Below are 57,671 nucleotides of genomic sequence, written 5' to 3' on the forward strand. Positions count from 1 at the left end.
CTGACGGGTGTAACGATCTACTTGACGAAGGAGAAATGGACCTGCTTTTCGCTTTATTGGAGTAGTTGCTTTATCTTGCAGTAACTTTAAAAACATAGGCCTTTTGAGTTTTTCTTGAAGTGTGAGAACTCCTCGAAAATACACAAAAGGCCTAATTTTTTGTCATCGCCAAAATTCGGGATGACTCATGTTATTTTCTTAAGGGAGATCATATAATTTGCAGTTATCAAAGAAAAAGCTAACTTGTCTAGACAAGTTAGCTTTTTTTCTACCTATGTCACCTACTTTGCCACATTATCGCCGATTGTATCAGGTACTGAAACAGCGCATTCAGGATGGTGAATATTTACCCGGTGATCTGCTGCCTTCGGAGAATACGCTATGTAATAACCATAGCCTGACCCGACCTACCGTCAGGCAAAGCCTACGGGAGCTGGCGCAGGATGGGTTCATCCGGAAAGTCAGGGGTAAAGGCAGTATTGTACAAAGTCGAAAAATTGGTCTGGGTCTTGGCGTGGGCATTGGCTCGCTGGATACCATTACCCCCGGTATTGAGACAACGGCATCAAATCTGCAAACCAGGGTCATCGAACCTCCGGTCGTTGTTGATTGGCCAAAGACCCCTGCCTTTACACTAAATCCACAGGAGCTAGGCACGAACTGCATCTATTTGTCTCGCGTTAGACTGGTTAACGAGCAGCCCGTTTTTTATGCGGAAACTCGATTGCCCAACGACAACCTGACGGGGTTCATGGATCACGAGTTTACCGATCAGTCACTTTTCGATCTGATCCTCAAACATCACAACCTCAAAATAACTGGCGGGGATCAACGTATCCAGGCGGTTACAGCTGACGGTAAGCTCGCCGAATTACTTGACGTGACGCCCACCACACCATTATTACGACTTGACAAACGGTACAATACCAATCGCTCAAATTACCGTTTACACTCTTCTATTTGGTACAATACACAGCAATATTACCTTGAAGGAATGCTTTGATTTTCGCTTTATATATTTTTATAATTAACTCGATCATGCCTCTAGCTATCAACATACAACCTGGGTCATCTGTGCCTAAATATCAGCAAATCGCAAACGCCTTTAGCCGTGGAATTGAACGGAAGCTCATCCGTAAGGAAGAACAATTACCCTCCATCAATGAACTAAGCGGACTGTACAATATCTCCAGGGATACTGCTGAAAAAGCTTATCGCCTGCTCAAAAAAAAGGGCATGATCGTATCCGTCAGGGGCAAAGGCTATTATGCCGTCAGCCAGGCACCGGTTGGGAGCAAACGGATTCTGCTGTTATTTAATAAGCTCAGCCCTTACAAGCAGGCGATCTACAGCAGTTTCGTAAAGGCCATTGGCCGTCAATCTTCCGTTGATCTACAGGTCTACTACGAAGATGTCCGCCTTTTTGAACAGATTCTGGAAGAGAATGCTACCAAGTTTACTGATTTCGTCATTATTCCTTCTTTTCGGGGAGAAGCCAGCATTTTAGCCCGACAGGCCGTTGATCGCCATCTGGCAGGAAAACAAATCACGTTCCTTGAGCGGATTTTACCGGACCTGAAAGAACCATACCGTGCCGTAGTCCAGAACTTTGAGGAAGACATTTATGGTGCTCTCCATAAGGCACGTAAGCACCTGCGTCGCTACCACAAGATCAAATTATACTTTCCGTTCGACACCAATCTGTCCCGGGGTATCATCCGGGGGTTCCATAAATTCTGCCTCGACAATAATTTTGACGCCGAAGTAATTTTTAAGGGCTTCGACGAAAAGCCGCTCGAACGAGGCACCGTTTACATCATCATCCGGGATGAACAACTCGTTACGGTAGTTCATAAGGCTAAGGTCAACCGGTTGTGGGCGGGCAAAGACATCGGAATTCTGGCCTACAACGACAGTCCGCTGAAGCAGGTGGTCTTAGATGGCATTACCGTTATGTCTACCCGCCATATGGTTATGGGGGAACGGGCCGCTAAAATGTTGCTCGATAACGTATGGGCAATTGAGGAAAATGAGTTTGTACTGATTGAGCGGGGGTCGCTTTAAAGGACAAGTTGTCCGGTTGTCGAGTTGTCTGAACTGCTACCATAAAATGCCTGGCAGCTTAACATTACTAAGTAGCAGAACAAATATTGTTATCACTTAAACGAGGAGGCCTCGGCTAGCTCTTCGGCTACGCTCCGGTCACGTCGGGAACCGGTTAGGTGAGGAACCTTCCCGTCCTCCGTCAGGCAGACCGTCTGTTTCAACGGTACGGCGCCCCCGGGCGGAGCCAATAAGTCAGTCTTATTCGAAAGTTGTTTTTACCCTCGAACTTACTCCGCAACAACAATAACCGCCATGCCATCCGGTGCGTCGTAATCGACCTTAAGTTTGTTTCCCTGCCGGCGAACTTCCACCTTGAGCAGCCCCAGGGGGGTGTCCACATAAGCAGAGGCCCGGTTAAGCGAACCCAGTTGCGGGCGAATGCGCACTGATCCATACCCTGGGGTAAGGGGCACTATACCAACGACATACTGCGACAGTAACGTCAGCCCTCCCCCACTCCAGGCATGGTTGTTCGTACCACCACCCCATTTTGCGGAGCCGATATCCCAGCCTTCCCAAAGCGTAGTCAGGGGGCTTTTCACCATCGGGCCGAACCGGCGCTTCATACGGGCAAGAGCATCATCGGCATACCCCATTTGAAACAATGCTTCCTCCACGTATTTCTCGAAGTAAGGACTGGCGTAAGCCTGGGTCCGGAATACCTCACGGATGGCGGGAAAGTGTTCAGCGGGAGCCAGCCCGGAGACTACGGCAAGGGCCTGACCACGATCGTCCGTCGCCCCCATATTTGCCGGGCTACGGTAAGCTTTTCCGGTCCAGAATTTCCTGTTGTAAGCAACTTTAAACCGCTCCATTTTGTCCGATGCCCAGACCACATCCTCTTGGTTTCCAGTCAATTTCGCCATATTGGCAAAGCCCTTCAGGGCCAGGTAGTACCAGCCGTTGAAGATCAGTGGCATATCCTTCTCGTCGCCCCAGTCTCCCCAGGTCCAGCCTCCCTTCCGGGGAATGACCAGACCGTCCGCATCAGTTTCCCAGACGTGGAGGTACCGCTTCACGGCCGGATAAACCCATTTAATCGTTGCTTCGTCTCCGGTATGCAGGTAATAATTCCAAATGCCATAGTAGCCAACGCTTGCCAGCATTTGAGTCGGTAGTTCCTGATCCCAGTTCCCGGCGGGAACGGGACTGTAAATCGTACTATCCGGGCGTTGCCATTCCATCAGTTCCAGGATGGCTTTCTTCGTCAGCCGGTCGCTCTTACGGTCGAGGGCGTAGAAAGTTTCTCCACTTTCGAGCACTACATCGCCCCACCACTGGGCGCGCTCCCGGTCGGGACAGTCCATGTAGCTGTCACGCATGGTGACGTAAAGCGTGCGGCGGGCCTTTTCCCACAGGCGGTTGTAGAAATCGTCATCGCAGCTAAATGCCCCCGTAAATTCCGTAGCAAATCCGGTTTCCCGGTACTTTAGGTCGTGCACCGTTATCCCGGCCGGAATGGTATAGATCACTTCGTGGCCGTTAAACCAACCGGGACTCTCGAAAGTCTGTTTACTGCCCGGGCGTGGGTGGTAGATCGTTCGTACGTTTGGTGGTCCGCCTCCGAAATAATTGTCGGTACGGATGTCGATATAGGGGAGTTGGCCATCAGCTATACCGGGCGCGGCCGCAGGTGCTGAGATGGTTAAATTAGCAGTAACCTGGGCATTATACGGTAGTTTCATTCGGAGGGTATCGCCCGTACTGACAAACGGGAAAGTGGGTGAATTTTCGTAAGACCGCAGGCCGAAATCCTTCCACTGTGGAATGGGCCGGGGCACCGAAACCCTTCTCGTGTTGGGCCGAACGATCGCCGCCAACCAATCCCCTGCAAAACCGTATAGGGGCTGATCCACCCGGTCTAGAGGGCCGGCCTTCTGCGCCATAAAATTTATGTTGGACTCCGGCAACCGGTAATTTGGCCGGGGGGCAGGGGAATCAACCGCAAATCCTTCGTGAATCCCTACTTTCCAGGTAGTATCCGTAAAAATATTCAAGTCACGAATAGCGACTGACAAGCCTGCCTGACCACTACTTTTATGGGAAAAGCCATCTTTCCCGAAATACCAGACCAGCACTTCTATTTTATTGCTGCCCTTGTGCAGGTAAGGTCCAAGGTCCTCTACATCTGTGTAATAACCCATTGGTACCGGGCCCCACTTCAGTCCGCCTTCCCTGATCACCAGAGAGTCGTTGACCCAGAGCCAATATTTGGTGTCGGCGGCAATTTCCGCCGGGATGGGCTCCGCTGCTACTTTGCTAAGGTCAAACTCTTTACGGAAGACCAGCCAGGTATTGGCCACCGAGCTGTCCGCAAAGGCGGGAGCGGTGATCCATCCCCGCTCTGCACCTGCGGCCGCGCCCGGATATTCTTTCCCTTCCTCCTTTACAATGGTCAGATTATCCACCAGCTGTGTCGTACACGCCTGGCAACTGAGCAACAAAATGGCTACGCTGAACCCGAGATAACTGAATATTTTCATGTAAGAGGAAATTTACGAATAAAAGAACCCGGCCGGCAACAATGCACCAGCCGGGTTGATTAACCTAGCGCTGTAACCAAATTGGTCTCACTCAAGACCGGTTGCCACGCGAATCATGCTCATTTACCGATAGAGAATGAGCTTGCGTACCGTAGAACGATTACCATGGACCACTCGTAAGAAGTAGAAACCGTTGGCCAAGCCATCGTTGTTCCACTGTACCTGTTTTTCACCGACCGGAACCTCGCCGCTGAAAATGTTCGCCACCTGCTTGCCCTGTATATCGAAGAGTTGCAGATCATAGCGGCCACTTTGGGTTGCGTTGAAGCTCACATTAAGTTCGTTGCCGAATGGGTTAGGGAACGCACTAAGCAGAAAGACATCATCTTCATCGGGGGCAATAACGCCGGTGGTCAGGCGGGCCGAAGGCCACGCGGTGGCAATCCGGAGTTCATCGAAGTTTGTCACGTAGGGCGTCTGGTTTGCACCGGAACCTTCTACGCGAATACGCATGATGTCAATCGGCGCACCTTCGAATACTGTCGTCAGGCCATAATTAAAAGCCGTGGAAGTATCGGGCTCCACATCTACCGGCGGGTCGATCCACATTGCTACGCTGTCTGGTTCAGGTCCGTCAACGGTAATTACCCGGAAGACGAGCCAGTGCATGCCTTCATCCATTACTTCTGAGCTACGGGAGTTGCCACTCGGAGGAGTGACAAATCCGAGTAAGCCGTTACCGAACTGACGACCAACGGAAAGGCGCTGCCCGCCGTTGGCACCGATTCCGGAACTACGGAAAGTGACGTTCGAAACATTATCTAGTGCTGCTGCTTCGGTGGTATTCATTAGGAAGGTCATCCAGTAAGTACGCCCATCACTCAGTAGCGGGAAAGCCAGCTTACGGTCGGCACGCATGGTAGTGGACGGTTCCAGGTAGCTGAATTGTGCTTTGTTGCCGATCGTCTCCAGGTCCATTCCTTCAATGCTTCCTTCCGTAATGGTCAGTTCGTTCACCTCACCAATTAAACCGGCATCTTCCCATTCGCCATCCCAGAAGGCATTAACGCCTCCCCGGCCAAACAAGGATTGATCCGCACCATAATTGAACGGTTCGTAGGCCAGCAGGTCAGGGTCGTCACTACCGAAATTAGGGGAAACATCCCGGAAAGAGAATCCAGTATAAACCTCATCAGCAAACATACTCAGCGTCTGCGCGCCCCCTGCCTGAATACTCAACTTATCAAAACCGTTGTTGATCTCCAGATCGGTGAGGGTAAAGAGTGCATTAGACGGATTAGGTAGTACGTCAGCTTCCGGGTTGACCCAGATTCGGGCGGTATCGGTGATGCCGTTGCCGTAGAGGTCCATTTGTACCACCACCCAATTGGTACCGTTAGCTGTCTGCGTCGTTGAGGTAACCGCTGGCAAGCCATTATAGGTAACCGCAAAATTACCCAGGCCGGTGGTAGCACCAATAGCCAGCACGGATGTATCACCATCCATCAGGCCAACGGAGCCACTGTTACCGATAGAGTTATCCGTCACGTCAAGCAGGAAGGTCATCCACACCGTCGTTTTTTCGGGCGTGTCTTCCGCAAAACGGGCGAAGTAAGGGCGGGTATAACGCACTGCGTTCATGCTTTGTACCACACTTGCCTTATTACCAACGGCTTCCACGCGGTTACTTTCGATGGAGCCGGCTGCGACGGTAGCGCTTCCTTGCACCTGTTCCCAACCGCTAAGGAAACCACTACCGCCGTTTTGGTCGGTCAGGTCCTCACCCGCAGGGTAATCAAAAGGCTCGTAAGCAGCTACGGGTTCCGTCGGGTTCAGTATATCCAACAGATCGTTAGGGACTACGTCGGCGAATTGACGGCCGACGTAGATGTCGTCCCACTCCGCAGTAACGCCCGGGTTACCGGCTACCTTAAGGCCAATGGCATCCCAGTTGGTCAGGTTCGCATTTCCGGTGACGGCGGCGCTGTCCCGGCTGGGCGTGACGTTTAATGCGGGGTCCACCCACATGTATACGTCGTCGTTGGCGGCGGTACCATTGGTAACCAGTTCCAGAACGACAAAATGGCCCTCATCGGCCGGAACCGTGGTTTGGCCCTGCCCGATGATTCGCAGTACTGATCCGTTGAAGGAACGGCCAATCTGCAGTAGTTCACCGGCGGCACCGGCAGCATAGTTGGTAGAGTCGGCCAGTACCAGGTTGGTCACGTTCGGTCCGCCGTTTGCTGACTGAAACCAGTACCCCACCCAGAAAGAACGGCCATTATCGCCGTATTCACCGGCAAGTTTACGTACCACGCTACCGTTTTGGGAAAAGGTGACTTTGTTGCCACTCGTTTGCTTTAGGATATCGAAGTTTTCTACACCACCTTCGGTGATGACCGCATCATTGTCGGCGGTCAGCAGCCAGGGACTGTTCCAGCCGGAGCCGCCGTTCTGGCCGTCGAGGCCGGCACCAGCAGCATAGTCCATTGTTTCTATGGCACCGGTAGGAGCTGGCGCGATCGGCTCTAAATCAAGGGGTGCAACGTCAATAAACGTACTCCCCAGGAAAACATCATCGACGTTGAAGTTAAGGCCGGCCGCTCCTTCCATCTTAATGGAAAGTGCGTTGAAATTGGCCGTGGGATAAATTTTATCGGCGATGTCGGCGTCTGCCAGTTCGGGCATCGTAGCGGGATCGGGATCGACCCAGAGGTGCATGATCCACTGCTCGGCCGTATCGGAGGCCATCAAACGGCCGACCACCCAGCGGGCGGAGGTCCCTTCAAAAAACTGACCGGAGTTCGTCGCCCCTGCGCCGGTGGCAAAAAGGTTACGGTTACCAAAGCGCTTTCCGATGATGATGCGTTCGTAGTTATCCTGCGTCGTGTCGGCAAAAACAATGGTACCGACATTGTTCCCCACGTTACCGCTGACGGCCATATGGGTACTGAACCAAATTTCCGGGTTGCTTTCCGGGGTTAATGGTGCCTCTAAGTAGCGGATAAAACGGTTGTTTTCTCCGATAGAGACTCCTTCGAAGGAATTGGTGCTGGTCTTCACCAGCAGGTTGTCATTGGCCAGGCCACCGACAACGACGTTGCCGCGGAAGCTGTCGGAGGCAATTGTATCCCAGGCTCCCGCCCAGCCGTTTTCCATTTCGCCCAGGCCGAAAAGTCCGGTACCGCCGGCGTAGTTGAATTGGTCAAAAGCAATGGCCGTCTGTGACACGGAGGTATCCTCCAGATCATCGGGAACCACTTCGGCGTAGGCGTTGCCTACGTAGACGTCGTCCCAGTTAGCCGTTACGTCACCACCACCTTCCTGAAGAAGGGCAATGGCATTCCAGTCTGCCAGGTTACGCGTACCCCGGGCGTTGGCGTCGTCCCGGCTGGGCTGGGTCTCCGGGTCCGGATCGAGGTATACGTAAATGTCATCGTTTGCTGCCGTACCATTGGTGGCGATCTCCAGTACGACCCAGTGGCCTTCGGCGGACGAAACGCCCGTCCCGGATGCAGGGCCACCCTGAACGATAGCGATATTAGCGTTATTGAAACCACTACCGATTTGCGCCAGTCGTCCACCTCCACCAGAGGCTCCCAGGGCGTCAGCATCGGCTAACACAAAGTGAGAGACATTGGCTCCGGCATTCTCCGTCTGGAACCAGTAACTCACCCAAAAGGTACGGCCGACATCACCGTAGTCACCTGCCAAGCGGCGGACGGTCCGCGTGTTGTTCGTCACAGCCATCCGGTTTCCGCTGGTCCGGCGAAGCAGCGTAGTGCTCTCAATACCACCGGCGGCAATGATGGGAGAAAGACCGCCAACGACGGTCCAGTCGCCATCAAATCCGGTTCCTGCCGAAGTGACATCCTTCAGGCTATCGGCAATCTCGTAATTAAACTTTTCTACGGCACCGTCGGGGGTAGCACCAACCGTGACCAGGTCGGCGGGCACTACTTCGGCGAAACTCGCTCCGAGGTAGATGTCATCTACGCTGAGGTCTATCCCGGCAGCACCTTCCGCTTTGATTCGTACGGCATGGTAGGGTCGGTCAGGGTACGCCTTGTTCATTATTTGCGCGTCAGCTTCCAAAGGCGTAGCCCCGGTAGCTGGATCAACCCACATATCCAGCTTCCAGTCACCAGCCCCGGCATCGAAGACCATATGGCCTACCACCCAACGTGCGGCAGTTTCCTGAAATAACAGGCCGGTATTCGTAGGCCCCGAGCCGGCGCCCGTCGCAAAGAGATTGCGGTTACCAAAACGCTTACCGAAGGTAACCGCTTCGGTATTATCCGTCGTATCAATGAAGGAGATGGTACCGACGTTACCCGTTGGGTCACCATCGATGGCCATCTGTACACTAAACCAGAATTCACCAGAGGCATCAGTAAAAGGTGTTGCCAGCAGGCGCTGATAGCGATTTTGCTCGGTGGTGGAAGTGACTACGGCCCGGTTATTTGTGGTTCGGGCCAATAAGGCTTCGTTAAGAATACCTCCGTCAACTATACGCGAGGTATCCATGTCAGTAACGGCTTCCCAGCCGCTGGCCCAACCATTACCGGAAACGCCGTTTCCGGCCAGGCTGGCTGAGGTTGGATAATCAAATCCATCGGATATTTGTGCTTGCAGACTCCACCCGGCCAAAAGCAGCAGGCAAGTCGTTAGGGTATGTATTATTCGCATGATCTCAAGTTATTAAAGGGTAAATGTTGAATTCAGAGCGTGAAAAATATGGATGTAGAAAGAATTTTTTTGGGCGCGGCCGCAGGTGCTGAAAAAAGACTTGCGGAGCAAACGCGCCGTACTACCATCCCTCGTTTTGGCGGTAGCCGTACCGCTCCACCTCACTAAAGGGGATGGCGAAAAGGGTGCGGATATTAGCGTAGGCTTCTGGGAAGGGGTCGAGGTAATCCTGCAACATGCGTTGTTCGGCGCCGTGCGCGGTCATCACTTCCTGAAGATTGCCGTACCGCATCAGATCCCACCAACGATGATTCTCAAAGGCGAGTTCCACTCTGCGCTCACGACGTAGGGCCGCGCGCAGATCTTCCTCTGTGGAAATGTCCAGCGCGGGGTTCGGATTACCAGGAAAATATAGTTGAAGACCTGCCCGCACCCGCAGCAGGTTAATGATCTCAAATACTTCGTTCGGCAGGCCACCCTGGGTTGCCAGTAGTGCCTCTGCTTTCATCAGTAAAACGTCCGCGTAGCGGAAAACCGGAAAATTGAGGTCGCTGCCGCCCTGGGTCACGGGGACGTGAACAAACTTGCGGGAGTAAGGGATCAAAGCATTGTCAGGGTCTGCAGGGTCCTCATCATAAGAACCAATACTTGCAGCCTTACGGCGGTCACCATTTTCGTAAGCGTTGATCAGGTCCTGGGTCGGAATGTTCTTCCCCGCCGAACTGGGTTGTACGAATATACCCTGGGTAATGGCCTGGGCGGATTGATACGGTAGCCAGTTAATGAAAAAACCCGCGCCCTGGCCTGCGGCCACGCTGAATTGATTTGCAAAGATCACTTCCTCGCTGTCCCGGTTCCCCGGTCCGAAAACGCCGCGGTAATCCTCAACAATGCTATACAGGCCGGAAGCCTGGATACTTTCCAACAACGGCAGAGCAGCAGCATAGTTCCGATCAGTAAAGTACACTTTAGCCAACAGCATTTGGGCGGCGGCCTTCGTGGCTCTTCCCTGGTTTACCCCTCTCCATTCTTCCGGCAGGTTTGCAATGGCAAACTCCAGGTCAGGGATCATGATTTCGGTCACGGCCTCTGCCCGGGGAGAGCGATCTTTGCGCAATAGTTCCGTTGCGTCTTCCTCGCTTTCGATGATGGTGGTCACCTTAACCACATCGCCAAAAGTCTGGGTAAGAACATAATAATAGAATGCCCGCAAGAAGGAAGCTTCCGCCTTCTTAGCCAATCGGTCGGCTTCATCGTCATAAGGCACCCGGTCGATCAGATTGATGATGTAATTAGCTTCGGACACCCCCCGATACCCTGGCCCCCAGATATTACCGTGAATTCCGGAACTTGCCGTCAGTACGAAGTAGTCGATCTCTTCCACCGCCAGGCTACCCCGGTCAGCGGGATTAGGAATGAAGGTAGTGTTGTCCGACCGCATTTCCACCGTTCGCCACAGGGCATTGTTATAGAGCTCCCGCAGGTTCCCGTAGGCGCCGTTCACGGCGCCTTCCACCTGCAGTTCCGTTTGGAAAAAGTTATTGACTGTATAGCTGCCTTCTGGTTCGTAGGTAAGGAATTCATCCTCGTTGCAGCCGGTGCCAAAGCACAGGCAACTCACTACGATCAGACTGTATATAATGCGTTTTGGCATAGTCGCCGATTTTTTTTGGATTGAATAATGGAAGTTTCCGGGGACGCCCTAAGTAATGACAAGCCCGAGGGGCAAAGGACATCAGAGCTGCATGGCGAAGCCTAGCGTGAACGTCCGGGTAATCGGATAGGAGGAGTAAGCGACGTTACGTTCAAAAGGGTTCCCCGCACGCTTCACCTCCGGATTGCCCCTGAATTTGCTGAACACCAACGCATTCTGGACACTACCGTATACCATCAATCCATTTAGAAACTCCTTCTTCGATACAAGGTCGGCGAAGCTATATTCCAGTTTGATGTTGCTTATCTTCAGGAAGGTGCCGTCCACGACACCCGCACTGGTCGGCGTCCGGTAGCGTTGGCTCGGAGAAGCCGTAACGGTAGTTGGTGCCCGGAGGCTGAAGTCATCCGACCCCGGCCGGTAACGGTTCAGAACTTCCCGCCGCACGTTGAAAACCCCGTCAGTATTCAGTTCAATCTCACGCCGAAGGTCGAAGATCAAGCCGCCGACTTCCCCGTTGGCGTTGATGCGTAACCCCCAGTTTTTCCAGGTGACAAAAGAGGAGAATCCGTAGTTAAGGTCGGGTAGGGGATTTCCGAGAAACACGTAATCCTCGGCGACCTCCAGGTTACCATCTCCGTCGCCATCCAGGTAAAAGGGTGCTCCGACCACCGCGCCGGGATATTTTGGCACATTAGGGTCATCGATCATCTCAGGCGTATACAAACCAAGCAGTTGCAAGCCATAGTACTGGCCTACAGGTCCGCCGACGAAAGTCCGGCTTATCCGTGCGCCATTACCTGCCGGCGTCTGGAAGATCGGTACGTTCTCCGTACCAATTTGAACGATTTCGTTACGGTTAGTCGAAACATTGGCGGACAACCTCCACACAAAGTCAGATTTTACGATCGGCTTCGCATCGATACTTACTTCGATACCTTCGTTCTTGATCTCACCGAGGTTACTGATCTGAGAGTCGAACCCAGTGATGTCCGGCAACGGATTACCGAAGAGCAGATCGGTATTACGGGCACGGTAGAAAACGGTCTTCACGTTGAGCCGGTCCTTGAAAAAGCCGAGGTCGATCCCGATATCCGTTTGCTTGATGGTTTCCCACTGCAGGTTATTATTTGGCAGGCGGTTTACCTGGAAACCGACGGCATTAAGACCGCCGAAGGTGTAATCATTGCGGCTGACTGCCCCCTGGTAGAAAGACTCGTCTACCTGCTGGCTGCCCGTTTCACCAACGGAAAGTTCGAAGCGCAGGTTACTAAGAATGTTCGACTTGGGGAACCAAGGCTCGTTGCTCGCACGCCAGGCCAAGCCCAGGGCGGGGAAAATTGCGTTACGTCGCGCTGCGCTGAAGCGGCTCGAAGCATCGCGCCTTACGGAAGCGGTGACGTAGTATTTTTTATCGAAGTCGTAAGTCAGTCGCCCGATGATTCCGATCAGCGTACGTTCCCTGCGTTCTTCATTGCCGTTGATGTAAAACCGGGGTAAGGGCGTATCGAGAGTGGGGTTATTGAGGTCTTCGGGGTTAAACTGAAAAACGTTGTTGCTATTGAACAACTGGAAGTCCTCGTTGATGATAAAGTTATTGCCGATCTGAAAACGCTGCAGTTCATAGTATTCTGCGGTGTAGCCGGTGAGCAGGTCGATGCTGTGCTTACCCACTTTCTTATTGAAGTTCAGGGTGGTCTCCGAGAGGAGTCGGAACTCTTCCCGCCGACGGGTACTTACACCAGAGTTGCTGGGCGGGTTGGTGTTGGCGGGCGTAAGACCGCCGCCCACGACGGAACCGGGCGTAAAGCTGTTGCCACGATTGAAAATCAGGTTAGCCGCCACCGTCTGCTTCAGCTGCAGGTTGAAGGGTAATTTGACGGTGAGCCGCATTTGTGAGTTTACCTGACGGTTAACACTACTGTTTTTCTCATTGAGCAAACGATAGAGCGGATTGGCCTGAAAGAAGGGTAGCAATTCGCCTTGGGTAGTCGTGGTGAGGTCACCGTTCTCGTCATAGGCGACGCCGGTGGGGTCAGCCCAGCGAGCTACCTGTAGTACGTGGAAGGCGGAGAACTGCCCCTGCCCGGGGTCCGTGCTGCCGGAATTATTTACCGTCTGGGACGGCGCGATGGTGATACCGAATTTCAGCCAGTCGTTGAGCTCACTGTCGAGGTTGGCACGAAAGTTATAGCGTTTGAGTCCGGTATTGGTCACAACACCCTGGGTCCGGAAGTGACCGACGGAGACGTTATAGGTTGTCTTTTCGTTACCGCCGCGTACACTGATGTCGTAATTGTTCGTCACCCCGTCGCGGGTCACTAAATCAAACCAGTTGGTGCCCTCTCCGTAAATGGAGGGGTCCGCCAGATTATCCGGAATAACCGGGTCGACACCGCGGTTTAACGCGTCATCTTCGATGCGCTCCCGCAGAAACGTAGCGAGTTCGGTGGCATTAAGAATGTCTGGCTTTTCGAAATCAGGGATGACGGAAAGGCCGGAATAAGAGTTGACCGTGATGGTCGGTTTACCGGCACGCCCCTTTTTCGTGGTGATTAAAATAAGGCCGTTTCCTGCCCGCGCACCGTATAGTGCTTTACCGGATGCGTCACGAATTACGTTGATTGACTCAATATCATTTGGGTTAAAAAGGGAGAGAAAGTTATCCTGCTCGGAGTTATTATAGGTGCCGTAGGGAACACCGTCGACAACGATCAGCGGGGCGTTATTTCCGGTTGTACCGATGCCCCGAACGAGAAGTTCCGCACCGGCATCTGGCCGGCCACTTCCCGTACGCACCTGCAGGCCGGCCACCTGACCGGCCAGCGCCTGGTCGAAGCTGGGAACCGAGAGGTTCTCCAACTGGCGGGAGGAGATTTGATCGCTTGCGCCGATCACGTCGGACTTCTTAGCCTCACCAAAGGCAACGACGACGACCTCCTCCAGTAATTCGGCGTCCGACTCCAAGGTCACGTTGATTTTATCTCGCTTGTTGATGTCGACGAATTGCTTCTTGAAGCCCAGGTAAGAGAACACCAGTTGTTTGGCGTTATCGGGAACTACGAGCGAGTAACTACCGTCGAGATCAGATAGCGTTCCAACGCCGGTATTACCGGCGACGTATATACTGACGCCGATCAGTTCTTCGCGCTGAGAATCCGTTACGGACCCGGTGATCGTCCGTTGGGCCATTACGGCGGCGGAACATCCGAGCAGTAGAAATAGTCCTCCCAGGAAATAACGAATTGATTGAGGCATGAACGATTGATTTTTAATGACTTAAGCGCCTCCATCTCCTGAAAGAAGACTTATTCTTCTGGCTGGTGGAAGCCCCTAAATGTCTTGCAACATTCGCATTCTCGCATCCTGCGCTATCCTGTCCGAAAATCGTAGACGGCGGAATACCTTACGTCACGAAGAGCAGTTCACTAATGGGTATTTCATTGTTCTTCCGGCGCGGACGCAGGTGCAAAAAATAAGTTTTTATGCTGTGTTTCCGAACCGGATTCAGCTTGCTCAGACAACACTCTTTGCACCTGCGTGACCGCCACCATGTTTCCCTAGCTCCTGGTGCTCAGCTCCAGCCACTAATTCACAAAATGATTTTATGAAACAGCTCTTTTCCTGCTTATTCCTGGTTTTACTCACCGCCGGTTTCACCTGTTCGGAGAAAAGTACTAGGTCCGACAAGGCCCTGGCCAATACCCCTAACATTATCCTCATCGTAGCCGATGACCTGGGCCTTTACGACCTGGGGTGCTACGGAAACGAAATTATTGAGACCCCGCGCATCGATGCGCTGGCCGCAGGAGGCATCCGTTTCACCCGCGCTTACTGCGCTGCCCCAATCTGCTCGCCTAGTCGGGCCGCCATCCAGACCGGGCTGCACCCCGTCCGCATCGGGATGACCGAGCACCTGCGGGGCACCCCCCGTCCGCGCGACTGCCAACCGCTCATCGCCCCGAAGAACGCCGGCCGTTTAGCCTACGCCTACCGCACCATCGGGGAAGCACTCCAGGACCAGGATTACGAAACCATCTTCGTGGGTAAATGGCATCTTGGTGGCCAGGGCTACGGCCCCAAAAACCACGGCTATGACAAGAGCTACGCCGCCGGTGGGCAGGGCCTTCCCCGCAGTTTTTTCCGCCCTTTCTTCAACGGCAATCCCTACCCTGAACTAGATACCATTGCCGGCGACGATGACTTTCTTACCGATGCCATCGCCACCCTGGCCGTCAACGCGCTACCGACCAACGGCGAGCCCTTCTTCATGGACGTCAACTTTTACTCTCCCCATGTTCCCATTGCCGGCCCACCCGACCTGGTGGCCAAATACGAAGCCATTATTGGCGATGATCCCGACGCCCTGCCCCGCCCCCACTACGCAGCGATGGTGGAGCGGATCGACCAGCAGGTCGGCCGAATCGTTGATACCCTCTCCGCACGGGGAATGATGGAAAATACTATCATCCTGTTCACCTCCGACCACGGCGCACTGACCGTCAAAGAAGTACCGGGCTTCGATGCCCATACTCCACCAACCGACAGCGGTCCGCTGCGTGGCGGTAAAGGCTACATTTACGAAGGTGGCCTTCGGGTCCCCCTCATCGCCTTTGGTCTCGACCGCTTCGAGCCCATGGTCGATGACTACCCCAACGTAAATACCGACTATTTTTCCACCTTCACCGCCCTGGCCGGTTCCGAGGAACGCTCCGTAGACGGCGAACCGATCCCCAGCCTGACCGGCGCGCCGGAAACCGACCGCGCGCTCTACTGGCACTTCCCACACTACAGCCCGCAGCGCGGGCTGCCCGCCGCCGCCATCATTGACAAGGGCGACAAGTACATCGAGTGGTATTCCGACGTGGATTCCACCTATTTTTTCCAGCTCAACGACGACCCCGGTGAAACGATGGCCGATACGGGAATCACTTCTTCCCGTATCGACGAACTCCGGGAGAAACTCACTGCCTGGCGAGACAGTCTTGGTGCTCGCTTTATGACAGTTAATCCGGACTTTGATGGATCGGATTGTGAGTAGAAACACCCTCCCCACCCCTCCCTTACGGGGAGGGAATCTCTGAAAACGCTATGCGTTTTCAGTAGCTACTGATCGTCAATTATCTTTCCTAATTTCCTCGTGATTATGCGCGTCCTGCTCCTGCTTTTGTTCTCCATTTCCCTCTCCGCCCAAAGCGAAGTACTCGTATACGAGACCTTCGACTATGCGGCGTATAATCCGATGTTTTGCCTCGGCGATACGATCAACGGTTGGACAGGCCCCTGGACAAGAGAAACGGGGGACGATGCCATCATCCGTGGAGGTGATTTGGTACCAACCACGGTCATCCCTACCTCCGGCCGGGCTTCCCTGGAGTTCATCCGGGCGGGTATCCGCTATAACCGCCCGATCGATTTGATTGAGGATGACGGTCAGGCACTTTGGATATCCTACGACGTCGACTTTCGTGCTGGCTCCGTGGCGAATAACGTTGGGAACGTCACCTTTACCCGGGGCAGCAACCAGGTATTTACCGTTGGGCGAAAATTTGGCAATCGGAAGATTGGCCTCGTCTGGCCCGGGGCAGGCAACTACAACACTGACATAGATGCGGAAGGACTTCACCGGCTGGTGGTTAAAATTCAGTTTAGTGGTGATTCCGGCGACGAACTGGCCTGGTTGTGGGTTGACCCCGACACCTTCAACGACGCAGGAGAACCTACAGCAGAAACCGCCGATATTACCGTGCCAACGACAGGCCTTCCTGGCCTGCGGCTCAACATTGGCATCGATGGCGTTCAACTGAAGGTGGAAGGCACCCCGCCGCTGGAGGTTGATTTTGACAACCTCATCCTGGGCCGGACTTTTCGCGCAGTGGATCCTGATTACATTGTTGGCACCCGCAATGTCTCCCAGGTGAAATTCCCGGTTAAGCTCTTTCCCAACCCTACCAACGGACCGATTGGCATCGAATGGGAAATGCCAATGACCGGACCACTGGCAATTTCACTTTATGACCATACCGGCAGGCGACTACGACAGTTCGCCACGCGAAGCTACCCCGCTGGTCCGCAGCACATCACCCTCTCGCTGGCCGATCGCAAGTTGCCGGCAGGTAGCTACTTGCTCAGACTTGCCACTCCAGGGTTTCAAACTACCCAGCCCATTATTTATCAACCTCAGTAATCCAACTCTCTCCGTTGTATTAGCCGCCGCTCCAAGACCATTATTTCCCCCATGTCCAGATTTCTCCTTACGCTATCACTGCTAATACCTCTTGCGCTCTCTGCACAAGCGCCGCTCCAGTCCTTTTACCTTGATTTTGGACCGAATGACGGCAGCAATGGCAACATCACTGCCAGCCCCGATGCAAACGGGAACCACTGGAACAACCCGACCAATTCCTCGACAGTCGCACCGGCGGTAATGCTGGCCAATCAGGACGGATTCATAACGCCCTCGACGGTATCCGTAAGCAGCATGCTCTCCACTAATGGTATTAATCACGGCGGATTATTGGACCCCACAGCCGAGCAGTTGGGAGAGTTCGCCATCGCCACGGCCACGCAGGATTACTTCTTCACCAATAATACCGGCGAGCTGACCTTCAGCGATTTGAACCCAGGCAGAGGTTACAAATTCACCATTTTTGCGAGTAGGGATAATACGCAGGTTCGGGAATCCGGCTACCGGTTTAACGGCGCGAATGAGGTAATTGGAAGCTTACAGTCATCCGGGCCGGACCTGGGCGTTGGCGGCTATAATGGCAATAATTCAACAACCTATACCTCCGAGGCGGTCTTCCCCACCGAAGAGGGGGACGTCGTTCTAACCCTAAGCCGAAACGCCGGCTCCTTTGCCTATATCAACGCGATGAAAATCGAGGAATTCGACGGCCTTGGCCAGGTAGACGTAACGGCGATCAACGTAACGGGAGATGACATTACCGAACAGGGGGGGACCCGACAAATGATGGCCGAAGTAGTGCCAGCGGAGGCAACTTTTCAGGGCGTCAGTTGGTCGGTTGATGATCCGACCGCCGCTGAGATCACCGTCGATGGAGAGTTGATTCCGCTGAAAAACGGCACCGTTACGGTAACTGCTACTACCCTCCAGCCGAACGCTAATGTAAGCGGAAGCAAAGTCGTGATCATCTCTGGCCAGACGATCAACCACTTCTTTATTGACTTCGGCGAAACTGACGCGACCACCACCAGCCCCGACAGCAACGGTAACAGTTGGAATAATGCCACCGATCCAGCGGAAGCGGCTAACCCCGTCACATTGGTCACCGCTAACAACATCGGTACCGGTTACGAAATGCTTGTTACTAAAGCGGTCACCAATGGTGGCTTACCCGACGCAGCTTTGCCCAGTCCTGACGCCGCAGTACTCGGCGAGTTTGCGATTGCTACCGCCACCAGCGATTATTTCCAAACCAGCAACTCTGGCCAGCTTACCTTCCGTAACCTCAATACGAGCTCCGGCTACCAGTTCCGCGCATTCAGCAGCGGTACGCATACCGGCCGCCGAAATACAACTTACGAAGTCGTCGGGTTCAATGCGGACAGCGGCGAGGTACAGACCTCCGGTTCCGACCTTGGAGGAGCCGGACGAAATAGTAACGCCAGTGAAGTATTCCGGTCGGAGGTCATTTTCCCGGCCGACGACGGGACGATCACGCTGACTTTCCGTGTCTCCCTCGGCCAGTTCGGCTACCTCAACGCTTTACGGTTGACGGAGCTAGAGGGCGTAGAGTTATGCCCCGAGCTCAACCCCAATGGAATTGCCGTGATGGGCTCCTCCGTAGCCCGGGGCGAGGGTGCACCTAACGATATGGGCTACGCCTTTCAGTTCGGCCAGCTCCTGGCTGCGCGTGCTGCTGCTGATCAGGGCCGCGACTGGAGCCTGACCAATATTTCCGTCGGTGGTAACAACACCGCAGCCGTCTCTAACCGCTGGGCCAGCGACCTCGCTCCGCTTTGTGACAAATACGTCCTTTATGGCCTCTCCCTGGCCAACGAGGGCATCCGCAACCGGGGGCAAGAGGCTTTTGATCAATTCCGGGATAACCTCCAAGAGTTGATTTCCCGGGCCAGAGCCAGAAACATTACGCCGGTTGTCATAGGCAACTATTCCCGCAGAGATTTTGACATCGAAGATTACCAATTCATCAAAGACATGAATCTGTTGATTCACCAGTGGGATGTCCCAAGCATTAATGTACTGGGCTCCAATGACAATGGTACCGGCAATTGGGTAACTGGCTACGAAGCTGACTTGGGCCACCCGAATATGGCGGGGCACACAGAGTTTTTCCACGCCTTCGTCCCGTCCCTGTTTGATGCCATTTCCGCAGGGAAGGTTTTACCCCAACGCGTAAGCGATACCTGGGTTACCTTCGGCAATGAAGTTGATGAAAACCCCGCCGTATTCTCCCCGGAAGAAACGGTACATCCCTTTACCCTTTCCATTGGTGTTCGGACCGTGGGAAGTGGACAAATTTTCTCCATCCCGACGCATCAGGGAGAGGGTAACCTCTCCATCAATGCCTCGGGCATGGCCGTTTATACTGCGCCTTCTGGCGCTTCGATCACTTCAGCTACCGCCGTCAATGACGGGGAGTGGCACCAGCTTACCCTCTCGCACTACTACGCCCGGGGAGGGAGTTTTCTTTACGTGGACTCCGCCCGTGTGGCTGGTGGTGTCAACGAACGCCTTGTTCCCCAAAGCTTTGCCCTCAGCGGAGCCGCAGGGCCAGCCACTGTAGATTTCAGGGATTGGTTCTTCTACCGCTCAGGAATGAACGCCGATGAAATTACCGCGCTGGTTCGTGGTGCGATGCTTAAATCAAGCCTGGAGCTGTATGCACCGCTGGACGGTCAGGGAGTGTTGGGCGACAGCATTCTCCTTAACCTGGCCCAGAGCAACAATACCATCGTAAACAGCTTACTGAGTGGTACCAATGAGACAAGGGTTTTACCCGCTGCGACTTTCCGCTATTTCCCCAATCCTACCGACGGGAAACTGACGATTGAATCAACCGACGGACAACCCGTGGGGCAGGTCGCCGTATTTGATGGCTTGGGTAGAAAAGTACTTTCGCTAGATTACCAGAGCAGCCTATCACTTGATGCTTTGTCGCCAGGAGCGTACTGGGTGCAGGTTGTGCGTGATGGTGGGAGGTTTGGGGCTTTTAGGGTGGTTTTGCGGTAGGGTATCACCACCTGAGTTTCCCCTCCGGGGGTGATTAGATCGCCAAACCCCAATCTTTAAGCAGTCGTTCCGCCAACCGGGTCCGCTCTGACCAATTATCTCCTTTTACCAGCAAAGTCTCCACTCCACTCTCTTGCCGTGCCTTCCAATGGGCGGCGGCCAAGTCAGCCCGCTCAGGCGGCTCAAGGCGAGTGCCGTCCTGCATATAGGGCGCGTCGGGCTGGGTAAACAGGCAGAGGTGATTTTCAGCGGCAGCCAGCCAGGCTGGCCGGAGCAGCAGTTCCCGGCCAAAGAGATAACGTGCATAGGCCAGGGTGGTGTACACATCGGTATCGATGAACAGAACGCCATCGGCTTGGGGGATGGCTTCCTGAATGGCTTCGGCCTGGCGGTCGGCGATCCGGAGTAGGTCTTCGAAGACGACGGTGTCGGTGTGCTCCACGATTTCGCGGGCGGTTTCGGGAACGAAGACCGTACCGTAGCGCAACGCCAGGTGCGCCGCCAGTGTGGATTTCCCGGTCGACTCCGTACCGTGCAACACCACCCGCTGAACGAAGTCAGGCCGGGCGGCAGGTACCAAAAAGCGCCGGTACAGGTACGGCTCCGCCCGAATCATGGTGGCGGAAACGGGCACGGCGGCCCGGTCTACATCAAAGATCCGATAGCCAATCCCCCAGCTTTCAGCTACGTACTGTACGTAGGCTTCGGAACCTATGATCAACTCCGTCTCGGGTGCCAACTCCTTTAGCCGGGCCGTCCACAGCTCACTTACGTCGCGACTGGAAACCGAGGTCGCGGGCAAGTCTTCATCCGCAAAATCGAATCGTTGGATGGTGACGCGCGGGTCATCGGCGTAAGCTGCCCGTAGCCACCGTTCCCGGTCGTCGCCGGAGATGGGTTCGTTCTCTTCCACGCACAACAATATCGTAAGCTGGGTGGCCTGGCTGAGCGCGAAAGCGATCAGGGCCTGGTGGCCGGTGTGTAGGGGCATGAATTTGCCTAAGACCAGAGCTTGCATAGGAGAGATTTGAATGCTAAAACGCGAATCAAACGCTAAAAGCTTATTTCCTAATACTAATCAACACGACTTTACCGCCGAACTTGGGCTGTAGGTGATACTTATTACTTTGACTAATAGCCCTTAAGAATACTTTAGTTTCTGCCATGTCAGCGTTGTCAACGTAAACAAACGTGCTTTCATGAAAATTAGGTTCAAGCATCTGAAATATCGGTAAGTACAAATCTTTCCAACCGTCTAGCAACAGTAGGTCAATTGGCTCATGATGGTTTTTCAGTGTCTCTAAGGCATCACCAATTCTAACTTCAATGAGGTGGTTTACGCCTGCTCTTTTGAAGTTTTCAATCGCCTTATGCGCTTTCGAGGCAATTAATTCTGTGGTAATGATATTGCCACCGGTCTCAAGCACACCTTGAGCTAAGAACAGGGTAGATATTCCGAATGAAGTACCAAATTCAATGATGTTCCGGATACCATTTTCTTTAATAAGTCGCTTCAAGCCTTCTCCTTGTTCTTTGGAAATCGACAGATACACGTCTTTAAAACTAGATGGTTGAATCGATTTAAAGACGCTTTGCGCGAAACTTTTCAACATTTTCAAATGATCGAACCTGGCGTCCTTATACAGATGAGTTAAGGTAACTTCGACTTGTTGTTGGGTAGACATATTTTTTATATTTAAGAAAGGAACATCAACAATGTTGATGTTCCTTTCACATTAAGCATTGAATGAGTTATTCTAGAATTTTCCGTTTTCGTTTTTCCACTCCGCTTTTGGTGGAATCGGCGCAATCACATCCCAGTGCTCTACGATCTGCCCGTCTTCCAACCTGAACAAATCGTAAAAGGCGGTGAGCTCTCCTTTACCAAACTTTCCTTCGCTGAGGGTAAGCACAAAATTGCCTTGCCCCAATACCTTGTGAAGTTTGGTGTATTCCATCACCAATCCGTTCTCAGCGAAGTACTTCATTGCTGCACCAAAGCCTTCCAGGCCATCGGCAACTGCAGGGTTGTGCTGGACATAGTTCGTCGGGTTGATGTACGTCGCTACCTTATCCATTTCATGGTTCAGCAAGACTTTCTCGATGAATTCACGGGCGATAGTTTTGTTGGCCTCCGTCTTATCCAGATCGGTAATCTCTGTAGCACCGTCAAATTGAGTCCTGCCACTTGGGTTGGGCTTTTGAACCTCTAGCAGGTTGTCCCAATGCTCCACAATCTGTCCGTCCTCGAAACGGAACACATCGAACCCGGCTTTAGGGCCAAAGAAATCGTATTCGGTGTGGGTAAACACATAGTCGCCATCCTCAAAGGCACGAACGACATTAGCCTTAAAGCCTTGTGGTGGTGCGTGCTGCATCACTTCACCAAAGCCCTGTAAACCATCTGCAACAGACAGGTTGTGCTGAACGTATTCATTTGGATTGATGTAAGAGATAGGTGTTTGATCACCGGTATTAAAGCTGTTCAGCAGTGCGACAGCTTTGTCTTTTTTCGATAATTCCATAGTAGTATTATTTAGTGAAGAAATTATTTGGTAGCGCCCCATTTGAATGGAGGATTGATCCATCATGCCCATGAACTCTTTGGATATGGCATTATCCATAAAGGGCTTTAATGCAGCATCCGAATTTTTCTTATTATCCCAGTACACAGCTACGATTTGCTCACCACCTTCATTGACTCCAGTGATTCTTTGTAAAAACCCTTCCTGCTTTGCAGTAAATCCGATTTCTACTTTTTTATTAACCTTATTAAATACAGCCATGTCAGCACCGGACTTGGTGCCAAATGACATCACTTCAATGAAGTCGCTATTGTTCGCTTTGAACTCATCCTTCACTAGGTAACGGGACATTTTCATCGACGGCCCATCAATCATTGAAGCATAATCCGCAACTGATTCATCAGCCATGAATTTCTGCATAGAGGCTTCGGCATCTTCAAGCGTATTCCAGTAGACCAGGACAGCGTACTCTCCCTTTTCATTAACGCCACTCTGGCGTTTAATAAATCCTGGTTGCTTACTCGTGAAGTTGTTCTCAATTTCAGCATCTAGCCTGTTAAAAGTGGCGGCGCTGGTTGTCGCCTTTGATGTAAAAGTGGTTACCTCTAACACCAACTGGGTGCTGTTACAGCCGGCAAGTAATAATCCTATTACTACCAGCAACATTGATTTAAAATACATAGTGCTTCGTTTTGATGCTTTGGTTATTTGATACTGCAAAACTATGGCGAGCCCGCAGTGGCCTAGCTATCAAAATGACGACAAAAATGGTAAAAGTGTAACCAGTTGTTACGGCAGCTGTCTAAACTTGAGCGGCGTAGTATTGGTATTCTTCTTGAAAAACTTAATCATATTGGCAGGGTCTTCAAACCCCGTCTTATAGCCTACTTCACTTACTGACAGAGAGGTAGACACCAAGTAGCGCTTAATCTCTATCGTCACGAAATCATCAATAAAGGCCTTAACTGTTTTGCCCGTTAGCTTCTTCACAATATCGTTTAGCAACTTATAGGAAATGAACAACCTGGAGGCATAGTCTCTTGAACTCCTGGTGTTTACATACTCTCTTTCGAGCATGTCCTTAAACGCACTAAATATTTCCAACCAGTGTTTTTTAGCCCCACTTGTGGACTGAACTTCTTTTGTTCGTTCAGCCTTAAGCAACAGCACATGAAGTAGTGCACGTAGTATCTCCGACTTAGCAAAGCTGTTTGGGAAGACATATTCACTATAGAGTCTGTTAGCTATGCCAATAAAGCTATCCTCCCCCATCTCTTTTTGGTGAATGGTTGGCGCCTCAATATGGTAGTTGAATAACCGGTTCAGCTTAAGGTTATCCGATAAGAATCGGCGCTCAGCAATAAATAGGCTACTGAAAATCATACAGAGCCCATCAGCCTCAGACAGTTTTTGGGTAAAATGATGTACTTGGTTTTTAGCAACGAAAAGAGCACTCCCCTCAAGTAATTCGTACGACTTAAAATCGACAAAATGGGTGTACGAATTGCTGGTTACAATCAATATGAGGTAGAACTCGATTTTGTGCGCAGCAAACGGATCATGATCCGTTATGTCGTTCAACTTTCTAAAGAGCTGTGCAAAATCTATCACCTCAACATCAAGACTGGCGTTTCGATCGAAGAATATTTTTGGTAATTCTTTGTCCATATTTCCTTTATTAATACCAGCGACGTACCACCCAAAAACTTGCTTCAACACTAATCATTTCCCCCTCCATACAGCAACAGACTGAGCTTGGTGTTGGGTTGAATTCAGCTACTGCAGTAAATGGATACAGGACACTCTTCTCGGGCAATCTCTCACTTACTTAGGAAGTTTCAGCGTCATTTTCCCATCCAATTCAAAGTCATCAACGTGTCCCGCTATTGTTCCGTCAGCCAACCGCATATGGATGTGCATATTCGTCGTGTGATGGGTAAAAACAGCATGGTGAGCATCTGAGTAGAATCCCAGCATTACTATTGCGGCGTTTTTTGCCGTCCCGTTTAATCCCGAGGAGATGTGCTTTTCGTGCGAATGTTCCGTATCCCCATCCTTCCAGTTGATCACGTGCCAATCAGTTTTCTTCACAACACCTTCCATTATAAATGGAAAGGGTTCGCTTACATCAATTCCGTTTTCTAGCGCCGATTTTGCGACAAAAGCTTCAAATTCTTCTTTAGTAACGATTGTATCAGGCACCGGAAACTTACGCCATTCCGCTACCGCGGCAGCGACAAAAAGCGCAGCTTTTTTCCCGTAACTACTGTCGAATTTCATCACCCCGTCTTCCACGTAGGAATTGACTGGGTGACCATCAAATATTTGAATCTCCCCTTTTAAATTTTCCATAGCACCAAGCGCATATAAATGCTCTACCTTCTCATATTCCGACAGGGCCACTTTAGCCGACACATCGTTTTTGTGCATTAAGTTCATCAACGCTCCTGCGTATTCTACCTTGAAGGACGGTACTTTCTCTACTGATTCTATCTCTTTTTCTACTGGGTTACCACACGATATAGTAATCATCAAAATTACTATGTATAATATTGGCTTGATCCTGGAATGCACGCTTTAGTGTTTTGTGATGAGCGGCGACAAGGTACGCTTCTTAGTAAATAAAGCTGTGTTTGGATTTTCCACCATTGCCCTACTTAAGGAAAACATACAGCTGTTGCGAATACTCGCGGCCTACTCCTGAGATCAGCTCGCTGAGCTCCGGGCAGCGTAGTATCATGAGCAGGGTGAGTTTAAAGGCAATCAGGGCCTGGTGGCCGGTGTGTAGGGGCATGAACCTGCCTGGGGTTAATGCTTGCATGGGGGATTAAGAACTTGAGAGTGGACTATCCCAAAATTTGCTTTTTAAGCGACTACAGACTCTTTATCCAGCTCTCTATCAATGCTACACCCTCAGTGTCAACCAGGTTTTTTCCTATCTCAGGCATAACGATATCAGGTTCCAAATGCTTCATTCTGTATAACAATATTGACGCTTCAGGTTTGCCACTAACGATGTCAAAGGCTAGGTACCCAGACCCTTTGCCTGCGGCAACTGGCGGTTTATTGACGCCTAGTCTGTACAAATCTGACTCTTCATATGCTAAATGCAAACCTGATGTCTTAGCCGAACCTCCATCCTGATGACAATGGGCACAATTAACGTCTAAATATGCTCGGGCCCGACCGTCTAAAGGCTCTGATTCATCCTTATAGTCTGGCAGTTTGGCCACAACAGAAAGAGGTGGCAGATCTACTAAAAAGTGATTGTCGGAAAGAAAGGCCAACTGATTCTGGCTAACACTGATAAACTGATTTTCCCGATTTAGTTGTCGGGGCGTAGGCCCTAATGGCACTAATTTTTGATTCTTGACATGACAGTTTTTACACATATTAATATTTGGCACCGAATAGCTAAAGTTAAGGGGTTCTACCCTTTCATCGTTTGCTTCCAAGACCAAGTCTATGTCTTTTCCCAATATGTAAAGATATGCCTCTGTCTGTTCTTCATTCCACACATACGGCAGCGCAATCCACTCACCATCCTTTTTTAGGAGCAACCGGGTTTCGAGAATAACATCGGTATCGTTGTTTTTTAAGTCAGCATTGGTATAATAAAAGTTTTTAATAATAACAGTACCTTCTGGAAAATCTAAAACCTTTTCGTCAGACACATAAGCAGCTGTGCTACCCTCCGGAAAGGAAATGAATCGACTCTTAGTCGCATAATCTGTAAACAAGGGCGAATTCAACGTATACGGTACCACCTGTTCGGAAGCGGGAATCAATTGGCTAATCGGCTGCTTAAAAAAACCATAATCAGAGAGCTTTTTCAACCCAAGATCCTCATACTTAACAAGTGTATCCTGGCTGGTCAATAACCCAGAAACACTTACGTAATCATTGGCTACAGCAACATTCCCCTGATTCTGACAACCGAGGAGCAAAGCCAATGCAAGGGTACTAATTACAATTATACTCCGAAACATCACTGGTTGCATTTTTAAAATCGTTAATCACATCTAGTCCATAAAAAGAAAAGGATTCTCCTCCTGTTTCAAAGCACAGAGTATAGTCTGCATCCTCGTCTTCCAGGCCATCCCAGAGCACGTCCACCGTTTGAAAAGGCTTTTTAAATAATAGAATCTTTCCAAAATCATTATTAATCGTTGGAAACAGATACGAGTTCTCAAATCTGTTTTCACCTATTTTTATTTGCCTTGGATATGGATTATAATTGGCATCTGAGTTGTACTCATCATTAATTGTACGTACGGACCCCACAACACCCGGAGCTTCTTCTGGCCGACTATTTCGCTTGCCCAACTCATAAATCAATTCATAACTGGCAATCGCGATAGAAGTTGTCTTATTATCGGTAAAGGAATTATCATGAAAATAAACATCTTCAGTCCCCAACACCAAGCTTCCCGTACCACTAGGCACCTGCCCGACTATGGCTCCCGCCTTAGCAAAATTACTGGTGTTATTCTCATATACTGTATTATTATACACCTCTATATTCTTCCCATATTGGGTCAGCCCAGGCAAATCAAACACCAAGATTCCTCCCGTATTTTCATATACTTTGTTCCCAAATATTTTTACATTTATCGAATTTTCGCTTTCTATTCCTGCTACATTGTATAAGGCTTCATTATTACTAATCACTACATCAACCGACTGCCCTACATAAATCCCTGCATCCGAAGAACCAATAGCTTTACATTGGTCTATGACGACATTTCTACACAGTACGGGATAAAAAGCATAAGCCCCATTGTCTTCACTCACTTTACCCGTCCATGAACTCTCTACATTTCTAAAGGTAATCCCATTCGTATCCATCACCTTAATGTTGTCTCCTTTAGCATTTTCTACGGTAAGGTCCTGTATCGTGATATTATTACCATTGGTTATTCTAAGACCCTCTGCACCCTTGGTTTGCCCGGCAAAATTTAGCACCGTCGCACCCATCCCGTGCCCTTTAATCGTTACATGACTAACACCGTCTAGTGGTAGTGCCTGGCTTATGGAAAATTGGCCTTTGGGTAATTCAATGACAGTACTATCTTTAGCTAATAAAAACTGAGAAAGAATAGTTTGTTCTGTCCCCTTATCTGCGGTGTAATTTCTTTCGGGGGAATACGTGGGAAAAGGTTCACTTTTTAGCACCAAAAATAAAATTACCAACCCTACCAGGAGAAAGATCAATAGGAACATAATTTTTTTCATAACGCCTAATATTTTATTTAAGACACTCTAATCCAACGCTAAACGATTGGCCTGAAAGTTGGATCAGGAAGGGTTAAAATCCCACAGCGAATTCCGGACTTTTCAGGGGCGCCTATTCGAAAGGTATGACTCCACTGCCTATTGACGAAGTTAGATAATACTACTCATATTTGCCCGCTTAACTTGCTGAAAAGTCTTGTAGTCATCAGCTACCGCACCGCAAACAACCTCTCTGAGAGCTTACTAGAATGGGCGTCTGTGTAAAGGTTTGCTCCATGTTCAGTTAACCAATTTCCTAATTGTAAACCGGCCCGTGATCTGTAGTGGCTCGCCAACTTATATACCAACCCACTCCTCCGGCAGTAGCCAACCCCAAAAATACAACATACTCCATCCCCACCAGTACAATCCCCTTGCTGAAATAAAGCACGATGCTGACGAGGTCCACCAACACCCAAAGCACCCAGCTCTCGAGCACCCGCCGGGCTAGAAAGAAAGTGGCGATGATACTGGCGACCGTAGTGAAGGCATCGGGATAAGGGAAGGCTGCCGGCTCGGGGAAAACCGTGGGTAACAGGGTATGAACGTGGCTCATTAACGTCCCCTGCACCAGCGTCCCCGCCAAAATAATGAATGCCCATAACCAACGTTGCTGCCCGTCAAGGACCCTGATGGGCGATGCAGTTGCTCCATTTTTCTGCTGCCAGAAATACCAGCCGTACAGGCTCATACCAAAGAAATACACCTGCAACAGCGCATCGGAATACAGGCGAAAATGATAGAACAGCACCGCGAAACAGATCACGTTGAGTAACCCGACCGGCCAGGTCCAGACGTGGTTTTTCACCGCCAACCAGACGCTGATGAGGCCGGCAATGGTGCCAATCAATTCTATCCAGGAAATGGGGTAATTTAGTAAAGTGAAGGCGGTTTCCATATGTAAGAGTTGTAGAGTCGCTTCGCTCCAGTTGCAAGGGTTGCAGGGTCGCTTCGCTCAGGTTGCAGGAGTTGCAGAGTCGCTTCGCTCCAGTTGCAGGGGTTGCAGGGTCACTTCGCTCAGGTTGCAGGAGTTGCAGGGTCGCTTCGCTCAGGTTGCAAGGGTTGCAGAGTCGCTTCGCTCCGGTTGCAGGGGTTGCAGGGTCGCTTCGCTCCAGTTGCAAGGGTTGCAGGGTCGCTTCGCTCCGGTTGCAGGAGTTGCAGGGGGTCCAGGGTCACTTGGTTCTGGTTACAGTTGTTGCAGACAGTGCGCGAGTTGTAACGCCTGCAACAACTGCAACCCTTGCAACTAGGAGCGCAGCGACCTTACCAGCGATAAGTTACCGACATCCATCCATTAACCCCCGCCCTGCGGTGAAAAGTAGGCCGGCCATAAATGTCCAGCTGCCCGTTAGTGGCATAGCTTTCGTCGGTGAGGTTAAATGCAAAGCCCGAGACCGACCAGCGGCCCTTTGCCCAGCTGACGCGGGCATCAATGGTTGTGAAGCCAGCTATCTCATTTTCGTTCGCCAGGTCGATGAAACTCGCCCCCTGATGACGAAGATCCAGGCCGAAAGACCAGGCGTTACGGCGGTACGTGATCCCTTGGTTGAGCAGTATTCCGGGGCTGAGAACAGGGTCAAAAATGGTGTCATCCTGCGTTATTTTATTGTCGGACAAAGCACCAGACTGATGAACCTCTAAAGCAGGAGACAACCGGTATGAAAGTTGCCATTCCAGCCCAGCGCGATATGACCTGGCCACCGATGACCGCAGCGGCAAACCGTTAGGACCGAAAGCACCACTCAGTACAATTTCGTTCCTGAATCGTAGATAAAAGGCATTCACCCGGTAGTCAAAACTGGTAGTGTTGCCCTGCAGGCCGAGTTCATGATCGAAGACAGTTTCAGGTTCCGTAACGTAAATCAGGGGACCATCCCCCCCCAACAGCAAATCGTCTTCCCCTCCGAAAATATCATTTCGGGTCGGCTCCCTGCCAACGCTACCAAAGCGATAGTAGAGTTGAGACGTACCGGCGGACAGTGTGGCCGCCAGGTTGTAGTTCAGGAAAGTAAAATTAAGTGGTTCGAGGCCAACGCTTCCCTCATAGCCAAAGCTGCTGTGGCGGAGTTGGGCGGCGGCGCGCAGGTGCAATTTTCCGGTCTGACGAGCAAGGGAAGTAAAGCCACTAAACTCCCGCTTTTTGCCGGTATTTACGTAAAGTCCCCCAATCCCTTCCTGGCTGCCAAGGTGCCGGCGCCGGTAATCCTGCAGGTGAAATCCCGTGCGTAATTCCCAGTCGTTTTGCTCATAGGCCAGGTTTGTCAACAGGCCGAGGTTATGGTAAACGAAAGCATAATTCAACAACCCTGCACCAATGTCTGCGCCCACAAAATTATTAAGGTCAAAATCATAGTTCCCATCCTGGTAGCCATAGTAAAGACTGGAGGATAACCGGAGTGCGGAACTGGCCAGGTAAGTGTACTGCACTTTGGCCAGCGTAGTGGTAAAGTTGTCGCGCTCATTTTCGCTGTTTCCGTTCGTGCGGGGTGCCTCCTGTAATAAGGAATCTCTTACGCCCAGCCAGGCCATCTGGTTTTGTTGGGTACCGGCAAAGGCCGTGAATTTCAGCAGGTGCTTTTCTCCGGTTCGCCCCAGCTGGACGAAAGCCGAGGTCCCTTCATGGTCGCGCTATGGTCCCTGAAGCCGGAGGACCCCAGACGGCTCCCCCGGGCATAGAGGTTCCAGCCCTTATTGCCCAGCCGCCGCTGCGCGGCGGCGGAGACGCGGTAACTGCCAAAGGAGCCATAGCCCGCCGTCACCTCGGTAAATTCTTTGCCGGAAATCACCGGGCTCAATAGCTGGACTGACCCAGCATAAGCCGCCGTGCCATTCACATCTACATTAATCCCTGGTTGCAGCTGCACGGCTCGAATACTGCTCAGCAGATCAACGTAGTTGTTGAAGTAAAAGCCCTGGTCCTCCGGCTCATTGAGCGGAACACCGTCGAGCGTAAAGTTCAGGCGCGTCTGGTCGATACCGCGTAAGCGGAAGTAAGCATAGCCAAAGGCACTGCCCGCGTCGGTAAATGCAGTAACGGAGGGCTGCCGCTCCAGCAACAAGGCGGGTTCCTGGCCGTAGTAGTTTACGCGTAGGTCTTCGCGGGAAAGCGCAGCCACCGGTCTTGCCTCCGGGCCGGAGGCCCAGGCAGGGGCTACTACAGTAATTGGCCTGAGCTCCAGACTGTCTTGTGCCTGGAGCTGGACGATAAGGAATAGTGTTAATAGTAGGGGTGTGTATTTCATGGAACGGTCTTTCGGGACAAAGCTAGGATAAATTAACTTAGCTTACAAATTAAACTAAGATGAATAATTATAGCGTTTTGCACGTCCATCTATTAATGACTGATGATAGCGATGATTAACACTTCTTTCTCCCCAGATCACCTTTAGCGGCTATTTCAGCCAACGATGCATCGGACGTTGGGCGAAGAAACACCTAGCCATCCAATGCCTCTGATTATCAACTTTCGTCGAACACAAGGACCGGTTTATCTTAAAAAATCGACTACGTGCAACCCCAGTTTGATCTTTGTCGTCCATTAAGTAAATAGCACCTAACCCTTTCTTATTCAACCCAATAAAACCATATCTAAATGAAAAATCTATTATTTTCCGCGTTCGCTTTCCTTTTCCTGGCCACTGCTACCGCCATGGCGGGACCAGCCGTTGCCACGACTACCGTAGAGCCCCTCATCGTACGCAGCCACCTGGCCGAAGGCGGTCTGGAAGTCATCATCGCTAACCTCGAGCAAGAGAATGCGACCGTTACGCTCACCAGTCTGGATACGGACCGCGTTTTCTTCAATGACCGTATCCGGAAGCACAACGGCTACAGCTATAAAATCAACCTTGATGAGCTGCGCCACGGTCGTTACATTCTCGCCGTCAAGAAGGGCAAGACCATCCGCAAGCAGGTGATCCTCGTCAACAAGAAGGGGGTTTTATGTAGTGATTGGAAATAAGGTCAGGTTATCGGGTTGTCGGGTTATCTGGTTGTCGAAACACCTTGTTGACAACCCGACAACCTGACAACCCGACAACCAGACAACTTGATAACCCGGGAGGACGTTACCATTTCCATGCGTAACGTCCTTTTGCTTTTGGTCCTTTCTTTTCTTTTTACCGCCTGCGGCGGTGGTGACCTTCCGATCCCCAAGCCACGCTCCTACCCTAGGGTAGATTACCCGGTCCGGGCGTATGAAAACGTAGGTGCTGATTACTGCCCATTCAGCTTCGACAAGCCGGTCTCCGCCACCATGCGTCAGGAGACCACCTTCTTCGATGATGCACCGCCGAATGCATGTTGGTTCGACCTCAAATTAGCAGAAGGCCTCAACGGAAGCGTTCATTTCAGCTACTATCCGTTAAAGACCATAGCCGATTTTGAATTTCACCGCGACAAGGCCTTCCAGCTGACCGGTGAGCACATGAAACGCGCCAGCGACATCGAGGAAATCGTGATCAACCGTGCAGACGCAAACGTTCACGGCATTGCTTTCGACGTTTCCGGTCCTGCGGCCAGTCAGTTTCAGTTTTTCCTAACGGACTCCACCCGCCACTTCCTGCGTGGTGCGCTGTATTTCGATGCCGTGGTCAACCCGGACTCCCTGGCACCAATCGTTGCCTACGCAAAGGAAGATGTGTACCGGATGGTGGAGACGTTTGAATGGAGATAGTCGAACTAGTGATCGAAGAGCGAAATTGGTATCACCTTGACTTGCTATTTCAACTGTAGAATCAATTCCCTTCCTGAGAATTTCCCCAAGTATAAGCTTTCGAACTCATCCTTTTCAACATAGGTATTTTCGGATGCATACACCCCATCCACTTGATTAGGCTTAGTGTATTGAAAGATTACCCGGTTATACACATCAATGACCCAATATTCCTGAATTCCCGCTGCTGCATAAGCTGAATACTTTGCAGTCTTATCACGATGCAGTGTCGCATCTGACACTTCTATCACTAACAACAAGTGCTCTGGTCCTGGGTGATAGTTATGATAGCGCTCTAATGGGCCCTTTGCAACATAGATATCCGGTTCAGGTTCAGAATTATCAAGTAAGGTAACAGGATCTTGCACACCAATCACATGGTCATTTGAGTTCAAGAATCGCTCATAGAGTGATTTAGTAAGGTTTCACACAGACAGCATGGGCATTACCAACAGGGCTCGTTTCAATTATTTGACCGAATAACAACTCTACTTTATCGTCAGAAGTAAGAATCCCTGTATCAATCATGGCGTGGTATTCTTCAATAGTCCAAGACCTCCGCTTTAGCGAAAGCATGGAGCGTTCTATAGTTTGCGAAAGCATGATGATTGGTTTTACTTACTTATAATAATAGAATTCGTAGTAAGATAGTTACTCAGAGCCTACTTCTTCTTATCCGCCTTCTTCACGTCTTCCGTAGCGTCCAGCAAATCCTGGGTGGCCTTCTTTAGCTCAGCCACATCTTTTGCACTTTCCTCAGCTGCTTTTTCTGCCGCCTCAGCTGCTTTAGGCTTCGGCTTGGAGCGACCACGCTTACGTTTAGGCTTTGACTCTGCTTCTTCCTTTGCGGCAGCTTTGGCTTTTTCTGCCAGCACCGCTTTTGCTTCCGCGGCAGCTTCTTCGTCCACTTCGGTAGCTTTTTCCTTTGCTGGGAAGGGCTCTTTGCCGAAGGTCAGTTTGCCCTGTCCCAGGTCAGCGTAGATGGTGTCACCGGCAATGAATTTGGCAGAGATCAGATCTTTACTCAACTCATCCGACAAGTCGGATTGTAGCACTCGCTTCATCGGGCGGGCACCAAACTGGGGGTCGTAGCCACGGTCGGCCAACCAATCCATGGCCTTGTCACTGATCTTAAGCACCATGCCCTGACGGGCCAGCATTTTTTCGATCTTACGCAGCAAGAGACGGGCAATCTGTTTGATCTCCGGCAGCGTCAGGGGCAGGAACATAATCCGCTCATCGATCCGGTTTAGGAATTCGGGGCGCAGTTCTTCTTTCAGGGTGTCGAATACCTCTTCCCTGGTAGTAGAAATGATGTCTGCCCGGTGTTCTTCACCGACGCTCGCAAGGTCTTCGAAGTTCTCAAGAATCTTATCCGCCCCCATGTTGGAGGTCATGATGATGAGGGTGTTCTTGAAGTTAGCTACCCGGCCACGGTTATCCGTTAAGCGTCCGTCATCGAGGACTTGCAGCAGGATATTGAAGGTATCAGGGTGTGCCTTCTCAATCTCGTCGAGCAGAACGATGGAATAGGGCCGTTGCCTCACCGCTTCGGTCAGCTGGCCACCTTCGTCGTAGCCAACGTATCCGGGAGGGGCACCTACCAGGCGACTCACCGTGTGGCGTTCCTGGTATTCACTCATGTCGATCCGGGTGATGGCCGTTTCGTCGTTGAAAAGGACTTCGGCCAGGGCCTTAGCCAGCTCGGTTTTGCCGACACCGGTGGGGCCGAGGAAGATGAACGAGCCGATGGGTCGGTTCTCATCCTGCAGACCGGCGCGGGAGCGCCGGACGGCATCGGAAACCGCAACAACCGCTTCGTTTTGGCCGATCAATCGCTTGTGCAACTCATCTTCCAGGCGGAGGAGCTTATCGCGCTCGCTTTGCAGCATACGTTGTACGGGAATCCCCGTCCAGCGGGCCACCACTTCGGCGATGTCGTTGGCCGTAACTTCTTCGTTGGTGAATCGTTTTTCGTCGGGCAGTTCCTCCAGTTCTTTTTCTGCAGCTTCGATCTGTTTCTGCAAATCAGCTAACTGCCCGTAACGGATCTTGGCGACGGTCTCGAAGTCGCTGGCGCGTTCGGCCTGTTCGGCCAGATGTTCCATCTCCTCCATTTGCTTTTTCAGGGCCTGGCTGTTGTCCACCAGGTCCTTCTCATTACGCCAGCGGGCGCGTAGGGAATCCCTGGTTTCGCGGGCGTTGGCGATTTGCTCTTCGATGATCTTCAGCTTGGGAGCGGACCCTTCCCGTTTGATGGCTTCCTTCTCAATTTCCAGCTGCCGGACTTTCCGGTCAGCTTCATCGATCTCTTCTGGTACCGAATCCAACTCCAGGCGGAGGCGGGCGGCAGATTCGTCGATCAGGTCGATCGCCTTGTCGGGTAAGAATCGATCAGAGATGTAGCGGTTACTGAGTTCGGCGGCAGCCACCAGAGCTTCGTCGAGGATTTCAATCTTGTGGTACACCTCATAGCGTTCCTGCAGACCGCGCAGAATCGAGATGGTATCTTCCACACTCGGCTCCTCAATACGTACGGTTTGGAACCTACGGACCAACGCCTTGTCCTTTTCGAAGTATTTCTGGTATTCGTCCAGAGTGGTGGCACCGATAGTACGAAGGTCACCACGGGCCAGAGCTGGTTTCAGAATATTGGCTGCGTCCATGGCGCCGTTTCCGCCGCCGGCACCGATCAGGGTGTGAATTTCGTCGACAAAAAGGACGTAACGGCCATTACTGTCGGAGACTTCCTTGATGATGCCCTTGAGGCGTTCCTCAAAGTCTCCTTTGTACTTTGCACCAGCCAGCATTCCGGCAATATCGAGCACAAATATCCGCTTCTCTTTCAGGCTTTCCGGCACATCGCCTTTGACGATTCGCCAGGCAATCCCTTCTACAATGGCGGTCTTACCGACTCCGGGTTCACCGATTAACAGGGGGTTGTTCTTCTTCCGTCGGCTGAGGATTTGCAGCAGGCGGCGAATTTCCTCATCGCGTCCCACAATGGGGTCCAGCTTGCCGCTTTCCGCGCGCTCATTGAGGTTAATGGTGTATTTATCCAGCAGGTTATAGGTGTTATCATCACCGGGTTCGGAGACGGTTTTACCCTTGCGGAGCTCTTCGATTGCCCCACGGATGCCATCGTTAGTGGCACCGAGTTCTTTCATTATCCGGGCTCCTTTATCACTGGCTCCCTGGATGATGCCGAGCAGCATCAGCTCGATGCTGATGTACTGGTCGCCAAAATCTTTAAGCATTTTTTTAGCCCTGCTCAGGGCGCGGTTAGCGTCATTGGTCAGGTACTGCTTGGTCGCGCCTTTCACTTTCGGATAGTCAACCAAGGACTCCTTGATCTCACGACGCACTGCGGCAGTGTCTACGCCTACTTTTTTAAAGATAAAATCTGCGACGCTTTCGTCGATCGTAATAATGCCGGCCAGCAGGTGGGGCGTATCCACTTGTTGCTGGTCCATTTCCTTAGCGATCTTCTGGGCCTGAATAATGGCCTCCTGAGCTTTGGTAGTAAAATTTTCGTAAGTCATGGGGTGAAGATAAAGGAGGAAAAGGGAAAAGGTGTAAGGGGAACGGGGAAAAGGAGGAAGGGAAAACGGAAAAAAGGTAAGTACCCTGCCTTTCGGGATGAATGCTGGTTTTTAGTCGACCGAAATGCGGGCATTTTAGCTTCGCTGGTGCACTTTTTGGCCGCATCTACCAGGCCTTTGGAAGTGGGCGCGGCCGCGGGTGCAGGGAAAAAGAGGAACGTAGCAAGGGAATAGCGGTTGAAACTCACTTGACGGACCGTTACTCCCCCATCTCAATCAGTCGTTTTTCCAGCGCCCCTACCCAATCATGAAAGCTGGTGACCCGCCCCCGGGCATTTACTGTGACAAAATACGGAAGATAAGTACTGCAGTTAAGGCGCAGACAGGTCTTATCCGCCGCCCGATATAGGGGCAATTGAAAGCCAAGCCTCTCAGCGATGGCCTTCAAGTTCTCTACCCCTCTAAAGCGGGAAATAACGGCGACATCAATCTCTTCCCGGCTTGCTGCAGGCAAGGCTTGATACAGGCTGTCCAGGCCACGGAGTTGTTTCTCCCCATCGAAGCCACCCCAAAAGTATAAGATCAGTTCTCGCCCCGGTGTTCGCTTGATCGTGGTAGCGTTACCATCGAGGTCTTCTACGGGAACGGCCTTATAACTCAGGTCTATCTCTGCGGTCAGGGGCAGGCCCCGTGCATCCTCCAGCAGCTCGATTTCAAGGCTGCCATAATCGTCTGCGATGAAATTGATGGCGTAATACTGCTTACCGACCCGAAAAACGGTCTGCCGGCTGATCTCCCCGACGCAGGCCATATCAGTCATGATGGGCAGCGTATCATTTCCGTAGGTCGTGAGCAGCAGGCGGTCAGGCACTGGTTTGTACTCGAAAAAGTCCCAGTCAAAGGCAGGCCCCTCGGTATGGATAAGGGCGATCCGCAGGGAGTCACCGCCCAGTACTACGTCTGCTGCCGGAATATTGACGCGCACGCGGCGGTAGTTATCTATTAGCATAATGTTGAGGTCCCGGGAGATGGAGTCCATACGGCGAACCCAGCCGGGATAATGCTGTCGGGAGCGCAGGCCGCCGTTAACGTGTTTTACTTCGTACCAGATGCGTTCGCTGCGAAACTTGATCTTATCACCCGGTAATTCCCCGTTTTTACCGGTTACTAATGTATCCATTTTTGCATAAACGGCCTCCCACTTCGCCGTATCCTCCAGCTCCCAGTATTCCTGATAATAGCCACCGGAGATGTTGCGAATAGCGTCGGTCAAGGGAATAACGCGGGTGCGGCCATCGGCAAAAAAGTCGGAGGCGCAGGAAGTCACACCACAAGAAAATGCGACCAATAAGGCGAAAAAATAAAATATGGAACGGGGGTTCTGCATTTCGCAAGATCGTCAGCCCAGCGGGGTTAGGCAATGCCTGGCGTGTGAACGATTGGTTAAAAATCAGGTTGCCCGATCGGGGGGGTGGGCTTACATCGCGATTTCGACCAACTACGTGGGTTAAAAGGCGGCGTTACCCTTTGCTTCTTCCTACTTCCCTTGCACCTGCGGCCCCGCCCCCATACGCTCCTCCAGCCAATTCGGCCAGCCGTAGTAAGTTACGATCCGCCCCCACTCATTGATATCGACGTAATAGGGAACGTAGGGATGGCAATTGAGCCGCAAACAGGTCTTGGACGTCGTCTTGTAAGACGCAAAACTAATATCATTTGCGCGCATGAATGCACGTATCGATTCCGGGTCATTGAGGCTGTTGATCAGGACGATTTCCATCCTCGCGCGTTCGGCCACCGGCATTGCCCGGTAAAGGCTATCGAGTTTGATCACGTCCTTGCCGCCCGTCGGCCCCAGCCCCCAAAAATAGAGTGCGAGATCGCGCCCCGGCGTTCGCTTGATGGTGGTCGGTTGCCCGTTCATGTCCTCCACCTCCACCTGCTTGTAATAAATGTCCAGTTCGGCGGAATAACCGATACCCCGGGCATTCTCCAGGCGCTCAATCTCAATTTCCCGGTAATCTTCTGCTACCGAACGTAAAACGTAGGCATGCCGGCCTACCCTGAAAACTGTTTGGCGGGAAATGGGGCCGATGTTATCCTGGTCCATCGCGATGGGCACCACCTCATTTCCGTAAGTCGTCAGTATCAGGTAATCCGGCTCATTGAGGTCAAACGTCTGCCAGGTGAACGCCCGATCGGTAATGTGGATGAGGCCAATGCGTAACGAATCACCGTCCAGAACGACATCCGCCGCGTTGATCTCTGCGGTAACCCGGTTGTTGTTCAGCAGACGAATGACGTTTACTTCGTCACCGAGTGTGTCAAACCGTCGCTCCCATCCTTCGTGTGGATCGCTGCTTCTCCAGCCATCTTCGGTCAGCCGCAGCACGTATTTATCACTACCCACCCTTAGGTTCATCCGGTCATGCGCCATCAGGATGGTATCTGCACGGCGTAAGGTTGTTTCCCACGCTGCCGTATCCCTGATTACCCAGTACACCTGCCCCCGGTTCACGGTGGTGCTGCGGATACTATCCGTCAGCGCCACCTGATAACGTCCCGGATAGACGTCCGGACTACAAGCCTGGAAGGCAAGCCAAATGGCGCACAGACTAAAAACCAGGGTTAACAATATCGGGCGGGGCATGCCCGCAAGTTCGGCAACCTGAAGGGGATGAGCAATGGCTGGGGTGTGAATGTTTGGTTAAAAGAGAATAAGTGAACGGGTGAATGATTGAATAAGAGAACAGCTACCGCTGTTTCCACTCGCGGCGCTTATTAGTACATAATGGGTAGTAAGTAGTTGGTAGTGCTACCGCGGCCTCAGCCCGCTTCGCTCGTACGGCTAAATTTTGGCCATAAAAGCGCACACGAACGATGTGAATACAGCTTTGCAGCAACACTTATTGAATTATTGATTGATGGTTGTTGGTTGGCTGCCACCAGTCCGTTCTCGCTTCCACTAGTCTCGTCTTTACTAAATGCCCATATTCTTCTTAATGAAGCTCTTAATACCTTAGCCTTAGTGGTTCCTCCAGTGCTTACACTGCGCTTGCTCGCCCGGGTTGAGCAGCGAAAGGGCAGCGAAAGGTACTTGCGGCAGCTATTCGATTATTCTCTCCGTCAGTTATTCGATATATTTAGCTTCGCTGCCGCCTTCAGCAGTCGTCCATTCCATTATTCAATCCCTTCCATGCTAACCCGTCGCAACTGGCTCCGTCAATCCATACTCACCTCCGCTGGTGCCGCGCTGCTGGCCCCCAACACGCTGCAGGCACTTTCCGGCCGGCAAATCAATGTATTCAACCAGCTGGGAACTTCGGCCAACGACGAAGCCTACTGGGAGCTCGTCAAAGAACAATTCACCTTTGCCCCGGGCCTCACCTACTTCAACAACGGTTCTTTAGGTGCCTGCCCGGACCACGTGGTGCAGGCCACCAATACCTTCCGGCAAACGCTCGATGGTTTTCCGTCTAAATACATGTGGGGCGGTTGGGACGAGGAAAAGGAGGCTGTCCGGGAAAAGGTCGCCAACATGTTCAGCGTTTCTCCGGAGACGATCGCCCTGATCCACAATACGACCGAGGGGATGAACCTCATTGCTTCCAGTATGAATTTGGCAGCCGGCGATGAAGTCCTCCTCAGTAGCCACGAACACACCAGCGCCCGGGTACCGTGGAAGTACTGGCAGGAAAGCAAAGGCGTGGTGCTGAAGGACGTACCCCTGCCGCTGTTGCCAGCAAGCAAAGAGGAAATAGTAAGCTTATTCCGCCAGGCCATCACACCAAACACTAAGGTCATTTCCATCGTCCACGTGACCAATACCAACGGGATGATGCTCCCGGTAAAGGAAATCTCCGCTATGGCCCACGAGCATGGGGTACTTGTAGCGGTAGACGGTGCTCAATCTATGGGGATGTTCCGAATTAATCTTGACGATCTGGGCTGCGACTTCTTCACTTCGAGCAGTCACAAATGGTTGTTCTCCCCCAAGGGGATGGGCGTATTCTACGCCCGGGAGGAAAGCCAGTCCTTACTTAAGCCGCTCATCGTCTGCCGGGGTTGGGAAAACAAGACCATCCGACGGCTGGAAAACTACAACACCCGCAACCTGCCTGAATTATTGGGGCTGGGGGCCGCCCTCGATTTCCGGAGTCTCATTGGCCAGGAACGAATCGAGCAGCGGATTTTTGAGCTGAAGCATTACCTGCTTGGCTTACTGGAGGGGGACGAACGTTTCGTGGTCAAGACCCCACGGGCGGATGATCTTTCCGGGGGTATTCAAACGGTGGAGGTCGTCGGCAAACAGGTAGGGGACGTAAGAGATGCACTTCGTGACGATCACGGGATTGATTGCCGGCCGATGTCGGGGCATGGGATCAACGGGGTGCGGCTGTCCCTGGCGATTTACTGTACTAAGGCCGACGTAGACAAACTGGTTCTGGCGCTGGCGGAAGGATAGTTTTTTGGCGGGGACGCAGGTGCAAAAGATGGTTAGAGGGTAAAGATTGCCTTCATCGCCAGGTGAATAGCTCAAGCACTGCTCAATTCTTCTCAGAGAGATGATAGCAGCAAGTATTCAGGAGAGCAACTCGGCTGAAGCCGAGGCTACACGTGTAGCTCCGGGTGCGGTGCCCTTCGGGGCTGGCTTCGCCGGTCGCGTCTGCCTTCGGCCGTCAGCCGGATAGCTCAACTTTAATTTGAAAAACCCATTGGCCGGTGCTGTGCTGCAAATGCTGCAAACCGGGACGGCGGCTAATTAGTACTCTTAGGCGGCGCCGGCATACTCATATGGTAATCATTGGCAATGATGCTTGCGTACTTATCCAATATTTCGAGAATCCGGTCGGTTGAGTCAGAGGCGACAATGACGCCGACGTGCTGTTTTTTGTCCATCTTCCAAACGACCTCGGGATCGTTAAAGGGCGTCATATCAGGCTTCGCGTAGCGGGAGAGGGAAACGATGATGCCGGACTGGTCGAAGCGACGCTCGGGCAAGTGGTATTCTTTGCCATAGGCTTTGGCTGTTTCCAGACGGGCCCACTCGGCCCACAGGGAGATGCCGGTGGCGGCCTCGACCATTTCGGCGAGGTGGGCACCGCCCACCCGGCTGGCGGTTTCGAGGAAGACGAAGCTGCCGTCGGGCATTTTGATGAATTCGGTGTGGCTGGCGGAGAACTGCATGTGGAAGGCGTCCATTACTTCTCCGGTCAGTCTGCGCAGGGTTTCCGCATCGGGATGGTGGTACGGGACGCTGACGGAGCGGAAGATGCCACCGCCGTGGGCGACCTCAAAGGGCGTGTCCAGGTAACGGGAGGACTGACAAAAAACAATCTCTCCATCGACGCTGATCGCGTCGACGTGGTACACATCCCCGGGGCGAAATTGCTCCACGAGGTACTGGTCCCGTTTTTCGCCCAGGCTGTGTACGTGCTGCCATAGTTCCGCAGCAGAATGTACTTTCTTGATACCCGTAGCACTTGCTTCTCCTCTTGGTTTGATCAGGCAGGGGTACTCGATGGTGTTGGCGAATTCCGTGAGCCGAACATCGTTGAACAAATCACTGAATTTCGGCACGGGAACGCCCTGATCCCGGGCCTGCACGCGCATCGCCAGTTTATCACGGAAGTAACGCGCCGTGGTTTGCCCCATTCCCGGAAGGCGAAACTCTTCCCGCAGGTAGGCCGCCTTCTCCACGTCAAAATCGTCCAGGGCAACGATGCGGTCAACCTGCTTACTGCGCATCAACCAGGAAACGCCCTTGGCCAGATTGGCCAGGTCTGCGGGGGCGTTACTCTCTGAGTCAATGAAGAAAAATTCATCGATGGCTTCCCGGGGCCAATCGGCATGCTCCAGTTTTTTCACCGTGATGAAGAAGATTGTATTGCCGGCTTCTTTAGCAGCGCGGAGGAAAGGAGAGCCTTTAAAATAGCAGGAGATACAGAGGAAAGTCACGGATTAGTATTTTAGTCTATTGGTAATGTGGTCTGCTGGTCTGATCAAAGTCAGGGCCAGCGCGGCTAAAGTTAACCCGTCGGACCATGCTTTACGTATTGCGCTTTGAAAAACCTGGTTTTTGCACCTGCGGCCCCGCCCAAAAAACAGCCCGATTATGAACCTTCTCCCCCTACCTGGTTGTATTCCTACTAAACCTTCAATAGTCCAATAGACCACAATACCAATAGACCAATATGGCCCTCGTAGAATCTACCATGCTCCCCATCGGCACCGTTGCCCCAGACTTTAACCTGCAAGACACCGTTTCGCCGGTAAAATTGAATTTTAACGACGTAAAGGGCACAAAAGGCACCCTTGTCTATTTCATTTGTAATCACTGCCCCTACGTTATCTACACCATCGAGGAACTTGTGGAAGTAGCGATGACTTACGAAGATCTGGGCATTGGCACCGTAGCCATCAGCTCCAACGATGTGGCCAAATACCCACTCGACAGCCCGGACAACATGGAAGCTTTCGCGATGAACAACCTATTCAACTTCCCCTATCTCTACGACGAAGACCAGTCCGTTGCCCGCGCCTACGACGCGGCCTGCACCCCAGACATTTACCTCTTCGACGCCGATCAAAAGCTCTACTACCGTGGCCGCCTCGACGCCAATCGGCCCAATTCCGGCCTTGCACCCGACGGCGCCGACCTTCGTTCAGCCATTGACGCCATGCTGGCGGGGGAGCCAAGCCCGGAGAAGCAGTATCCTAGTGCGGGGTGTAACATTAAGTGGAAATAAAAAGCCGGAGGCTTTTTTAGACGAAAAATCGCTGCGCTCCCTTGCGTCTAAAGCCGGCGCGCGCTTAGCGCACAAGCCGGTAAGTCCCTTTGATCAAAAACGTATTCCGCAAATCGTTGGCAAACAAGTCCTCGGTAATGGCGGAGAAGACGCTTTTGGAGGGATCGGTTCCACCAGCGGTACCCTGTGACCAGACGAGGAAGACGGTGGAACTCGGGCGGTACTCCCACCGAACGACAAAATTGGAACGGAACTGCAGGAAGTTGAAATCCGGATCGCTGAACTCCCAGTCAATCGCCCGGTCATCATCGTCATCAACCTGGTAATTACCCGTTTCACTGTTGAAGCTGACCGCCGCTTCGGGGAAAATAGCAAACCGGTTATCGAAGTTCTTCGCTAAGGGGTCATCCACAATCTTGAACTCATCGTAGATGCCACGAGCTACGAAGGGCTGGGCGTAGTACTGGATGGTAAAATCAGGGGTAATGCTGTAGGTTGCCCGCATCGTCAGGCTGAACACTTGCTGCTTGATTTGGCCATGGACGTAGCCCGTACGGCCGTCGTCCGTTTGGGTAGTGATGTACTGGTCGCGGCGGGTAGAGGGATTGAAACTTGGCTCGATGTACAGCGAAAGGGCGTCGGTGGGTTGATAGCGTACTTCCAATCCTACGGAGCCGCCCATCACGTTACCATCATAACCTTGCCCCCCGTTGAAATACAGGTAGCTGGTTAGCTTCTTACGCTGATCGGTGCCAATACCGCCGCCCAGCGCGTAGCCGGGTGACCGACGGAATAGTGGCCCTCCCCGCAGTGCATTCCGGCTGATGTCCTGCTGTTCGAGGTTCACGAAAAAGCGGAAATTGGAGAAGTTCTTGAACTGCCCCCAGACGTTGGTATTGTAGCTGCGGTTAAGCGCCGCTCCGCTCCAATCCCACCCAGAGTAGATGTTGTGGTTCCACTGAAAGCGGTTGAATTTTTTCGTCGGGTTCCGCCAGCGGCGTGCCCCCCAGGCAAAGAAGTTGACCTGTTCAGTATTGTTCAGAAAGCCGATGTCGTTCAGTTCCAACCCAGGGCTGCGGAAGGTCACTCCCGATTCAAAGACCCAATCTCCGTCAAATTCACCAATGGCAACGGTACCGCCCGTGCCACTCAGGCGGGTCGCGGAGGTGTCCACACTCAGGTGGTCGGCATCGGGCCGTTGGAAGTTGTGCTCGAAGGCCGTTTGGGTTCGGGTGATCGCTTCTTCGGTACCACGCACCTGGCTCCAGACCATATTTGTCCGCAGTTGCCAGGCCCGGTCTTTCCACCGGTGTACCAGGTCGATCCCGCTGGAGTAAGCACTATTGTGCAGGAACTCCAATTCCGGCGTTTGCAGGTCGCGGTTCACGCTGGTGAGCATCACGCCGATGGTGCTTTGCCCATCGTTAAAATCCTGCTGTACCCGGCCAACGTTGTAAGAAGTGAAGGGTTCTACCTGTTGTTTGGTTTCCCCGTCGTTATCAATCACCGTGGCGAATTCGCGCTCGGTGAAGCTTGACAACAGGCCGAGAGATAATCCAGATCGGGTCTTGCCACTTACCTTGGCAGCACCGAGAATAGTAGTATTTTCTGGCTGCTGGACGAATCGCCCAACGCCCGTATCCTCTCCAACGAAGCGGCTGGGAGCGCCGCCAATCCGGCGACTGTAGAACAACAGATCACCGTTGTACCCGCCACCGGCCTCTGCCTGGGTAATGCGGTAGTCAAAGATGTTTCGACCCTCCACGAAGAAGGGACGTTGCTCCCTGAAAAATATCTGGAAACCGTCGAGGTTGATCGCTCCGGGGTCAGCCTCTACCTGGCCGAAATCCGGGTTGATCGTGAAGTCTACCACCACGTCATTGGTAAGGCCGATCCGGCCATCCAGGCCGGCGCTCAAGCGCTCATCCGTCTTACGGTTGAAGGGGTCATTATCAGGAAAATCACCACCGGTGCGGACTTGGCCGAGCACGTAAGGCTGAATTTCCAACGGCTTGCGAGGTTTGATCCCCTCCAGCCCTTTCAGCGTGCCGAAGCGGCTGACCCAACCGGGTTGGTTCTGCTTGACGGGGGCCCAGGAGCTCATCTCCTGTTCCCGGAATAACCGGCGGTTTACCTGCAGGCCCCAGGTCTGGCTTTCTGCTTTGCCAAATCGGAGTTGAGAGAAAGGAATCCGTGCTTCGGCGGTATATCCCTGGTCGTCCGTCTGGGCCTTGAAGAACCAGTAGGGGTTCCAGCTGCTGTCCCAGTCGTTACCATCGTTGCTGATAAATTCATCCCCTCGCACGCCGCTGGCGGAGGCGGAGAAAGAGAAACCGGTCCGCTTATCATTGAAGCTGTCGAAATTTATTTCGACCCAGTCTCCGGGGAAGTCATCCCGGCGACCGAGGCGAGCCTCAATTTTTTCCGGATCGGTATCGAAAGCACGCCAGGCTACGTAGATGAAGCGGTCATCGTACAAAATTTTGAAGGCAGTTTCCTGGGTAACCGGATCAGCGTCGCTGGGCTGGCGCTGGTAAAAATCAGTGCCCCACTCTACCTGATTCCAGGCGGCCTCGTCGAGTTTCCCGTCTATTACGGGCGCCTCGCCTTCAATACGTTGGGTAGTGTATTCCGGTGCTGAGGTTTGGGCCGTCAGTCCGGTAAATAAGAAGAGCTGCAGCAGCAGCGTGGTTATGATCAGTCTCATTCTAAAGGGGTGTAAATACTAATGTGTTAGTATAGACGGTAAAGAATAAGCAGGGTTGCACCTTGCTGGATAAATTAACTTTTGGCGGAAGCGGGAGGGAAGAGGTGGCGGGGCCGCGGGTGCAAGGGGGAGGTAAAGGAGAGTTGGGTTCTTACCACGCCCCGACAGACGGACTTTCCCTTTTTCGCTCCTCCGTCGCGAACGGGAAAGAATCCGTCGGACGGGGCGGTTCGGCCGTCCGACAAATTCTTTTGGCCTGGCGAAGCCGGACAGAAGTTTGTCTGACGGCTTTGGGCCCAGAGACAATCCACGCTATTAAAATCAATCAACCGAACAGCTCAACTTCCTTTATAAAAACACTGCTCCCGTTACAGCAGCTGTAACGGGAGCAGGTAAAATTCATCTGGGAGTGCAATCCCAAATATTAATTAGCATTCACAATATTGCTCGCACCAGAGGTATTAGCCGTAATGCTCGGGTTACCACGGTAACGCAGCGTACTGGCGCCGGTAACGGACCCGGAGATCGAATCAGTAGCCGTAAGACTTAGTGAACTTGCTCCGCTGATGTTTACGTCCGCCTGAGTCGCCGTCAGCGAAAACAGGGAGGCCGTACTCGCACCGCTGATGGCTGCGGAAAGATCAGCAACCGTAGTAGCGGATTCGAAATCCAGGTTAGAAGCACCGCTTACATCAATGGAAAGGTCTTGTATGTTTACGAAGCCAACCACATCCACTTTGGAAGCTCCACTTACCTCGACCTCTTCCAGCGCTGGCATAGTAATGTCGATTGTTACATCAATTTCGCGGTAGTTGCCCGAGGCCAGTTTAACCTCCAGCATATCTCCGCTTCGGCGGACGAGCACCCGATCCTGAACATTGTCGTTGGCCCGAACGGTGACGTTAAATTCAGTACCAAACGTAATGTTCGCATTCAGCGCGCTGCTGATTTCCACACCGGTAAAACCGGATACGTCGCGAATTTCAGTGGTGATATTATTGGACCCCACAATGCGTTCATTGCTCTCGCAGGAAAAAGTAAAGCAGACCAGTGCAACGGCCAGCAGGAAAAAAGAAAAGCGTGTCATGATAGAAGGTTTTGTGGGGTAAAAAGCAACATTTGGTTATGGTGAAAGGAGTTGCTTTTTTACCCGGTTGGTTTGTGGAGAGGGACGAACTCTCCGCACGGGGGTTGCACCTCCCGAAGTGAATGTCGGAATGAAAGGATAGGGGAATAGCTACCACAGGGGAGTACTTGCTACCGCTCGCGGACATTAGCCTCTACTTCCTGCGGCGGTTTCCAGCCTTTCCATTTCCTCGTCTTCTGTTAAACCATTCTGTCTACTAGTATCGGATATCCCCTTCCCTCACTTTCTGCACCGAACTTACTACCATTTCCTGCAATACGTCGGTATCCACATCGCTGAGTTTTTTCAGGTAAAGGCAGCTTTTCCCGAGCTTGTGCTTTCCGAGTTTTTCCAGGCTTTCCTTTTCACGTTCCACGCCGCTCATAAGATAAATGCTCAGAGCTGTTTTTCGCGGGCTGAAGCCCGTGAGCATCCAATCTCCCTCCCGCCCCGAAGGATATACATAGCGATAGCTCCCGAATCCGATGATACTTGGGCCCCACATTTTCGCCGGTTCGCCGGTCACCTCCTCCATCATTTTCAGCACCCATTCGGCGTCCTGACGTTTTTGTTCGTCTTCCACCCCAGCGATAAAATCTGCAGGAAGGACGTCAGTGGGCTGGGTTTTGTTTTTTTGCTTGGCCATGGTTAAAATCAGTTAGTTATTCAGGTATTATCCCTCCTAATATACGCAAGGTTTTAGCTTGTGGGAAAGTAAACAGTGCCGTATACGGGAGCACGGTAATTAGTTTGCGTCAATAACCTGCCCGGCACCACCGCTTGATTCAATCTCTATTTGCGGGTGGCCACGGTACAACAGGTTCCCTGTTCCTTCAAGGTTTATCTTAAGTTTATCCACCACCGTTAGGCTAATATCCCGGTTGCTTACGGAATACACTTCTGCCTGTCCGATCTTAAGTCCGAACCCGTCGACAAAGGAGTTGTAGCCAGCGGAAAGTTGCAGCCGGTCCACCCAACCTGCCTCCAACTTTAACTCGGCGCCGTCGCCCAGGGTGATGGCCGCAGTCTCCCGACTGGCAAGGCCAGAAACCACCGTTTCCCCCGCCGTCCTGATGATCAGATTTTTTAGCTCTGGTAACCGGACCATTAGCTTTGCGCTGGAGAACTGGTCCTCCAGTTCATCCGCCTCAAAACGTACCGAGAGAACGTTGTCAAAGACCTTAGTGAGGTGGTAATTATCCTGCTCCCAGCGTTTGGTCAATAAACTCACCTCATAAAATTCTCCGGCTACGATGGTTGTCTTGATCGGTGTATTTATGACGATTTCACTAAAGTCTTTGATGTCGTAGTATTCCGTCACCACCCGCTCTTCGTAGGGGATTACCTTCCCTATACAGCCGGGAAAAAGCATTGAAAGCAGGCAAAGGATGGTTAGTAGAAACAGGGGGCGCTTCATCGGGGAATTAGTTGTCGGCAACGCTTTCAGTATCCCGCTAATGGGAACAGGAGTAACCAGGTTCAGGTATTGCCTGAAGGAGGCAGGAGGTAGCCTGTCGGTTGGTTCTCAGTGCTTAAAAGCGAAGCGGGCGTACCGGTTTTCACCAGTACGCCCGCTTAATATTTTAGGGTAACCCAACTTACTTCTCGTCGAGAATTTTAGCCGTTTCACTGTAGTCCTGGCCATCTTTCTTGGCTAATTCGATAGCTTCCATGGCTGTCTTTTTGGCCATTTCCTTATTGCCTGTCTTGCTGTATAGCCAAGCCAGGGTGTCCATGTTGGCGTATCCAGGCTCCATTTCTACAGACTTCTTCGCCCATCCCAGGGCGGCCTTCAGTTGCTCCGGATCATCGCTGGTTTCGAAGACCGTCCACGCAACGCTGTTGAGCTCCATGGCGTTATCAGAACCGTAAGCATTGTAGTACTTGACCGCAGCAGGAACGTAGGCCTCGTTATCCCGGGTTTGCTCAGCGTAGAGCATATTGTAATGATCCGTCAGGCGCTGAGCGATGGCACCGCCGTGCGCTTTGTAGATGGGGGCCATCTCGTCCGCAGCGGGGAGTTGTTGAGCGCCTTTTTCCTTCATGTAGTTGGTAACGAGACTCCGCTGGATGGTCATCATAAAGGTACCGGCACTGGATGCTTTAATGGCGTCATCGGCATTTTCAAGTAAGAAAGTCATGCGTTTGCTTCCGGCCTCTCCGGGGTTAAGGAGGAGTAGCTCCATCATTCCTGGTGCAGACAAATCTTCCTGCATGTCGAGGTATTCTCCGGCAAGCTTACGTGCCTTGCCGTCTTCCATTAAGCTGGTTAGTACTTCGGTGTAGGTAAGGATAAAGCCTGCATCGCGTTCCCCGCTTTCATAGCGCTTGTTCATGGCACCGAGGCTGTTTTCGCCAGTAGCCGCGTCGGCCAGAGCCAGGAATTCTTCCTGTTGGATGTAACCGATACCCTTGTGTACAATGTCGCCATTGCCATCAACAAAGAGGTAAGTCGGATAAGCCGCTACGCCGTAGCGCCTGGCCAGACCCGGACCTTCGCCCTTTTCCATGTCGAACTTGGCGTTGATGAATCTTTCGTTGTAGACCTTACCTACTTCTTCCAGCGGAAATACTTTGGCCGCCATCATTTTACAAGGGCCACACCAGGTGGTGTAAGCGTCGATAAAGATTACCTTATTTTCTTTTTTGGCCTGAGCCAGCAGTTCGTCGAATGGCTTTTCCACAAAGGTCATGCCTACATCGTCGGCCCCTTTAGCTTTGAGGGTCATTGTAGCAGACGTCTGCTGGGCGGTTACGCTCAGCGAGAAAAGGCAGAGCAGGAGGTAAAACGTATGTTTCATTTAGAAATCGGTTGTAATGGTTATTGCCCAATTTACGGGAAACCGGGTGGAGTATTGGCTAACGTTAACGACTTTAGGTTAATTATAAGACAATTGTAGTAGTCTTTTAGTTGGACGGGAAAAGTGAACGGGAGAATTATAGAATGGGAGACAGCCGCAGGCAGCAGCGCAGTTAATAGCTGCCGCAAGTCCTTTCGCTGCCCCCAAGGCATTCACCCGGGCGAGCAAGCGTAGCGCCGCGAGTGGTATGAGCGGTAGCTATTCCCCCATTCACTCATTCTCTTATTCATTCATTCTCTCCTGGGCGGGGTCGCAGGTGCAGGGAAAATCCTTGAAAGAGCAGGGGAGGGACCCGGTCACCGCTATTTACGATAGCGTTTGGACCCAGCGCTCTATGAGCGCAAGGGCTAGAAATTCATAGCGTTTACTTTCTATCCTGCGGTACACTAGTACAGATCACTCCCCCCTGCGCTCATAGAGCACCGCGTCCAGTCTTCCCCGGAGGTGAAGGACACCAACCCAATCATTTTTAGTAAAAGCCAAAATTTCAAACTATTTTTGCCATTCAAAGGAAAAACAGCTTGCTGTTCTGAACCCCGGGCCCTGCTTCTTCATTCATTACCTTGCACCTGCGTCCGCGCCTTGTTAGTCTTGTAGTGTGGTAGTATTATAGTCTAGTAGCCGCTACCGCAAAGAAGGTATTATATCCTGCTCAACATCCCGGAAAACCAGGCAACTAGACACCCTGACAACTCGATACCCCGACAACTCGACTAAATGACCAACTCCGACCTCCGCACCTCCATTTTCATCAAAGGCGCCCGCGCCAACAACCTGAAGAACGTGGACCTGGTGATTCCCAAAAATCAGCTCGTTGTCGTTACCGGCGTGAGTGGCAGCGGCAAGTCGAGTATTACGATGGACACGCTCTTTGCCGAAGGCCAACGCCGCTACGTAGAAAGCCTGAGCAGCTACGCCCGGCAATTCCTGATGCGGATGAAAAAGCCGGAAGTGGATTATATCCGCGGTATTTGCCCGGCCATTTCCATTGAGCAGAAGACTACTACCGCCAACGCCCGTTCTACGGTGGGCACGCTTACCGAGATCTACGATTTCTTTCGGCTGCTCTACGCCCGCGCCGGCCGAACGTACAGCCCCGTAAGCGGCGAGGAGGTAAAGAAGCATTCGGTCACGGACGTCGTCAAACACATCACCAGCCTCGAAGAAGGAAGCCGGGTTTATCTCTACTCCCCGCTACCCCGGCAGTTCGATGATCGCACCCTCCGCCGCGAGCTGGAATTACTCCAGCAAAAAGGCTACACCCGCGTCATGGCGGAGGACCGCGTACAGCAAATCGATGATCTGTTGGAAGCCAACGGCCCCGCCCTCGCCAAGACCCTTGCCGAGTTAACCGACGAGGAGGAAATGATGGTCCTCATCGACCGCTTCGTCATCAAAGCCGGCGACGAGGAGAACGAAAAACGCATCGCCGACTCCGTCGGCACCTCCTTCAATGAAGGTGGCGGCGAAGTAGTAGTTTACCTCGACAACGACAACTGGACGGCCTGGAACAATCGTTTTGAACTGGACGATATCGTCTTCCCCGAACCCAGCCCGGCCCTGTTCAACTACAATAACCCTTACGGTGCGTGCCCCACCTGCGAAGGCTTTGGCCGCACCATGGGTATTGATGAGGACAAGGTCGTACCCGACCCGGCGAAATCCGTCTACGAAGGCGCCGTAGCCGCCTGGTCCGGCAGCACCTTCGGTGAATGGCAGCGTGACTTCCTGCGTGCCGCCAACAAATTTGACTTCCCGGTCCATACGGCCTACGCTGACCTGACGCGGGAACAAAAACGCGTCCTCTGGGAGGGGAACAAACACGCTAAAGGCATCCAGGCTTTCTTCGACGACCTGGGGAAGAAGCTCTACAAGATTCAGAACCGGATCATGCTCGCCCGCTACCGCGGCCGGACCACCTGCAACACCTGCCGGGGTGGCCGCCTGCGCCGCGAGGCCGAGTACGTAAAAGTGGGCGGCTACGCCATCACCGATCTGCTCGACCTCCCCATCGACCTGCTGCAAAAGCACTTCGGGGAACTGGAACTGAACGAAACAGACGCGGCAATTTCCAAGCGCCTCCTCCTCGAGATCAATAACCGGATCCAGAGTATGATGGACCTGGGGCTGAGCTACCTGACGGTTAACCGACTGAGCAACACCCTGAGTGGCGGTGAGAGCCAACGGATCAATCTGACCCGGACCTTGGGCAGTAACCTGACCGCCTCGATGTACATCCTGGACGAACCCAGCGTGGGCCTGCATCCCCGGGATACAGAACGACTGGTTGCCGTGCTGCGCCGCCTGCGGGATCTGGGAAATACCGTCTTGGTAGTGGAACACGAAGAGGGTATCATCGCCGCCGCCGACTACCTGATCGACGTTGGCCCGGCTGCGGGAGTTCACGGTGGTGAAATCGTCTTTGCCGGTCCGTATCAAGACATTCACGACGAGGCCACCGAAAGCCTGACAACGAAGTACATGAACGGGCAGATGTCTGTTCCCATCCCCGAGCAACGCCGCCGGCTGACCAACTGGCTCAACATCGAAGGCGCGCGGATGCACAACCTGAAAAAAGTGGATGCAAAGATTCCGCTGAATGCGCTAACGGTCATCTCCGGCGTATCGGGCAGCGGTAAGACCAGCCTGATCAAGGGCATCCTGTACCCCGCCCTGCGGCGGGAACTCGGCGAGGGGTCCAGCCAGGCGCCGGGGCCACACATTGGCCTGACCGGCGACCTCAAGCAGATCACCCAGGTAGAGATGGTGAACCAGAGTCCGATCGGGAAGTCCAGCCGGTCTAACCCGGTTACCTACGTCGGGGCCTACGACGACATCCGTAACCTGATGGCCAGCCAACAGTTGTCTAAGATCCGCGATTATAAGCCGGGGTTCTTCAGCTTCAACGTTGATGGCGGCCGGTGTGACACCTGTAAAGGTGAAGGCGAACAGACGGTGGAGATGCAGTTCCTGGCTGACGTCCGGTTGGTTTGCGAGGAATGTAACGGTGCCCGCTTCAAGCGGGAGATCCGCGATGTCCTGTACAAAGGAAAGAGCATCACCGACATCCTTGACCTTAGCGTAGATGAGGCCATTGAGTTCTTCGCGGATGAAGACAAGCTGATGAAAAAGATGCAGCCGCTGCAGGATGTTGGCCTGGGGTACATTACCCTCGGGCAATCGTCTTCTACCCTCTCCGGCGGAGAGGCCCAGCGGGTTAAACTGGCCAGTTTTCTCACCCGGGAGAAGAAAGGGGAATCCATCTTCTTTATTTTCGATGAGCCGACTACGGGGCTTCACTTTCACGACGTTGCCATCCTGCTTACTGCGCTGAATGCGCTGGTGGAACGGGGGCATACCGTCCTGGTCGTGGAACACAATATGGACGTGATTAAGTCTGCTGACTACGTCATTGACTTAGGCCCGGAAGGCGGTCGTGATGGGGGGCATATTATTTTTCAGGGAACGCCGGAGGGGTTGGCGGACTGTGGGGAAGGATACACTTCCGGGTATTTGAGGGAGGTTTTGGGAAGAGACTGATTAGGCCATTAAGACCGTGCTTTCCACTGCTCTTTCCTCCAATATTTTGCACCTGCGGCCCCGCCCTAATGATGGTTTGGCGCGGTCGCAGGTGCAAAGAGAAGGAAGAAAAGCAGGGAAGAAGACTTTGGTACTCCCGAAAAACCCGATACTTTTACTGTCGATTCTCCAAACCCAGAACCACCTGATCCATGTCAGCAAAAAAAGCAGAGCGCCGTTTGGCGGCCGTGATGTTCACCGATATAGTGGGCTACACCGCACTCATGCAAGCCGACGAAAAAAAGGCCGTTACGCAGCGGGCGAAACACCGAAAGGTTTTTGAGGAAACCCACCAACGCCACCAGGGAACCATTTTACAATATTTTGGCGACGGTACCCTTAGCATTTTCAAAAGTGGCGTAGAAGCCGTTGCCTGCGCCATTGCCATTCAGCAGGTATTGAACGTGGCGGACGGTATCCCCCTGCGCATCGGGTTACATACTGGCGACATCGTTTTTGACGGAACGGAGATTTACGGCGACGGGGTGAACGTTGCCGCCCGCATCGAAAGCATGGGCGTACCCGGCGGCGTGTTGATATCCGGTAAACTAAACGAAGAGTTACTTAACCAGCAACACCTTACGACGACTACACTTGGCTTTTTCAGCCTGAAAAACATCAAGCAGCCACTGGAGGTCTATGCAGTCACCAACTCCGGTTTGGTTGTTCCCCAACGCCATGAATTACGGGGTAAAAAGACAGTGAGTGAGCATACCGTAGCTGTCTTACCCTTCCTCAACCGCAGCGCCAACCCCGAAACCGAGTACCTCAGTGACGGGATGACCGAAGAAGTCATCAACGCCCTGTCCAGGGTCCAGCCCCTGAAGGTGACTTCGCGGACCTCTTCTTTTTTCTATAAAAACAAGCAGGTCCCCCTACCCCAGATCGGCCAGGAACTCAACGTTGCCTATATCCTGGAAGGAAGCGTCCAGGTGGCGGCTAACCGGATGCGGATAGCGGCAACTCTGGTGGATGCCCGGGAGGATATTCCCCTGTGGTCCGAAACGTTAGACCGAGATATCAACGACATCTTCGCCGTACAGGATGAAGTAAGTCTCCTCGTTGCCGACCGGCTCCGGGAACATATTGGTCACTTCGACATCGACGAGCAGCTGGTTCCCCAGCTCTCCGTCAGCGTCGATCACTACAAACGTTACCTGAAAGGGCGGTTCCATATCGTTAAGATGAGTGCGTTGGAGATCAAACTAGGAATGTCAATCATGACGGAAATTGTCACCGAGCAACCAGACTTTCCGCTGGCTCACCTCGGCCTTCATCTTGGCTACACTTTACTGGCAACCCTTGGGATGATGCCCGCCCAGGAAGCGTTTGCTAAGGCACAGCCTTACCTCGACAAGGCCATTGAATTGGATGACAGCTTAGCGGAAGTACAGATTCATTTGTCCTACCACAGTTTTTTACAAGCGTGGGATTTTCCCGGCACCTACCAGCATTTGCAGCAGTCTTTCGAAAAGCGGCCTACGGTGGAATACTACCAGATGATGGCTTCCGTACTGGTAGTGGAGGGGAGGCTAAAGGCAGCTCATAACTATATTGATACGGCCCTGCAGATCGATCCGTTTTCAGCCGTAAATTCCCACCTGAAAGGTTTTTTGTTTTACCTGCAAGAGCAATACACTCCCGCCATACAATACTTTGAAAAAAGTTTGGTGCTCAAGTCGGATAACCACGTTTCCTTCGTAGAACTGGGATTGGCCTATCTCCTGTCTGGCGATTATGAACGCGCGCGGACCTTTTATGATCAATTGCCATTACCCGAAGATGATCTGTTGGTCGTTGGGGGGAAAGCCATGGTTCACGCTTTAACCGAGCCCGATCGTGCCCAGGAAGGAATACGGCAGCTGGAAAAGGCAATGGGCGGACCGCAGATGGACCAGGCTTTGAACCAATTAACCCTATGCCACACCTTACTTGGAAATAAGGAAGAAGCCTTGAAACTGTTAGCGCAGGGGATTGAAGCGCGGCTACTCCTCGCAGTCTATACACAGATCGGCCCTGTCCTTAAGCCGCTACGGTCGGAACCGCGTTTTCAGGAGTTACGGCAACGGGTTTTGGAAAATACTTCACCGCCGGAAACGACCCAACGCAAGTACAAAAAAGCACTTTTATCAACGGAGGAAATTAGCCGGTATAAACTAAGACTGACGCAAGTAATGGAGGAGGAAAGGCCGTACTTACGCCCTGATTTAAGCCTGCGCGAGTTGGCGGGTCGGCTGGACCTCCCCCACAACTACCTGTCTCAGTTGTTAAACGAAGGCTTTGGTCAAAACTTCGCGGAGTACGTGAATACGTATCGTTTATCCGCTTTCAAGTCCAAGGTTGTCAATCCGGCTTTTAAGCACCTGACCCTACTGGGGCTGGCGTACGAAAGCGGGTTTAACTCGAAGACCTCTTTTAATACTTTTTTCAAAAAAGCGACGGGGCTTACTCCCGCTGCCTACCGTAAAAAGAGACTGAAGAAATAGGTTCGGATTTAAAAACCCGAACGATTCGCGTACCTGAAAGGCCGTGCTTTGTGGAACAAATCAAAACCACAAAGACATGTCAACTGCTATGATGAAGGCCGCCGTACTCACCCGCTACGGGGCTCCCCAAAACATCAAAATCACGACCATTAAGCGGCCGGTCCCGAAAGCCAACGAAGTTTTGGTCAAGGTATACGCTACGCCGGTCACTACCGCCGATACCATGATGCGGCGTGCAGAACCTGCCATCAGTCGACTGTTCATGGGTTTCACCCGCCCGCGCAACGACGTTATGGGTACCGGATATGCCGGTAAAGTGGTCAGCGTCGGTGCGGAAGTGGAAGACTTTGCCGTCGGCGACAGGGTTTACGGGGAAAGCGGCCTTGGCTTCGCGGCCAACGCGGAGTATGTCTCCGTTGCAGCAGATAGGGTTATTGATTGGGTTCCGATGGCACTTTCCTACGCGGAAGCAGCTACGCTGTGTGACGGGCCGCTTACGTCCTATCATTTCTTAAAAACGCTGGCTGACGTCCAGGCCGGTCAATCCGTGCTCGTCATCGGCGCTTCCGGTAGCCTGGGGACGGCAGCGGTACAGCTGGCGCGCTCCTTCGGTGCCCAGGTCACCGGCGTTTGCAGCACCCGCAACGTGGAATTGGTGGCGTCTTTAGGCGCACAAAACGTGATTGACTATACTAAAACGGACTTCCTCCAGATGGCAGAAACCTACGACGTGATCTTCGATACGATTAGCAACACTTCTTACGGAAAGTGCAAGCACCTGCTTCGGGAAGGAGGGCTTTATATGTCTCCGGTCCTGAATTTTCCACTTCTGGTGGATATGCTATACACCCGTTTTTTCTCCAGTAAAAAAGCCAAGTTCGATGCTGCTGGTCTACTGAAACCCCAACAACTTCGCGGATACCTGGAGAACATCTCTCAGTTAATCATTGATGGAAAACTACGGGTCATTATTGATAAGCAGTACACTTTACCGGAAGCAGTAGCCGCTCATCGCTACGTTGACACCGGGCGGAAGCGGGGAAATGTAGTGCTGACGGTAGTTCATACTCCTACTCGCAACCGCACGGATACGCTGACAACTTATCCTCAAAATTTAATTAAGTAACCCAACTCTTCAACCTACAATTATGGACTCATTATTTAAATCCGCATCAGGAAAAAAGGAAATACTTGACTTGTACGATCAAAAGCTGGAAGAACTGAATATCTCCTGCGAGTCAATCTATCTTGAGACAACTTTTGGGAGAACTCATGTCCTGAGAACGGGAAGCCCGACGTCACCTCCGCTTATCCTGATCCATGGGTCCAACGGATGTGCCCCAATAGCACTGGAATGTTATCCGAATCTTAGTTCCAAGTATCAGGTATTTGCGGTAGACGTCCTCGCACAACCCAATAAAAGTGCGGAGGTCAGATTAAGTATGAAGGATGAATCCTACGGTAAATGGGTGAATGAGATCATTACTGAATTGGATATAGACAACGTGACATTAGCGGGGTTTTCCTTCGGAGGTTTAATCATTCTGAAAACACTTGTGTACAAGCAAGACAGCATTAAAGCGGCATTTATTGCTTCCCCGGCCTATATCGTAAACGGTAATCCGCTAAGTGCATTATTCAAGATATTCATTTCCATAAGGCGCTACATGAAGTCACATAAAATGAAGTTTGTGGAAAAATTCTTGTCCGTTCTGTTTACCGAGCGTGATGAATTTGCCGTGAACTTTCTGGGAAAAGTATTTCTTCATTTCAAGATGGATTTTACGCCCGTTCCAGTTATGAATAAAGATGAGGCGCAAAGAATAACAATCCCTATCACCATTCTTGCCGCCAAAAAAGATATAATGTTTCCAGGCGTGAAAATGAAAAAGCGAGCAGAGAAGTTATTTTCTTCTCTGGAGCATTTTATATTACTTGAAGACTCGAAGCACGTACAAG

38 protein-coding genes (1 of these 38 running past the window's edge) are annotated in these 57,671 nt (G+C 52.1%); 13 read left to right on the forward strand and 25 right to left on the reverse strand.

Annotated elements, in window-relative coordinates:
* Positions 1 to 274: 274 nt before the first annotated feature.
* Positions 275 to 1,003: a GntR family transcriptional regulator gene (locus tag B036_RS0118055; protein ID WP_026232094.1), complete on the forward strand. Its 729-nt coding sequence runs from the start codon at positions 275 to 277 to the stop codon at positions 1,001 to 1,003.
* Between the two features lie 35 nt (positions 1,004 to 1,038).
* On the forward strand, positions 1,039 to 2,064 hold the full coding sequence (locus tag B036_RS0118060) for a GntR family transcriptional regulator (protein WP_044103091.1): 1,026 nt from the start codon (positions 1,039 to 1,041) through the stop codon (positions 2,062 to 2,064).
* Between the two features lie 269 nt (positions 2,065 to 2,333).
* On the opposite strand, the gene B036_RS29935 is transcribed toward B036_RS0118060, so the two are convergent.
* From B036_RS29935 to B036_RS0118080, 4 genes are all read right to left on the reverse strand, one after another.
* On the reverse strand, positions 2,334 to 4,589 hold the full coding sequence (locus B036_RS29935; RefSeq protein ID WP_020570140.1) for an alpha-L-rhamnosidase-related protein: 2,256 nt from the start codon (positions 4,587 to 4,589) through the stop codon (positions 2,334 to 2,336).
* A gap of 123 nt (positions 4,590 to 4,712) precedes the next feature.
* On the reverse strand, positions 4,713 to 9,278 hold the full coding sequence (locus B036_RS0118070; protein ID WP_020570141.1) for a T9SS type A sorting domain-containing protein: 4,566 nt from the start codon (positions 9,276 to 9,278) through the stop codon (positions 4,713 to 4,715).
* Positions 9,279 to 9,399: 121 nt separating this feature from the next.
* Positions 9,400 to 10,932 carry a RagB/SusD family nutrient uptake outer membrane protein gene (locus tag B036_RS0118075; protein WP_020570142.1) on the reverse strand — a complete coding sequence of 511 codons (1,533 nt, stop codon included), beginning with the start codon at positions 10,930 to 10,932 and terminating at the stop codon, positions 9,400 to 9,402.
* A gap of 81 nt (positions 10,933 to 11,013) precedes the next feature.
* Entirely contained in the window at positions 11,014 to 14,190 is a 3,177-nt protein-coding gene (locus B036_RS0118080; RefSeq protein WP_026232096.1) for a SusC/RagA family TonB-linked outer membrane protein, read from the reverse strand.
* A 349-nt stretch (positions 14,191 to 14,539) separates the two neighbouring features.
* Between B036_RS0118080 and B036_RS0118085 the strand changes: the two genes are divergently transcribed.
* From B036_RS0118085 to B036_RS0118095, 3 genes are all read left to right on the forward strand, one after another.
* Positions 14,540 to 15,973: a sulfatase gene (locus tag B036_RS0118085; RefSeq protein WP_020570144.1), complete on the forward strand. Its 1,434-nt coding sequence runs from the start codon at positions 14,540 to 14,542 to the stop codon at positions 15,971 to 15,973.
* 105 nt (positions 15,974 to 16,078) lie between these two features.
* Positions 16,079 to 17,119 carry a T9SS type A sorting domain-containing protein gene (locus B036_RS0118090; protein WP_020570145.1) on the forward strand — a complete coding sequence of 347 codons (1,041 nt, stop codon included), beginning with the start codon at positions 16,079 to 16,081 and terminating at the stop codon, positions 17,117 to 17,119.
* 51 nt (positions 17,120 to 17,170) lie between these two features.
* On the forward strand, positions 17,171 to 20,149 hold the full coding sequence (locus tag B036_RS0118095) for a GDSL-type esterase/lipase family protein (protein ID WP_020570146.1): 2,979 nt from the start codon (positions 17,171 to 17,173) through the stop codon (positions 20,147 to 20,149).
* A 34-nt stretch (positions 20,150 to 20,183) separates the two neighbouring features.
* On the opposite strand, the gene B036_RS29940 is transcribed toward B036_RS0118095, so the two are convergent.
* The 11 genes from B036_RS29940 to B036_RS0118150 form a co-directional block, all read right to left on the reverse strand.
* Positions 20,184 to 21,167 (reverse strand): AAA family ATPase, encoded by a 984-nt coding sequence (locus tag B036_RS29940; protein ID WP_020570147.1) that lies wholly within the window; start codon positions 21,165 to 21,167, stop codon positions 20,184 to 20,186.
* Positions 21,168 to 21,210: 43 nt separating this feature from the next.
* A complete protein-coding gene (locus B036_RS0118105) occupies positions 21,211 to 21,834 on the reverse strand; it encodes an O-methyltransferase (protein ID WP_020570148.1) in 624 nt (207 codons plus the stop codon).
* Between the two features lie 72 nt (positions 21,835 to 21,906).
* Positions 21,907 to 22,716, reverse strand: a complete 810-nt coding sequence (locus tag B036_RS34595; protein ID WP_044103104.1) for a nuclear transport factor 2 family protein — start codon at positions 22,714 to 22,716, stop codon at positions 21,907 to 21,909.
* A 747-nt stretch (positions 22,717 to 23,463) separates the two neighbouring features.
* Complete coding sequence (locus tag B036_RS0118115; RefSeq protein WP_020570150.1) at positions 23,464 to 24,342, reverse strand: AraC family transcriptional regulator; 879 nt, start codon at positions 24,340 to 24,342, stop codon at positions 23,464 to 23,466.
* Between the two features lie 156 nt (positions 24,343 to 24,498).
* Positions 24,499 to 25,209, reverse strand: a complete 711-nt coding sequence (locus tag B036_RS29945; RefSeq protein ID WP_157472210.1) for a decarboxylase — start codon at positions 25,207 to 25,209, stop codon at positions 24,499 to 24,501.
* Positions 25,210 to 25,327: 118 nt separating this feature from the next.
* Positions 25,328 to 25,468 (reverse strand): hypothetical protein, encoded by a 141-nt coding sequence (locus B036_RS33655; RefSeq protein WP_020570152.1) that lies wholly within the window; start codon positions 25,466 to 25,468, stop codon positions 25,328 to 25,330.
* A 79-nt stretch (positions 25,469 to 25,547) separates the two neighbouring features.
* Positions 25,548 to 26,627 carry an SO2930 family diheme c-type cytochrome gene (locus tag B036_RS0118130; protein ID WP_169435076.1) on the reverse strand — a complete coding sequence of 360 codons (1,080 nt, stop codon included), beginning with the start codon at positions 26,625 to 26,627 and terminating at the stop codon, positions 25,548 to 25,550.
* 10 nt (positions 26,628 to 26,637) lie between these two features.
* On the reverse strand, positions 26,638 to 27,909 hold the full coding sequence (locus B036_RS0118135) for a parallel beta-helix domain-containing protein (protein ID WP_020570154.1): 1,272 nt from the start codon (positions 27,907 to 27,909) through the stop codon (positions 26,638 to 26,640).
* A 295-nt stretch (positions 27,910 to 28,204) separates the two neighbouring features.
* Positions 28,205 to 28,846: a nicotinamide riboside transporter PnuC gene (gene pnuC / locus B036_RS0118140; protein ID WP_020570155.1), complete on the reverse strand. Its 642-nt coding sequence runs from the start codon at positions 28,844 to 28,846 to the stop codon at positions 28,205 to 28,207.
* 365 nt (positions 28,847 to 29,211) lie between these two features.
* Positions 29,212 to 30,477, reverse strand: coding sequence for a TonB-dependent receptor domain-containing protein (locus B036_RS0118145; protein WP_026232099.1), 1,266 nt, complete (start codon positions 30,475 to 30,477; stop codon positions 29,212 to 29,214).
* A gap of 35 nt (positions 30,478 to 30,512) precedes the next feature.
* Entirely contained in the window at positions 30,513 to 31,190 is a 678-nt protein-coding gene (locus B036_RS0118150) for a TonB-dependent receptor (protein ID WP_026232100.1), read from the reverse strand.
* A 350-nt stretch (positions 31,191 to 31,540) separates the two neighbouring features.
* Here B036_RS0118150 and B036_RS0118155 point away from each other — a divergent pair, with 350 nt between their 5' ends.
* Complete coding sequence (locus tag B036_RS0118155) at positions 31,541 to 31,909, forward strand: hypothetical protein (protein ID WP_020570156.1); 369 nt, start codon at positions 31,541 to 31,543, stop codon at positions 31,907 to 31,909.
* Positions 31,910 to 32,026: 117 nt separating this feature from the next.
* A complete protein-coding gene (gene gldD, locus B036_RS0118160; protein WP_020570157.1) occupies positions 32,027 to 32,623 on the forward strand; it encodes a gliding motility lipoprotein GldD in 597 nt (198 codons plus the stop codon).
* Between the two features lie 44 nt (positions 32,624 to 32,667).
* On the opposite strand, the gene B036_RS32305 is transcribed toward gldD, so the two are convergent.
* The 4 genes from B036_RS32305 to B036_RS0118185 form a co-directional block, all read right to left on the reverse strand.
* Entirely contained in the window at positions 32,668 to 33,057 is a 390-nt protein-coding gene (locus tag B036_RS32305; protein ID WP_020570158.1) for a Uma2 family endonuclease, read from the reverse strand.
* 267 nt (positions 33,058 to 33,324) lie between these two features.
* Positions 33,325 to 36,204 carry an ATP-dependent Clp protease ATP-binding subunit gene (locus B036_RS0118170; RefSeq protein ID WP_020570159.1) on the reverse strand — a complete coding sequence of 960 codons (2,880 nt, stop codon included), beginning with the start codon at positions 36,202 to 36,204 and terminating at the stop codon, positions 33,325 to 33,327.
* A 259-nt stretch (positions 36,205 to 36,463) separates the two neighbouring features.
* Positions 36,464 to 37,591 (reverse strand): TlpA family protein disulfide reductase, encoded by a 1,128-nt coding sequence (locus B036_RS0118180; RefSeq protein ID WP_020570161.1) that lies wholly within the window; start codon positions 37,589 to 37,591, stop codon positions 36,464 to 36,466.
* A gap of 150 nt (positions 37,592 to 37,741) precedes the next feature.
* Positions 37,742 to 38,854 (reverse strand): hypothetical protein, encoded by a 1,113-nt coding sequence (locus B036_RS0118185; protein ID WP_020570162.1) that lies wholly within the window; start codon positions 38,852 to 38,854, stop codon positions 37,742 to 37,744.
* Between the two features lie 546 nt (positions 38,855 to 39,400).
* On the opposite strand from B036_RS0118185, the gene B036_RS0118190 reads away from it, so the two are divergent.
* Positions 39,401 to 40,669, forward strand: coding sequence for an aminotransferase class V-fold PLP-dependent enzyme (locus B036_RS0118190; RefSeq protein WP_020570163.1), 1,269 nt, complete (start codon positions 39,401 to 39,403; stop codon positions 40,667 to 40,669).
* Positions 40,670 to 40,962: 293 nt separating this feature from the next.
* Here the strand turns inward: B036_RS0118190 and B036_RS0118195 are convergent, their stop codons facing one another.
* On the reverse strand, positions 40,963 to 42,162 hold the full coding sequence (locus B036_RS0118195; protein WP_020570164.1) for an ATP-grasp domain-containing protein: 1,200 nt from the start codon (positions 42,160 to 42,162) through the stop codon (positions 40,963 to 40,965).
* A gap of 236 nt (positions 42,163 to 42,398) precedes the next feature.
* Between B036_RS0118195 and B036_RS0118200 the strand changes: the two genes are divergently transcribed.
* On the forward strand, positions 42,399 to 42,953 hold the full coding sequence (locus tag B036_RS0118200; RefSeq protein WP_020570165.1) for a thioredoxin family protein: 555 nt from the start codon (positions 42,399 to 42,401) through the stop codon (positions 42,951 to 42,953).
* 64 nt (positions 42,954 to 43,017) lie between these two features.
* Here the strand turns inward: B036_RS0118200 and B036_RS0118205 are convergent, their stop codons facing one another.
* The 5 genes from B036_RS0118205 to B036_RS0118225 form a co-directional block, all read right to left on the reverse strand.
* A complete protein-coding gene (locus B036_RS0118205; RefSeq protein WP_020570166.1) occupies positions 43,018 to 45,660 on the reverse strand; it encodes a DUF5916 domain-containing protein in 2,643 nt (880 codons plus the stop codon).
* Between the two features lie 424 nt (positions 45,661 to 46,084).
* Positions 46,085 to 46,747, reverse strand: coding sequence for a GIN domain-containing protein (locus B036_RS0118210; protein WP_020570167.1), 663 nt, complete (start codon positions 46,745 to 46,747; stop codon positions 46,085 to 46,087).
* A gap of 256 nt (positions 46,748 to 47,003) precedes the next feature.
* Positions 47,004 to 47,432: a DUF1801 domain-containing protein gene (locus tag B036_RS0118215; RefSeq protein ID WP_020570168.1), complete on the reverse strand. Its 429-nt coding sequence runs from the start codon at positions 47,430 to 47,432 to the stop codon at positions 47,004 to 47,006.
* Positions 47,433 to 47,531: 99 nt separating this feature from the next.
* Positions 47,532 to 48,203 carry a GIN domain-containing protein gene (locus B036_RS0118220; protein WP_026232102.1) on the reverse strand — a complete coding sequence of 224 codons (672 nt, stop codon included), beginning with the start codon at positions 48,201 to 48,203 and terminating at the stop codon, positions 47,532 to 47,534.
* A 181-nt stretch (positions 48,204 to 48,384) separates the two neighbouring features.
* Positions 48,385 to 49,587 (reverse strand): thioredoxin family protein, encoded by a 1,203-nt coding sequence (locus tag B036_RS0118225; RefSeq protein WP_020570170.1) that lies wholly within the window; start codon positions 49,585 to 49,587, stop codon positions 48,385 to 48,387.
* A 777-nt stretch (positions 49,588 to 50,364) separates the two neighbouring features.
* On the opposite strand from B036_RS0118225, the gene uvrA reads away from it, so the two are divergent.
* From uvrA to B036_RS0118245, 4 genes are all read left to right on the forward strand, one after another.
* Complete coding sequence (gene uvrA / locus B036_RS0118230) at positions 50,365 to 53,187, forward strand: excinuclease ABC subunit UvrA (protein ID WP_020570171.1); 2,823 nt, start codon at positions 50,365 to 50,367, stop codon at positions 53,185 to 53,187.
* 191 nt (positions 53,188 to 53,378) lie between these two features.
* A complete protein-coding gene (locus B036_RS0118235; RefSeq protein ID WP_020570172.1) occupies positions 53,379 to 55,712 on the forward strand; it encodes a helix-turn-helix domain-containing protein in 2,334 nt (777 codons plus the stop codon).
* Positions 55,713 to 55,788: 76 nt separating this feature from the next.
* A complete protein-coding gene (locus B036_RS29960; RefSeq protein WP_020570173.1) occupies positions 55,789 to 56,838 on the forward strand; it encodes an NAD(P)-dependent alcohol dehydrogenase in 1,050 nt (349 codons plus the stop codon).
* 22 nt (positions 56,839 to 56,860) lie between these two features.
* On the forward strand, positions 56,861 to 57,671 hold the 5' portion of the coding sequence (locus B036_RS0118245; protein ID WP_020570174.1) for an alpha/beta fold hydrolase. 59 nt of this gene lie beyond the right edge of the window; only the first 811 of its 870 coding nucleotides appear in the window; it begins with the start codon at positions 56,861 to 56,863; the stop codon falls past the right edge of the window.

Origin of the sequence: Neolewinella persica DSM 23188, assembly GCF_000373105.1 — a bacterium.
Classification (GTDB): domain Bacteria; phylum Bacteroidota; class Bacteroidia; order Chitinophagales; family Saprospiraceae; genus Neolewinella; species Neolewinella persica.

Coding starts and splice junctions, on each gene's coding strand:
- B036_RS0118055 (WP_026232094.1), top strand. CDS start 275: ATGTCACCTACTTTGCCACATTATCGCCGATTGTATCAGGTACTGAAA.
- B036_RS0118060 (WP_044103091.1), top strand. CDS start 1,039: ATGCCTCTAGCTATCAACATACAACCTGGGTCATCTGTGCCTAAATAT.
- B036_RS29935 (WP_020570140.1), bottom strand. CDS start 4,589: ATGAAAATATTCAGTTATCTCGGGTTCAGCGTAGCCATTTTGTTGCTC.
- B036_RS0118070 (WP_020570141.1), bottom strand. CDS start 9,278: ATGCGAATAATACATACCCTAACGACTTGCCTGCTGCTTTTGGCCGGG.
- B036_RS0118075 (WP_020570142.1), bottom strand. CDS start 10,932: ATGCCAAAACGCATTATATACAGTCTGATCGTAGTGAGTTGCCTGTGC.
- B036_RS0118080 (WP_026232096.1), bottom strand. CDS start 14,190: ATGCCTCAATCAATTCGTTATTTCCTGGGAGGACTATTTCTACTGCTC.
- B036_RS0118085 (WP_020570144.1), top strand. CDS start 14,540: ATGAAACAGCTCTTTTCCTGCTTATTCCTGGTTTTACTCACCGCCGGT.
- B036_RS0118090 (WP_020570145.1), top strand. CDS start 16,079: ATGCGCGTCCTGCTCCTGCTTTTGTTCTCCATTTCCCTCTCCGCCCAA.
- B036_RS0118095 (WP_020570146.1), top strand. CDS start 17,171: ATGTCCAGATTTCTCCTTACGCTATCACTGCTAATACCTCTTGCGCTC.
- B036_RS29940 (WP_020570147.1), bottom strand. CDS start 21,167: ATGCAAGCTCTGGTCTTAGGCAAATTCATGCCCCTACACACCGGCCAC.
- B036_RS0118105 (WP_020570148.1), bottom strand. CDS start 21,834: ATGTCTACCCAACAACAAGTCGAAGTTACCTTAACTCATCTGTATAAG.
- B036_RS34595 (WP_044103104.1), bottom strand. CDS start 22,716: ATGGGGCGCTACCAAATAATTTCTTCACTAAATAATACTACTATGGAA.
- B036_RS0118115 (WP_020570150.1), bottom strand. CDS start 24,342: ATGGACAAAGAATTACCAAAAATATTCTTCGATCGAAACGCCAGTCTT.
- B036_RS33655 (WP_020570152.1), bottom strand. CDS start 25,468: ATGCCCCTACACACCGGCCACCAGGCCCTGATTGCCTTTAAACTCACC.
- B036_RS0118135 (WP_020570154.1), bottom strand. CDS start 27,909: ATGAAAAAAATTATGTTCCTATTGATCTTTCTCCTGGTAGGGTTGGTA.
- pnuC (WP_020570155.1), bottom strand. CDS start 28,846: ATGGAAACCGCCTTCACTTTACTAAATTACCCCATTTCCTGGATAGAA.
- B036_RS0118145 (WP_026232099.1), bottom strand. CDS start 30,477: ATGGCCTGGCTGGGCGTAAGAGATTCCTTATTACAGGAGGCACCCCGC.
- B036_RS0118150 (WP_026232100.1), bottom strand. CDS start 31,190: ATGAAATACACACCCCTACTATTAACACTATTCCTTATCGTCCAGCTC.
- B036_RS0118155 (WP_020570156.1), top strand. CDS start 31,541: ATGAAAAATCTATTATTTTCCGCGTTCGCTTTCCTTTTCCTGGCCACT.
- gldD (WP_020570157.1), top strand. CDS start 32,027: ATGCGTAACGTCCTTTTGCTTTTGGTCCTTTCTTTTCTTTTTACCGCC.
- B036_RS0118170 (WP_020570159.1), bottom strand. CDS start 36,204: ATGACTTACGAAAATTTTACTACCAAAGCTCAGGAGGCCATTATTCAG.
- B036_RS0118180 (WP_020570161.1), bottom strand. CDS start 37,591: ATGCAGAACCCCCGTTCCATATTTTATTTTTTCGCCTTATTGGTCGCA.
- B036_RS0118185 (WP_020570162.1), bottom strand. CDS start 38,854: ATGCCCCGCCCGATATTGTTAACCCTGGTTTTTAGTCTGTGCGCCATT.
- B036_RS0118190 (WP_020570163.1), top strand. CDS start 39,401: ATGCTAACCCGTCGCAACTGGCTCCGTCAATCCATACTCACCTCCGCT.
- B036_RS0118200 (WP_020570165.1), top strand. CDS start 42,399: ATGGCCCTCGTAGAATCTACCATGCTCCCCATCGGCACCGTTGCCCCA.
- B036_RS0118205 (WP_020570166.1), bottom strand. CDS start 45,660: ATGAGACTGATCATAACCACGCTGCTGCTGCAGCTCTTCTTATTTACC.
- B036_RS0118210 (WP_020570167.1), bottom strand. CDS start 46,747: ATGACACGCTTTTCTTTTTTCCTGCTGGCCGTTGCACTGGTCTGCTTT.
- B036_RS0118215 (WP_020570168.1), bottom strand. CDS start 47,432: ATGGCCAAGCAAAAAAACAAAACCCAGCCCACTGACGTCCTTCCTGCA.
- B036_RS0118220 (WP_026232102.1), bottom strand. CDS start 48,203: ATGAAGCGCCCCCTGTTTCTACTAACCATCCTTTGCCTGCTTTCAATG.
- B036_RS0118225 (WP_020570170.1), bottom strand. CDS start 49,587: ATGAAACATACGTTTTACCTCCTGCTCTGCCTTTTCTCGCTGAGCGTA.
- uvrA (WP_020570171.1), top strand. CDS start 50,365: ATGACCAACTCCGACCTCCGCACCTCCATTTTCATCAAAGGCGCCCGC.
- B036_RS0118235 (WP_020570172.1), top strand. CDS start 53,379: ATGTCAGCAAAAAAAGCAGAGCGCCGTTTGGCGGCCGTGATGTTCACC.
- B036_RS29960 (WP_020570173.1), top strand. CDS start 55,789: ATGTCAACTGCTATGATGAAGGCCGCCGTACTCACCCGCTACGGGGCT.